This is a genomic window from Pseudomonas sp. CAN1, from assembly GCF_030462585.1.
GTDB lineage: Bacteria > Pseudomonadota > Gammaproteobacteria > Pseudomonadales > Pseudomonadaceae > Pseudomonas.
Window position 1 is genome coordinate 170,757 of record NZ_JASMRU010000004.1, and the last position, 57,671, is coordinate 228,427.

The following is a 57,671-nucleotide window of genomic DNA, read 5'->3' on the forward strand; positions in this document are numbered from 1 at the left end:
GGCGATCGGCTACGTCCACGCCCAGGACCGCCTGTTCCAGATGGAAATCCTCCGCCGCCTGTCCCGTGGCGAGCTGGCCGAGGTGCTCGGGCCCAAGCTGGTGGACACCGACCGCATGTTCCGCAGCCTGCGCATTCGCGACCACGCCGCCGAGTACGTGGCCAAGCAGGACAAGAACTCCCCGGCCTGGAAGGCCCTGGTCGCCTATCTGGATGGCGTCAACCAGTTCCAGGACAGCCACCCGCGCCCGGTGGAATTCGACATCCTCGGCATTCCCAAGCGCCCGTTCACTCCCGAGGACACCGTCAGCGTCGCTGGTTACATGGCCTACAGCTTCGCCGCCGCCTTCCGCACCGAGCCGGTGCTGACCTACGTGCGCGACGAACTGGGTGCGGACTACCTGAAGGTGTTCGACCTCGACTGGCACCCCGACGGTGTGATGAACACCAAGGCGCTGGCCGCCGCCGACTGGCAGGACATGAGCGCCATCGCCCGCCTGAGCCACGCCGCACTGGAGAAGGCCGGCCTGCCGCAATTCGAGGGCAGCAACGCCTGGGCCGTTTCCGGCAGCCGCACCAAAAGCGGCAAACCGCTGCTGGCGGGCGACCCGCACATCCGCTTCGCCGTGCCGGCGGTGTGGTACGAGATGCAGGCCAGCGCGCCGGGCTTCGAGCTGTACGGCCACTACCAGGCGCTCAACCCCTTCGCCTCGCTCGGCCACAACCTGCAGTTCGGCTGGAGCCTGACCATGTTCCAGAACGACGACGTCGATCTGGTCGCCGAGAAGGTCAACCCGGACAACCCCAACCAGGTCTGGTACCACGGTCAGTGGGTCGACCTGAAGAGCGAGGAGCAGAGCATCGCGGTGAAGGGCGAAGCGCCGGTGAAGATCACCCTGCGCAGCTCGCCCCACGGCCCGCTGGTCAACGACGCGCTGGGCACCGCCGCGGGCAAGACGCCGGTGTCGATGTGGTGGGCCTTCCTGGAGACGCAGAACCCGATCCTCGATGCCTTCTACGAGCTGAACCGCGCCGACACCCTGGCCAAGGCCCGCACGGCGGCGTCGAAGATCCAGTCGCCGGGCCTCAATGTGGTCTGGGCCAACGCCCGTGGCGACATCGGCTGGTGGGCCTCGGCGCAACTGCCGGTGCGCCCGGACGGGGTCAACCCGAACTTCCTGCTCGACGGCGCCAGCGGCCAGGCCGACAAGAGCGGCTTCTACCCCTTCAGCGAGAACCCGCAGGAAGAGAACCCGGCGCGCGGCTACATCGTCTCCGCCAACTTCCAGCCGGTGCCAGCCAACGGCCGGCCGATTCCGGGCTACTACAACCTGCCTGACCGCGGCCAGCAGCTGAACAAGCGCCTGTCCGACACTTCCGTGAAGTGGGACCTGCAGAACAGCCAGGCACTGCAGCTGGACACCTCCACCGGCTACGGCCCGCGCTTCCTCAAGCCGCTGCTGCCGATCCTGCGCGAAGCAGCGGCAAACGACGAAGAGAAGGCACTGGTGGAGAACCTGGCCAACTGGCAGGGCGACCACCCGCTGGATTCGGTGACCGCCACCGTCTTCAACCAGCTGATCTACCAGGTGGCCGACGGCGCCATGCGCGACGAGATGGGCGACGCCTTCTTCGACAACCTGCTGTCCACCCGTGTGCTCGACGTAGCCCTGCCGCGCCTGGCCGCCGACGAGCATTCGCCCTGGTGGGACAACCGCAAGACGCCGCAGAAGGAAACCCGCGCGGATATCGTCAAGGCCGCCTGGAAGGACAGCCTGGCGCACTTGCGCGCCACCCTCGGCCAGGACTCGAAGCAGTGGCAGTGGGGCAAGGCACACACCCTCACCCACAGCCACCCGCTGGGCCAGCAGAAGCCGCTGGATCGCATCTTCAACGTCGGCCCGTTCGCCGCTCCAGGCGGCCACGAAGTGCCGAACAACCTGTCGCACCGCGTCGGCCCGGCGCCCTGGCAGGTGGTTTACGGCCCGTCTACCCGGCGCCTGATCGACTTCGCCGACCCGGCCCACAGCCTGGGCATCAACCCGGTAGGCCAGAGCGGCGTGCCCTTCGACAAGCACTACGACGACCAGGCCGAAGCCTACATCGAGGGCCAGTACCTGCCGCAGCACTACGACGACAGCGAAGTGAAAGCCAACACCCAGGGCGTCCTGCGGCTGGTTCCCGTCCGTCGCTGATATCACCCTGCAGAAATGAAAAACCCCGCACCTGCGGGGTTTTTCATTGGGGCGTTGTAGAGAGTGTTGCGGGAGATGCCGAAGCTCCCTGGCGCGTTATTTCCCCAAGGGATAACGATCGGGGTGTTGTATTGGGCGCCGTCTCCCGCACGCAGTGCCAAAGGCATCACTGAAGTTTGCCGGCGACACGATCCGGTCCTGGTTCGGGGGGTGACCGGAAAGCGCTACCGAACACTTGAAGCGTAGATGGCAATCGGCTGGGAGTTTCTCTTTCGGACCCACGGATTTTTCCGATAAAGCCCGATTTTCCAAGCACTTCGGAATAACGTGTGAGCAAAAAAACGGGCCACCCGAAGGTGGCCCGTGGTTCGACAATCGCCGGATACGACCGGCCGACAAGACGGCGTCAGGCGGTGGCTGTCGAAGACTTCTGCTGCCAGTCGGTCGCGTTGGACTCCATGGCTTCCTGGATCGCGCGCTTGCGACGCTCCTCGGCCTGACGGGTGAAGTACCAGGCGAAGAAGGTGAACAGCGAAACGGTCAGCAGGATCAGGCTGGCAACGGCGTTGATCTCCGGCTTCACGCCCAGGCGCACGGCGGAGAACACTTCCATCGGCAGGGTAGTGGAGCCAGGACCGGACACGAAGCTGGCCAGTACCAGGTCATCCAGCGACAGGGCAAAGGACATCATGCCGCCCGCCGCCAGCGACGGCGCGATCATCGGGATGGTGATCAGCATGAACACTTTCCAGGGCTTGGCGCCCAGGTCCATGGCTGCTTCCTCGATGGACAGGTCCAGCTCACGCAGACGCGCCGACACCACCACCGCCACATAGGACGAGCAGAAGCTGGTGTGGGCGATCCAGATGGTCACGATGCCGCGCTCCTGCGGCCAGCCGATCAGCTGGGCCATGGCGACGAACAGCAGCAGCAGCGACAGACCGGTGATCACCTCGGGCATGACCAGCGGCGCGGTGACCATGCCGCCGAACAGCGTACGGCCACGGAAGCGCGGGATGCGGGTCAGCACGAAGGCCGCCAGGGTGCCAAGGGCCACCGAGGAGATCGCGGTGTAGCAGGCGATCTCCAGCGAGCGGAATACCGAGCCGACCAGCTGCTGGTTGTCCAGCAGGCCGACGTACCATTTCACCGACCAGCCGCCCCACACAGTCACCAGCTTGGAGCCGTTGAACGAGTAGATGACCAGGATCAGCATCGGCACGTAGATGAAGAGCAGGCCCAACACCAGCATGATGTTGGAGAACGACCAACGCTTGTTCATACCTTGCCCTCCAGATCTTTCGCCATGATCTTGGGTGAAGAGTCTGTTGAAGGGGATGATGGGCAGATCGCCTTGAAGTGGCTCATACCTTGCCCTCCAGCTCTTTCGCCTGGTTCTTGTTGAAGAAGATGATGGGCACGATCAGGATCGCCAGCATCACGACGGCAAGGGCGGAAGCCACCGGCCAGTCACGGTTGTTGAAGAACTCCTGCCACAGCACTTTACCGATCATCAGCGTCTCGGGGCCGCCAAGCAGTTCCGGGATCACGAACTCGCCCACCGCCGGGATGAACACCAGCATGCAGCCGGCGATGATGCCGTTCTTGGACAGCGGGACGGTGATCTTCCAGAAGCTGGTGAAGCTGCGCGCGCCGAGGTCGGAGGCGGCTTCCAGCAGGCTCATGTCGTGCTTCACCAGGTTGGCGTAGAGCGGCATGACCATGAAGGGCAGGTACGAGTAGACAATGCCGATGTACACCGCGAAGTTGGTGTTCAGGATCGTCAGCGGCTCGTTGATGATGCCCAGCCACATCAGGAAGCTGTTGAGCAGGCCGTTGTTGGACAGGATGCCCATCCAGGCGTACACGCGGATCAGGATCGCCGTCCAGGTCGGCATCATGATCAGCAGCAGCAGCACGGTCTGCATTTCCTTGCTGGCGCGGGCGATGGCGTAGGCCATCGGGTATCCGATGAGCAGGCACAGGAAGGTGCTGATCGCCGCCATCTTCAGCGAGCCCAGGTAGGCGTCGATGTAGAGCGGGTCGTCCGTCAGCATCAGGTAGTTGCCCAGGTTCATCACGACCTGAAGCGTCTGGTCGGCGTACTGGAACACTTCGGTGTACGGCGGAATGGCCACGTCTGCTGCCGCCAGACTGATCTTCAGCACGATGGCGAAAGGCAGCAGGAAGAACAGGAACAGCCAGAAGAACGGCACACCGATCACGGCATGCCGGCCGTTCGGCAGGCGTTTCATGAGCGATTTGCTGATGTTCATGATTGCAGTACCACACCGCTGTCGTCGTACCAGCTGATGTAAACCGGCTGGTCCCAGGTCGGGCGCGCCACGTGGCGCTCGGCGTTGGCCATGAAGGCCTGGACGATGAAGCCCGAGGTCAGCTTGATGTAGTACACCGAGTGACCGCCCAGGTAGGCGATGTCGTGGACGGTGCCCTGGGCGACGTTGAAGCCTTCGTGCTCGAGGTTTTCCGGCTTCTGCGCGCTGACCATGACCTTTTCAGGACGCAGTGCGTAGGTGATGCGCTTGTTCTCGGCACGGGTGCTGATGCCGTGGCCGATGTAGATCGGGTTTTCCAGCTGCGGGCAGGCAATGATCGCGTGGTCCTGCAGGTCCTGCACCAGCTCGCCGTCGAACATGTTGACGTTGCCGATGAACTCGCAGATCAGGCGGCTGGCCGGCGTCTCGTAGATGTCCATCGGGCTGCCGATCTGCTCGATGCAACCCAGGTGCATGATGGCGATGCGCTGGGCCATGGTCATGGCCTCTTCCTGGTCGTGGGTCACCATCACGCAGGTCACGCCCACGCGCTCGATGATTTCCACCAGTTCCAGCTGCATCTGCGAGCGCAGTTTCTTGTCCAGCGCGCCCATCGGCTCGTCGAGCAGCAGCAGCTTGGGACGCTTGGCCAGGGAGCGGGCCAGGGCCACACGCTGACGCTGGCCACCGGAGAGCTGGTGCGGCTTGCGCTTGGCGTACTGGGTCATCTGCACGAGCTTGAGCATTTCTTCGACGATCTTGTCGATCTCGGCTTTCGGCAGGCCATCCTGCTTGAGGCCGAAGGCGATGTTCTGCGCCACGCTCATGTGGGGGAACAGGGCGTACGACTGGAACATCATGTTGATCGGCCGCTCATAGGGCGGCAGGTCGGTAATGTCCTGGCCATCGAGGAAGATGCGACCTTCAGTGGGACGCTCGAAACCAGCCAGCATGCGCAGCAGGGTCGACTTGCCCGAACCCGAGCCACCGAGCAGGGCGAAGATCTCGCCCTTCTTGATGTCCAGGGACACGCTGTCCACAGCCAGCGTTTCGTCGAACTGCTTGCTGACCCGGTCGATTTTTACCAGAACCTCTTTAGGTTTCTGGTCGCCACTCAAGGCTTTCTTGTAGGCACCGGAGGCTATTGCCATTACCACAACTCCCAAATCATAGAGGCCCGGCCCCCGCGGCCGGGCATGCTTGGTATTACTCAGGGCTGGCGCAGTTTACGTGCGCCGGAAAGCCTTTCGAGAGGCCCTCCGACGCTCCGTGCCCGCGCGGACGGATTTGGGGAAATCCGTCTTACTTGCCCGACTTGATCTTGGTCCAGGAACGGGTCATGAGGCGCAGGATCTTCGGCGGCAGCTCATGCTGCACGAAGAGTTTGTCGAGAACCTCCTGGGATGGGTACACCTCAGGATTGTTGCGCACGGACTCATCCATGAATTCGCCAGCCTTGGGGTTCGGGTTGGCGTAGCCGACGTAATCGCTGACCTTGGCGATCACTTCGGGTTTGAGCAGGTAGTTGATGAACGCATGGGCCGCCTTCGGGTTGGAGGCATCCTTCGGCACGGCGAGGATGTCGAACCAGAGGTTGGCGCCTTCCTTGGGAATGGCGTAGGCGATGTTCACGCCCTTGCCGGCTTCCTTGGCGCGGTTGGCGGCCTGGAATACGTCACCGGAGAAACCGGCCGCCACGCAGATGTTGCCGTTGGCCAGATCGGAAATGTACTTGGAGGAGTGGAAGTAGGTGACGTAAGGACGAACCTTCATCAGCTTGTCCTCCACCTTCTTGTAGTCATCCGGGTTGGTGCTGTTGGGGTCCAGCCCCATGTACTTGAGCACGGCCGGCATCATCTCGTCGCCCGAATCGAGGAAGGCGACGCCGCACTGGCTGAGCTTCTTCATATTCTCGGGCTCGAACAGCACGGCCCACGAATCGATCTTGTCGACACCCAGCACGGCCTTGACCTTCTCGACGTTGTAGCCGATGCCGTTGGTGCCCCACAGGTACGGCACGCCGTACAGGTTGCCCGGGTCGTTGGCCTCGAGCTGCTTCATCAGGTGCGGATCGAGATTCGACCAGTTCGGCAGCTGGCTCCGGTCGAGCTTCTGGAACGCGCCGGCCTTGATCTGGCGACCGAGGAAGTGGTTGGACGGCACGACCACGTCATAGCCGGTGCGACCGGCCAGCAGTTTGCCTTCCAGGGTTTCGTTGGAGTCGAAGACGTCGTAGACCGGCTTGATGCCGGTTTCCTTCTCGAAGTCGGCGAGGGTGGTTTCGCCGATGTAGTCCGACCAGTTGTAGATGTGGACGGTCTGTTCCGCCTGGGCCAGCGAAGTCAGGCCGAAGACGGAGACTGCAGCGATCAGGGTTCTGCGGAAGGGAATGCGCACACGTGAGTCCTCTCGTTGTTTTTGACTACTTCAGTCGGTTGCTGCCGGGGTTTGGGCGGCCGGTCCGTGGATAGCGCCGAACCCTTTACAGCACGAGAGCGCCGGGGCTTGCGCAGCCATTCCACCGATGGAAGCTGTTTGTTGCTGCCGGTGGCGGCGAGGGAGCGCACTCCCCCGCCGCTGTCCCGGTACATCCGCTGCCACGCCAGGCGGCAGCGACTACCCGATTACTTGCCGGACTTGATGGTGGTCCAGCTGCGGGTCATCAGACGCTGGGTCTTCGCCGGCAGGTCCGGGAAGGCGTACAGCTTCTTCATGGTTTCCGGGGTCGGATACACGCCCGGGTCGTTGCGGATCGCCTCGTCCACCATCGGCGTGGCGGCGGCGTTGCCGTTCGGGAACTGCACGACGTTGGTGATTTCGGACATGACGGCCGGCTCAAGCAGGAAGTTGATCCACTTCAGCGCGGCTTCCTGGTTCTCGGCATCCTTCGGAATGGCGACGGTGTCGAAGAACGCGCCGGCACCTTCCTTCGGAATGTTGTACTTCACGGTGACCTTGTTCTTCGCTTCTTCAGCGCGGGACTTGGCCTGGTACACGTCGCCCGAGTAACCGATGGCCACGCAGATGTTGCCGTTGGCGATGTCGGAGATGTACTTGGAGGAGTGGAAGTAGGAGACGTACGGACGAATCTTCAGGAACAGCGCTTCGGCTTCCTTCAGCTCTTTCGGGTCCTGGCTATCGGGCTTGTAGCCCAGGTAGTGCAGGGCGGCCGGGAGCATTTCGGTCGGCGAGTCGAGGAAGCTGACGCCGCAGGCCTTCAGCTTCTGGATGTTTTCCGGCTTGAACACCAGGTCCCAGGAGTCCACCGGGGCGTTGTCGCCCAGCGCGGCCTTGACCTTGTCCGGGTTGTAGCCGATGCCGATGGTGCCCCACATGTAGGGGATCGCGTACTGGTTGCCCGGGTCGCTGATCTCCAGGGTCTTCATGATGTCCGGGTTCAGGTTCTTCCAGTTCGGCAGCTTGGACTTGTCCAGCGGCGTGTAGACGCCAGCCTTGATCTGCTTGGCCAGGAAGGAGTTGGACGGTACCACGATGTCGTAACCCGACTTGCCGGCCAGCAGCTTGGCTTCCAGCACTTCGTTGCTGTCGTAGACGTCGTAGACGACCTTGATTCCGGTTTCCTTGGTGAACTTGTCGACCGTGTCCGGTGCGATGTAGTCCGACCAGTTGTAGACGTGCAGCACCTTGTTATCAGCCTGCGCCATACCAGCCACAGCACCTGCCAGCGTTACGGCGAGCAGGGATTTGCCGAAGGTCTTGAACATGCGGGTAGCTCCGTTTGTTTTTTTGATGTTCCGGGTGGCGTGGACATCTCCTTCCGTCACCACCCGGTGAGCCTGGCCAACGCACAGGCGCAGTCTGTCAAAGGTCTGGTGAAAGACTCAAGACAGAACGGCTGCGGCGGTTTGATCGAGGCACTTTCGCGCCAGGGTAATCAGGTCATCGACCTGCGATTTCTCGATCACCAGCGGCGGCGAGATAATCATAGTGTCTCCCACCGCGCGCATGATCAGACCGTTGCGGAAGCAGTGCTCGCGGCACAGCATCCCGACACCCTTGCCTTCGAAGCGCTCGCGGGTCTTCTTGTTCTTCACCAGCTCCAGTGCTGCCACCAGGCCTACCCCGCGGGCTTCGCCTACCAGGGGATGGTCGGCCAGCTCTTGCCAGCGCTGCTGCAAATACGGTGCCGTTTCGTTCTTCACGCGCTCGACGATCTTCTCTTCGCGCAGGATACGAATGTTCTCCAGCGCCACCGCAGCGGCTACCGGGTGACCAGAGTAAGTGAAGCCGTGGTAGAACTCCCCACCCTCATTCAGGGTATGGACGATCTCGTCACGAACGATCACGCCGCCCATGGGGATGTAGCCGGAGGTCAGGCCCTTGGCGATCGGCATCAGGTCCGGGGCGTTGCCGAAGTACTGGCTGCCGAACCATTCGCCGGTACGGCCGAAGCCGCAGATGACTTCGTCGGCGATGAACAGGATGTCGTACTTGGCGAGGATCTCGCGGATCTTCGGCCAGTAGGTCTTCGGCGGAACGATCACGCCGCCCGCGCCCTGCAGGGGCTCGGCGATGAAGGCGGCGACCTTGTCTTCGCCGACTTCGAGAATCTTCTTCTCCAGCTGCTCGGCAGCCCAGACGCCGAACTCTTCCGGGTCCATGTCGCCGCCTTCGCCGAACCAGTAAGGCTGGGCAATGTGCTCGATGCCGGGGATCGGCAGGTCACCCTGCTCGTGCAGCGCCTTCATGCCGCCCAGGCTGACGCCGGCAACGGTGGAGCCGTGGTAGCCGTTCCAGCGGCCGATGACCACTTTCTTCTGCGGCTGGCCCTTGATGCTCCAGTAGTGGCGAACCATGCGCAGCACGGTGTCGTTGGACTCGGAACCCGAACCGGTGAAGAACACGTGGTTCATGCCTTCGGGAGCGATGTCGGCGATCGCCTTGGACAGCTCCAGCACCGGCGGGTGGGCGGTCTGGAAGAACAGGTTGTAGTAGGGCAGTTCCTGCATCTGCTTGTAGGCGGCTTCAGCAAGTTCCTTGCGACCGTAGCCGACGTTCACGCACCACAGGCCGGCCATGCCATCGAGGATCTTGTTGCCCTCGCTGTCCCACAGGTACACGCCTTCGGCCTTGGTGATGATGCGCGCACCCTTCTCGTTCAGCTGCTTGTAGTCGGTGAACGGAGCCAGGTGGTGATCGCGGCTGAGCGCCTGCCAGTGTTGGGTGTTGGCGCTGGTCTGGTTAGTCATCTTGATAAAACCTCTTCTCTAAGAAACACGGGGCCCGGCCACGCGCCGGACCCCACGCCGATCAGACAGAAAGCAGAAGGAACTCACGCTCCCAGGAACTGATTACTCGCTTGAAGTTCTCGTGCTCGGCGCGCTTCACCGCGACGTAGCCTCGAATGAACTTGTCACCCAGGTATTTCTCCAGGGTCTTGCTGCCTTCCATGCACTCCAGGGCGGCCTCGATGGTCAGCGGCAGGCGCAGGTTACGCCGTTCGTAACCACGGCCCTTGACCTGGGCACTGGGTTTGAAGCCTTCAACCATGCCGATGTAGCCGCACAGCAGGCTGGCCGCCAGGGCCAGGTAGGGGTTGGCGTCGGCACCGGCCAGGCGGTTTTCCACGCGGCGGTTGTCCGGGGTGGAGTCCGGTACGCGCAGGCCCACGGTACGGTTCTCTTCGCCCCACTCGACGTTCACCGGCGCCGAGGTGTCGGGCAGGAAACGGCGGAACGAGTTGACGTTCGGGGCGAACAGCGGCAATGCCTCGGGGATCAGCTTCTGCAGGCCGCCGATGTGGTGCAGGAACAGCTCGCTCATGCTGCCGTCGGCATTGGAGAAGATGTTCTTGCCGGTCTTGATGTCGACGATGCTCTGGTGCAGGTGCATGGCACTGCCCGGCTCGCCGGTCATCGGCTTGGCCATGAAGGTGGCGGCGACGTTGTGCTTGAGCGCGGCCTCGCGCATGGTGCGCTTGAACACCACGATCTGGTCGGCCAGGTCCAGGGCATCGCCGTGACGGAAGTTGATCTCCATCTGCGCGGTGCCTTCTTCATGGATCAGGGTGTCCAGATCCAGGCCCTGCAGTTCGCACCAGTCGTACATGTCCTCGAACAGCGGATCGAATTCGTTCGCCGCGTCGATGGAGAAGGACTGGCGACCGGTCTCCTGGCGACCGGAACGGCCGATCGGAGCCTGCAGCGGGTAGTCGGGGTCGTCGCTGCGCTTGGTCAGGTAGAACTCCATCTCCGGCGCCACGATCGGTTTCCAGCCCTTGTCGGCGTAAAGCTGGAGCACGCGCTTGAGGACGTTGCGCGGCGACAGCTCGATGGGGTTGCCGAGCTTGTCGTAGGTATCGTGGATGACCATCGCGGTCGGTTCGATGGCCCAGGGGACGAGGAACACGGCATTCTCGTCCGGGCGGCAGACCATATCGATGTCGGCCGGGTCCAGCAGGTCGTAATAGATGTCGTCCTCGACGTAGTCACCGGTCACGGTCTGCAGGAGAACGCTCTCCGGCAGGCGCATGCCCTTCTCGTTGAGGAACTTGGCGGTCGGCGCGATCTTGCCCCGGGCAATCCCGGTCAGGTCAGCGATCATGCATTCCACTTCAGTGATCTTGCGTTCCTTCAACCAGCCACTGAGCTGGTCTAGCTTGCTAGTCATAAAGACCTCAGGGTGTGAGAGTCCGGCCCCAACGCCGGACTCAGCGGTTCCCCGCCCTCTTGCTGCAGGCTTTGCCGAATGCCTGGAAGATAGCGAGATAGTTGGGGTTCGTTTCGACCTGCCATTCCGGGTGCCACTGCACCCCGACGGCGAAGGCCGCACCTTCGACGGAGAAGGCTTCAACCAACCCGTCAGGCGCCAGAGCTTCTACGCGAAGGCCGGGCGCCAGACGATCAACGCCCTGGCCGTGGATAGAATTGACCTGGAACTGCGAGGGTAGCCCGATACCGGCGAAAACGCCGCCCGGCTGCACGTCGACGACGTGCCGCAGCCCATATTGAATGTCGATCGGCTCACCCGCGGGTTCGCGGTGGTCCATATAGCCTTCGACTTCGTGCACCTTCTGGTGCAGCGAACCGCCGAAAGCGACGTTCATTTCCTGGAATCCGCGGCAGATGCCCAGCACCGGAATCCCGGCCGCGACGGCGCGGCGGATCAGCGGCAGCGTCGTACTGTCGCGCGCGGGATCATGAGGGGTGCCTGCAATGCTGGCGGAGCCACTATAATGATGGGGCTCGACGTTCGACGCCGAGCCTGTGAAGAGCAGGCCGTCGAATGCGGCCAACATGTCTTCCTGGTCGATGGCATCGCCCAGGGAGGGAATGATCAAAGGAATGCCCGAGGCCCCGGAGATCAGCGCTCTGAGGTATTTGTCGCCAGCAACATGGTAGGGTTTGGAACCGATCTGCTTGATGCAGGCGGACACGCCGATTAACGGCAGGCGAGACATGGGACACCCGTGTTTGTAAGTGTTATGGGCTTGAGGCCGAGCTTAGCCTTGTTCATTTTTTTACACAATAGTCATGTAAAAAATCAAACACGCCCCACTGAACAGCCCGCCAGCAAAGGCTCTCCGCTCATCAAAATCGGCCCGAAACGCCCCAAAAACGGCCCGCAAGGGCTGATATGCCCCCTTTTGGTGCGACATTGACAACCCTTGCCAATTCGGATTGACTCACACCTCAGCTTTCGAATGATTGAAATTTTTAACAATAAAGGTGTTACATCATGTCGGTACCCCAGAGTGCCGTGTCGCTCGAAGAAGCGAGTGAGTTCCTGAAGGAACACCCCGAGGTCCAATTCGTCGACCTCCTTATTGCAGACATGAATGGTGTGGTCCGCGGCAAGCGCATCGAACGCACCAACCTGCCCAAAGTCTATGAGAAGGGCATCAATCTCCCCGCCTCTCTCTTCGCTCTCGACATCACCGGCTCCACCGTAGAAAGCACCGGCCTCGGCCTGGACATTGGCGACGCGGATCGCGTCTGTTTCCCAATCCCCAACACCCTCTCCATGGAACCCTGGCAGAAGCGCCCGACCGCGCAGTTGCTGATGACCATGCACGAGATGGAAGAACGCACGCCGTTCTTCGCCGACCCGCGTGAAGTGCTGCGTCAGGTCGTACAGAAGTTCACCGACATCGGCCTGACCATCGTCGCGGCCTTCGAGCTGGAGTTCTACCTGATCGACCAGGAGAACGTGAACGGCCGTCCGCAGCCGCCGCGCTCGCCGATCTCCGGCAAGCGTCCGCAATCGGTACAGGTCTACTCCATCGACGACCTCGACGAGTATGCCGACTGCCTGCAGGACATCATCGACGGCGCCCGCGCCCAGGGCATCCCGGCCGACGCCATCGTCAAGGAAAGCGCCCCGGCCCAGTTCGAAGTCAACATGCACCACGTTGACGACGCCCTGAAGGCCTGCGACTACGCGGTCCTGCTCAAGCGCCTGATCAAGAACGTCGCCTACGACCACGAGATGGACTCGACCTTCATGGCCAAGCCCTACCCGGGCCAGGCTGGCAACGGTCTGCACGTCCACGTCTCGCTGCTCGACAAGGACGGCAAGAATATCTTCACCAGCGAGGATCCCGAGCAGAACGCCGCGTTGCGCCACGCGATCGGCGGTGTGCTCGAGACCCTGCCGGCGTCGATGGCGTTCCTCTGCCCGAACGTCAACTCGTACCGCCGTTTCGGTTCGGCCTTCTTCGTGCCGAACGCACCGAGCTGGGGCCTGGACAACCGTACCGTCGCCCTGCGCGTGCCCACCGGTTCCGCGGACGCGGTACGCCTGGAGCATCGCGTCGCCGGTGCCGATGCCAACCCGTACCTGCTGCTCTCGGCGGTACTGGCGGGTGTTCACCACGGCCTGACCAACAAGGTCGAGCCCGGTGCGCCGATCGAAGGCAACGCCTACGAGCAGCTGGAACAGAGCCTGCCGAACAACCTGCGCGATGCACTGCGCGAGCTGGACGACAGCGACGTGATGAACAAGTACATCAGCCCCGAGTACATCGACATCTTCGTCGCGTGCAAGGAGCATGAGATGCAGGAGTTCGAATATTCGATCTCCGACCTCGAGTACAACTGGTACTTGCACACCGTATAAGTGGTAAACGAAACGCCGGCCCCAGGGCCGGCGTTTCCTTGTGCCTCTGGCACACCTGGGGGACCGCGACATTGCCATGGCGAGGAGGGGCGCCAGGGCGATTCATATCCGTCGTTTCTTCCTGCTCGCGATGTCTCTATCCGTCCGCCCGGGCGCCATCGTGTCTGTCGTGTCTTTGCTGTCGCGCTATCGAGCGGCGAATGAATGCCGCATCCGCTGATTACGTGGTTCATTCAGGGAGATCGCCAATGCCACGCCTGTACGCCGTGATTCTGCTGCTGTTGTGCCCACTGTCCGCCTGGGCCGACCAGGTCATCCGGGTCTACAACTGGAACGACTACATCGCCCCCGAAGTGCTCAAGGACTTCGAGAAGGACACCGGTATCCGGGTCGAGTACACCACCTACAGCACGGCCGAAGAGGTCAAGAAGGCCCTGGAAGCCGGCGAGAAATTCGACGTCGCCGTGCCCTCGCACAACGACCTGCCGGCGCTGATCCGCGACAAGCGCATCCAGACGCTGGACTTCAGCAAGCTGCCCAACCGCAGCCACCTCGACACCCAGCTGCTGAGCAAGCTGGCCGCCGTCGACCCGAACAACCAGCACGCCATCCCCTACCTGTGGGGCGCGGTGGGCCTGGCGATCAACGAACCCGAAGCGGAGAAGGCCTACGGCGGCAAGCTGCCCGACAGCTGGAGCGTGATGTTCGACCCGCAGCAGAGCCAGCGCCTGAAGGCCTGCGGCATGAGCCTGCTGGACGCCCCGGACGAAGCCTTCTCGGTGCTGATGAACTATCAGGGCCGCAACTTTGCCCGCAGCGCGCCGTCACAGATTCGCCGCGCCGGCGAGGTACTCGCGCAGCTGCGCCCGAACCTGCGCTACATCGACAGCGAGCGCTACATCCAGGACCTCAACGCCGGCAAGCTGTGCGTCGCCATGGCCTGGGTCGGCGACGCCCTGGGCGCGGCCAACGCCGGCCAGCCCGTGCGCTTCGTGGTGCCGCAGGAAGGCTCGGTGCTGTTCATCGACAATCTGGTGATCCCCACCGCTGCCGAACACCCGGACCTGGCGCTGAAGTTCATCGACTACATGATGCAGCCCAAGGTCGCCGCACAGGTCACCGCCGCCACCCTCTACCCCAACGGCAACAAGGACTCCGCGCAGTTCCTCGACGCCGCCCTGCGCGACCAGCCGGGCCTCTACCCGGACCAGGAGACCAAGCGCCGCCTGTTCGCCCTGGAAACCGCGCCGGAGAAGACCGCCCCGGTGATCACCGAAGTCTGGGACAAGCTGCGCGACGGCGGCAGCTGACTTGCCGAACGCCCCGGAGCTGGCGTCCAATGACCGCCCAGCTCCGGAGACTGCCATGCCCGCCCCCGCATCCACCCGCAAGCCCCGCGCCAGCAGCCAGGCGCGCATCGCCGTGATCCTCGACGCCGCCCGCGCCCAACTGGCCGAAGGCGGCGCGGCGAGCCTGTCGATCTATGCGGTGGCCGAGCGCGCGGGCATCCCGCCCTCCTCCGTCTACCACTTCTTCCCCAGCGTGCCGGCCCTGCTGCAGGGGCTGACCAGCGACGTCCACGCCGCCTTCCGCGCCTGCCTGGAACAACCCGTCGACCACACCGCCCTGCGCGACTGGCGCGACCTCGCGCGGCTGGTCGAGCAGCGCACCCTGGCCGTCTACGCCGAAGACGCCGCTGCGCGCCAACTGATCCTCGCCAGCCACGGCCTCGCCGAAGTCACCCAGGCCGACAGCCAGCACGACGTGCAACTCGGCCAGGCCATGCGTGAGCTGTTCGAGCGCCACTTCGAACTGCCCCCGCTACCGCAGGACATCGAGGTCTTCAGCCTGGCCATCGAACTGGGCGACCGCGTCTACGCCCTCTCCGTGCAGCGCCACGGGCAGATCACCGAACGCCTGGCCGAGGAAGGCATGCGGGTGATCGACGCCTACCTGTCGCTGTACCTGCCGCCCTGCTTGCCGAAACGCCCCTCACCGCTGAATTAATCGATTTTTATCCGATAAAAATCCGGATAGATGGCTGAAATATTTCTGAATCGCCCTTCATAAACCGATTTTTATCGGATATAAATTCTCCCACCTGGGAGCATCCCGGCTCGCTGACGCTGCAGGCGACCTATACTGGCCCTCCTGCAACGGTCGATAGCGACGACATCCCGACTGACACAAACCACTCCGTAGGATGGCTGTAGCGCAGCGATACCCATCGATGGATATCGGCCTCACCCTCCACGAAGCAATCATCAAGGACCGCCCCATGACCACGCTGACCAGCACTCCCCGCGCCGATGGCTTCCGCATGCCGGCGGAATGGGAACCCCAGACCCAGACCTGGATGGTCTGGCCCGAGCGTCCGGACAACTGGCGCCTGGGCGGCAAGCCCGCGCAGGCCGCCTTCAGCGCCGTGGCCCGCGCCATCGCCCGCTTCGAGCCGGTGACCATCGGCGTCTCCGTTGGCCAGTACGAAAACGCCCGCGCCCAGCTGGCCGACGCGGCCAACATCCGTGTGGTGGAAATCAGCAATGACGACGCCTGGGTGCGCGACACCGGCCCGACCTTCGTCATCAACGACAAGGGCGACGTGCGCGGCGTGGACTGGACCTTCAACGCCTGGGGCGGCCTCGAAGGCGGCCTGTACTTCCCCTGGCACCGCGATGACCAGGTGGCGAGCAAGATCCTCGGCATCGAGCGCACCGACGGCTACCGCACCGAAGGCTTCGTGCTCGAAGGCGGCTCCATCCACGTCGACGGCGAAGGCACCCTGATCACCACCGAGGAATGCCTGCTCAACCACAACCGCAACCCGCACATGAGCCGCGAAGAGATCGAGGACGTGCTGCGCGAGCACCTGGCCATCGACACCGTGATCTGGCTGCCGGACGGCCTGTTCAACGACGAGACCGACGGCCACGTCGACAACTTCTGCTGCTACGTGCGCCCCGGTGAAGTACTGCTGGCCTGGACCGACGATGCGAACGACCCGAACTACGAGCGCTGCCAGGCCGCCATGCGCGTGCTGGAAACCGCCCGTGACGCCAAGGGCCGTCAGCTCACCGTGCACAAGATCATCATCCCCGGCCCGATCCACGCCACCGAGGCCGAGTGCGAAGGCATCGACCTGGTGATCGGCACCCAGCCGCGCGATCCGTCGATCCGCCTGGCCGGTTCCTACGTCAACTTCCTGATCGTCAACGGCGGCATCATCGCCCCGCGCTTCGACGACCCGGCGGATGCCGAGGCCGAAGCCACCTTGAAGCGCATCTTCCCCGAGCACGAGATCGTCATGGTGCCGGGCCGCGAGATCCTCCTGGGCGGCGGCAATATCCACTGCATCACCCAGCAGCAGCCAGCGCCGCAGAAGCGCTGATTCATAGCGGAAACAGAAAAGGCCGTCGCTCCCGACGGCCTTTTGCGTTGGGCAGACATTAAAAAAGCCGCCGCCTCGGGCGAGGTCGGCGGCTTGCTTTCAGCCCACAGCCCTTACATCAGCGGCAGGGTGTAGCTGACGATCACGCGGTTCTCGTCCTGGTTGCGCTGGCTCGCCGAGCCCGGCGTGGCCGCTGCCGGCAGCTCGCTGCGCAGGGAAGCATTCTTCCAGGCGAAGCCGAGGTTCTTCAGCGGACCATCCTGGAGGACATAGCCCAGGCTGATGTCGCGTTCCCACTCGGTCTTCTCGCCGAAGGCGGTGTCGATGTTGTCACCGCGCAGGTAGGCCATCTGGAAGTTCAGGCCGGGCACGCCCAGGGCCGCGAAGTCATAGCCGTAGCGCACCAGCCAGGTCTTCTCGCCGGCATGCTGGAACTTGCCGATCTGCGAATCGGTGATCAGGTAGGACGTCGCGCCGTCGCCATCGTTGATGAAGGGGAAGTCGCTGTCGCCGGTCAGCGACTGATGGCCGGCAGCGATGCTGTGACCCTGCAGCGAATAGGAAAGCTGGCCGCTGAAAGCCTGGTTGTCCACCTTGCCCTTGGTCACGCCAGCGCCGTAGTAGCCGCTGGAGGCGTAGGCGAGGTCCTTGCCGTTCTTGCCGTCGCTGCTGCTGTGGAAGTAGCGCAGATCGCTCTTCAGCTCGCCGACGCCGACGTCCCAGTTGTGCTGCAGGCCGAGGAAGTGCTGCTTGTAGAAGTCCTTCAGGTTGCCGTAGTAGTACTGGACAGTGGTGTCCTTGTTGATCTGGTAGTCGGCACCGGTGAAGTAGAACTTGTTGGTGAACTTGCCGGTGTGCGCGGCGTTGGCACCGGCAATCGACAGCCCCTGGTCGGAGTTGCTGGAGTTGCGTCCCTTCATGTGCTCCAGCTGGCCGACGACGAAGGTCAGGTCCTTGAACTCGTTGGAGGTGACCTGGGCACCGCTGAAGGTCTGCGGCAGCAGACGCCCGTCGTTGTAGGTCACCACCGGCAGCTTGGGCTGCAGGGTGCCGTAGCGCAGTTCGGTATCCGAGACCTTGGCCTTGCCGGTCAGGCCGAGGCTGGAGAATTCGCCGGCCGCGCGGCCGTCGTCGGTCGGGAAGCTGATGCCGCCGAAGGACGTGCCTTCCGGGTTGTAGTGCTTGCCCTTGCCGCTATCCAGGCGGATGCCCATCAGGCCGATGGCATCGACGCCGACGCCGACGGTGCCCTGGGTGAAGCCGGAGGCATAGTTGAGCATGAAGCCCTGGCCCCACTCCTCCTGCTTGCCCGGCGCAGCGGCGCCATCGCGATTGTCGTTGTTGATATAGAAGTTGCGCAGGCCGAGGCTGGCCTTGCTGTCTTCGATGAAGCCATCGGCGGCGGCCGATTGGGCAAGGCCGGCGAAGGCGATGGCCATTGCCAGGTTCGGCTTCTTGAGCGAGCGATAGTGCATTGCAGATCCCCATGACGTGTCGTGAACGAGCCATCGGATGGCCTGCGCAAGGCACGGCAAATCCGATGAAAGAATTCCTGATCACGGCGGAAACGGGGTGGCGAAAGCCGGTGAAAGGCTTGGCTACGGGCTCTCCCCGGGTCCGCGCGAGCGGCGCCACGATATGAGAACCGGATATAAGAGGCGGCGAATCGGCCAACGGCCGGGCGCCGTTTGCGCGATTTTTGACCCTGCTCACGCTTGGATTTTTCACCAGCGGGCAGCTCTTCTGAAAACGAAGAGGAAGAGTCTGAGAAGGCGGGTCAGAACACGGAACTTGGACTGGAAAATTCGCTGAAAAATGCCTGGGCTTCCGCATTCCGAAGCCCATGAAAAAGCCGCCGCCCCAGAAAGGGACGGCGGCTTCTTCGTATCCGCAGAAATTACAGCAGCGGGATGGTGTAGCTGACGATCAGACGGTTCTCGTCCTGGTCGCGCTGGGTAGCGGTACCGGTGCCGGTGGTCGGCAGGCCGCTGCGCAGGGCGGCGTTCTTCCAGGTGAAGCCCAGGCCCTTGAAGGTGCCGTCGGGGATCACGTAGGCCAGCGAGATGTCACGCTCCCACTCGCTCTGGTCTCCGCGCCCGGTGTCGATGTTGTCGCCGTGCAGGTACAGGGTCTGGAAGGTCAGGCCCGGCAGGCCGGCCTGGGCGAAGTCGTAGCCGTAGCGGACCTGCCAGGTGCGCTCGCCGGCGCGCAGGAACTTGCCGATCTGCACGTCGGTAATCAGGTAGGCGGTGGCGCCGTCACCGTTGTTGATGAACGGGAAGTCGCTGTCGCCGCTGAGCTGCTGGTAGCCGGCGCCGAAGCTGTGGCCGCTGACGGTGTAGGTGAACAGGCCGCTCCAGGCGCGGTTGTCGACTTCACCCTTGGTCACGCCGTTGCCGTAGTAACCGCTGGTGTAGAAGTTCTTGTCGTGGCCGTTCTTGCCGTCGTCGCTGCTGTGGAAGTAGCGCAGGTCGCTCTTCAGCACGCCCGGGCCGATGGCCCAGTTGTGTTGCAGGCCGAGGAAGTGCTGTTTGTAGAAGTCCTGCAGGTTGCCGTAGTAGTACTGCAGCGTCAGGTCCTTGGTCAGCTTGTAGTCGGCGCCGCCGTAGTAGAACTTGTTGACGAACTCGCCGGTGCGCGCGTTGTTGGCGCCAGCGATGGACAGGCCTTCGTTGTTGCTGGAGCTGCGGCCCTTCATGTGTTCGAGCTGGCCGCCGAGCAGGGTCAGGTCCTTGAACTCGTTGGAGGTGACCTGGCCACCTTCGAAGGTCTGCGGCAGCAGGCGACCGTCGTTGTAGGTCACGACCGGCAGCTTGGGCAGCAGGGTGCCGTATTGCAGCACGGTGCTGGAGACCTTCACCTTGCCGGTGGCGCCCAGGTGGGAGAAATCATCGACCGCACGGCCATCGCCGTCGGTGGGGAACACGGTGCCCGAGAAGCTCGAGCTGGTCGGGTTGTAGTGCGTACCCTTGCCACTGTCCAGGCGCACGCCCAGCAGGCCCAGGGCGTCGACGCCAAAGCCCACGGTGCCTTCGGTGAAGCCGGAGGTGTAGTTGAGCAGGAAACCCTGGCCCCACTCTTCCTGCTTGCTCGGCTCGGCCGTGCCGTTGCGGTTGTCGCTGTTGATGTAGAAGTTGCGCAGGGTCAGGCTGGCCTTGCTGTCTTCGACGAAACCACCGGCGAAAGCGCTCTGGGCCAGGCCCGCGGCGGCGATGGCGAGCGCGAGACTCGATTGCGTGAGAGTGCGGCTTTTCATTGGATTTTCCCCATTTTATTGATCTTGGTATTCAGGCCATTCCGACGACGACCAGCTCCAGCGGAGCCCGACCGAACGGCAGGCAGCGGCCAGCGTGCGGACACGCGCGGCATGCGGTATTCGGTTGCAGTACTTGGTGGTGTACGGCGCTCCCCTATGCGGGGATCGTGCGCAGGCAAGCAGGCGGGAGGGCAGCGGAAGAATGGAATGGCATGGACTGATTCTCGTGTCTTGTTGTTGTGGCGATGCGCTGGGCATACGCCAGTGGCTAGGCAATCCCCAGGCCAACCGGCCTTGCCTGCCCAACAACCGCGAAATTTCTGACACTAGAAACAATCTGAAAGCTAATTCCTTCAGATAAATCAGCGGAAAACCGCCATGAATCCCCTTCACTCTGGCGGATAACCGCCATCCCCGTTGCGCTGCCTGGACAACGCTGGGGCCACGATAAAAGAAGCTCTATAAATCAAAAAAGAATTAATTATTCCAATGTAATTCTATTGAGGAATATATGGCACTTGCTCCCGCCAGCCACGCCGGTTGCCCTGGGCGGCGCCTGCCGGAATGGCCGGGCTGAAGAAACAAGGGCTGCGTGCCCGAGGCTGAATACAAGGCAAAAAAAACCCGCCAGCGCTGCAACGCTGACGGGTTCGGGGCCTTGTGCTAGGGGAAGACCCCAAAGGAGAGCGGCGGTGTGGAGCCGCCTTAGGAGTGGTGCGTCCTTGCACCCGATGGCGGCGATGATGGCCACCATCCGGTGCAGAGTCGATTCCAGCAGTCCGCTCCTGGCGGTGGGAAAATTCCCCAAACCAGGCGGCGTTGCCGGGTGCCTCGTTCAGGCCGAAGCGGAGCTCGCGCCCCGCTCGGCCGGTCTATCAGTTGCCCACCGCGGCGCTGGTGGCGACGATCGAAGCCGACGGCAGCAGCTGGCTGATGAAGCGGTTCCAGCGGGTGATGTTGGCCGGGCCGATGAACACCACGTCCTGCGGCTGCATCTCGAACTCGCGAGCCAGCGCGTAGGCGGTAGGACGCTTGGCTTCCAGGTGGAAGACCTGCGCCTTGAAGGTGCCTGCGGTCTTGCCGGCGACCGACTCGGGGTTGCCGCGAATCACATAGACCGAGTCGCCGTCCGAGGTTTCCGGCGCCAGGCCGCCAGCATTGCCGAGCACTTCCAGCAGCGACAGGCCGGTGGTGCGGTAGGTGACCACCTGCGGGCGTTCCACCTCGCCGACTACGTAGACTTTCTTGCGGTCGTTGTAGGGCAGGTGGATCTGGTCGCCGTTCTTCAGGTACACGCCGCTGAGCGTCGAACCGCTGCGGTTCAGCGCATCGACGTCGATCACGTACTCGCGGCCGTCACGCTTGAGGGTCAACCCCGACAGGTCGGCCTCGCCGGCGATCACCCCGGCCTTGCTGACCGCCTGCACCAGAGTCGTCGGCGTGTTGTTCAGCTCGACCTGCCCACCATTCTGGAAGGCCCCGGAGAGCACCACGTGCTGGCTGGCATAGCGCAACACGGTGACGTCCACCTGCGGGTCGACGATGCCCTTCTTGCCCAGCTGGCTGGCCAGGCGTTTGCGCAGCTGCGCCGGGGTCTGCCCTTCAGCGCGGACGACGCCGGCATAGGGGAAGAAGATGTTGCCGTCGGCGCCGACCACGCGGCCGTTGGCTTCCATCTGCTGGGTGGAGCCGGGGCTGGTCAGTTCCGGGTGGTCCCAGACGGTCACCAGCAGCACGTCGCCGCCGCCGATCACGTAGTCCTCCTGGGGCGGCCGGTAGTTGAGCAGTTCGGCAGGCATGCCGGGCCTGGCGGCGTAGTCGGCCTCCTGGCGTTGCAGCACCTGGGGCGTGATCGGCACCAGGGTGATGTTCATCCCCTGTTTCTGCGCCTCGCGCTGGACATCGGAATCCGTCATGTACTGACCGGGGGAGAACACACAGCCTTGTAGCGCCAGACTGCCGACTACGAGACTGAAAGCGAGCAGGTTTTTCATGGCAATCCTTCCTTGAAACAGTGAGAGGACTCAGTAGGCGTTGCGGTGGACGAACCCCTTGAACAGGGTCAGCAGCACGATCTTCAGGTCCCACCAGACGGACCAGTTCTCGATGTAGTCGAGGTCGAACTCGATGCGTTTCTGCATCTTTTCCAGGGTGTCGGTTTCGCCGCGCCAGCCGTTCACCTGGGCCCAGCCGGTGATGCCCGGCTTGACCTTGTGACGCAGCATGTAGCGGCTGACCTGACGCCGGTATTGCTCGTTGTGCGCCACGGCGTGGGGGCGTGGGCCGACCACCGACATGTCGCCGAGCAAGACGTTGAAAAACTGTGGCAGCTCATCCAGCGAGGTGCGCCGCAGGAAGCCGCCCAGCGGGGTGATGCGGCAGTCGTCGCGCGAGGCCTGGGTGACCTGCGCGCCGTCCTCCATCACCGTCATGCTGCGGAACTTCCAGACGCGGATGGGCCGGCCGTCCATGCCGTAGCGGGTCTGGCGGAACAGCACTGGGCCGCGCGAGGTGAGCTTCACCGCGATGGCGATCAGCGCCATGGGCACGGCGATCAGCAGCAGGATCAGCGAGGCCAGCAGCACATCCTCGATGCGCTTGAGCACGGCGTTGGGGCCGTCCATGGGCGTGTCGAAGATGCTGATGGTCGCCAGCCCGTTGATGCTCTCACTGCGCGCATGCAACAGGTCGAACATGAACAGGTCGGGGATCAGGTAGACCGACACGGTGGTGTCCGACAGCTCGCGAATCAGCTCGTTGAGCAGCGGCTCGCGAGACAGCGGCAGGGTCAGGTAGACCTTGTCGATCTGCCCCGAACGCGCGGCCTCGATCAGCGCCAGGCGATCACCCTTCACCGGTACGCGCTCGCCCAGTTCCATCTGCTGCGGGCGGTCGTCGTAGAAGCCGATCAGGCGCAGGCCCATCCACGGCGCGCCGAGGATGGTCTCGGCCAGCCGCGCGCCAACTTCGCCGGTGCCGTAGATGGCCACGTTGCGGCTGTTGAAGCCGTGGCGCCGGGCCAGGCGCAGGACCATGCGGATCGCCAGGCGGTAACCACCCATGATCAGCAGCGCGGCGGCGAACCAGCCGAACCGGCGCGGCTCTTCCAGCTCGACGTGGCGCAGCGAGATGTCCAGCAGCAGCACGGCGAAGAACGCCAGCGACCAGTACAGGGTGACGCTCAGCGACTCGCGCAGCAGCGACTCGCCGCGCCAGGAGCCGTACAACTGGTTCAGCTCGCCCAGCCAGTGGAAGAGCATCACGCAGAGCAGCACCGAGACCCACAGCTGGGCCTCCAGCACGCCGCTGCCGGCACTGAGCATGACCACGCCGGTGAGCACTATCACCAGGATGTCGCTCAGGCGGTGCGCCAGCGCGATCAGCGACTGGTGCGCGCGCAGAATTCCTTTCGTCTTGTTAGGCATGATGACCTCGCGATTGCCGGCGCCGCTCCTGGCGCCGCTGCATCGATAGCGCAGTCCGTGGTTGGTCGCAGAGCCGGTATCCGCGCGATTCGCGCAGCGTCACCGGATGCGGGTTCACTTTCGTGGCTCCAGCAGCAGTTGCTGCAGATAACGGCCATAGCCGGTCTTGCTCAGGCGCTCGGCCTGCAGCGCCAGCGCCACCTCGCTGAGCCAGCCCTGCTGGTAGGCGATCTCCTCCAGGCAGGCGACCTTCAGGCCCTGGCGCTCCTCGATGGTCTGGACGAAATGCCCGGCCTCCATCAGCGACTCGTGGGTGCCGGTATCCAGCCAGGCGAACCCGCGGCCGAGCAGGCTGACGTGCAGCTCGCCAAGCTCCAGGTAGAGGTTGTTGATGTCGGTGATTTCCAGCTCGCCACGCGCCGAGGGGCGAATGCGGCCGGCCATCTCCACCACGCGGTTGTCGTAGAAATACAGGCCGGTGACGGCATAGTTGGAGCGCGGTGCGCGGGGCTTTTCCTCGATGGAAAGCACCCGTCCGGCATCGTCGAACTCGACCACGCCGAAGCGCGCCGGGTCGGCTACCTGGTAGCCGAACACGGTGGCACCGAAGGGCCGCGCCGCAGCCTCGCGCAGGGTCTCGGTAAAACCCTGGCCGTAGAAGATGTTGTCGCCCAGCACCAGGCACACCGAGTCGTCGCCGATGAACTCGGCGCCGATCAGGAAGGCCTGGGCCAGGCCGTCCGGCGAAGGCTGCACGGCGTACTGCAACTTCACCCCGAACTGTTCGCCGTCGCCCAGCAGGGCGCGGAAATTGGGCAGGTCAGTGGGGGTGCAGATCAGCAGGATTTCGTCGATCCCGGCGAGCATCAGCACCGACAGCGGGTAGTACACCATCGGCTTGTCGTAGATCGGCAGCAGCTGCTTGGACACGCCCAGGGTGATGGGATGCAGGCGGGTACCGGAACCGCCGGCGAGGATGATGCCTTTCATGGGTGGCCTCCTTGCGATTTGCTTGAGTCGAAGCGCGGCAGGTAGTCGGCGCGCTCGGCCAGGAAGGTGTCGACCAGGCTCGACAGGTGCAGCGCGGAGATGTCCCAGGAGTAGCGCAGGACGTTGTCCAGGCCGATCTGCCGCAGGTCGCGGCGCAGGTCCTGGTCGACCAGCACGCGGCGCAGCGCGGACGCCATGCCCTGCGGGTCGTAGGGGTCGAAGTAGAGGACCGAGTTGCCCAGCACTTCGGGGATCGACGCGCTGCTCGCTGCCACCACCGGGCAGCCGCAGGCCTGGGCCTCCAGCGGCGGGATGCCGAAGCCTTCGTACAGCGACGGGAAGGCGAACGCGGCGGCGTTGCGGTACTGCTCGATCAACTGGTCGTCATCGAGCCGGCCGAGCCAGCGCACGCGCCCGCCCTGCCCGCTTTTCTGCAGCTGCGCGTCAACGAAGCTGCGGTTGGCGGCGCCGACGATGCGCAGCTCCACGTCGAGGTCTTCGAGCAGGCCGAAGGCCTCAATCAGCCGGGCGAAGTTCTTGTGCGGCGCCGGCGAGGACACCGCCAGTACATAGGGCCGGCCGGCGTCGCCGGTTTCCACGCCCGGACAGAACTCGGCAGACACCGCATTGTTGATCACGTGGATGCGCTGCGGCGCCAGGCCGTAATGCGAGGCGATCTCCTGGCGGGAGAATTCGCTGACGCTGATCAGCGCCAGCGAGCGGCGCAGCATCAGCGGGATCATCGCCCGGTACAGCGCGCGGAACTTCCACGCGAAGCTTTCCGGGTGGCGCACGTAGGTGATGTCGTGATGGGTCGCCAGTTGCCGGCTGTAGGCCAGCGGCGCGGTGCTGCACAGCGAGACCAGCAGCGGGCGGCCGCGCCGGGCCAGCCACAGCGGCAGGTCGACCTGCTCCCAGAGGTGGCCGTGGTGGCGGCCGATCTGCTCGACCTTAAGCTGGCGGGCGATCTCCGGGCGGAGGATTTCACCGGGCGGCGCGACGAAGTGCAGGTCGCTGCGCAGGCGTGCCAGCGACAGCGAGATCTGCTCGGCGAAGCGCTGCACGCCGCTCAGGGGCTGGGTGAGGAAACGCGCGTTGATGACGATCATGAGGCGGGCTCCGGGGCGGCTCAGCGCAGTGTCAGCTGCGCGGCGGACGCGCTGCGCACCAGGGTGGGCGAGGCGTCGATGCGGATACTGGCCTGGCACTCGCCGCCGTCCTGCGGGCAGTTCCAGGGCACCGGCCGGCCCTCGCGGCGGGCGATGCCTTCCACGACGTCGAGGCGCCAGAGGGTGTCGCTGCTGCCGGGCTTGCTGGTGATGTTCAGGGTCTGTTCGTGGCCGAGGGTCCAGGCCACCAGGATTTCCTCGCCGGCCTTGGCGAAGCGCAGCAGGTAGACGTTCGGGTCCGGGTTCTGCTCGCGGCCGACGAAGCGGTAACGGCCGATGATGTCGGCGATGCTGGCCATGGCGTGGTAGGCCGGCTTGGGCTGGCCGCTGGCGGTGAGCAGGCCGAAGTTGTGTTCCATCTCGCGGCGGTCGATGCCGTCGTCCACCAGGTCGTACCACCAGGCGCCCTTGACGTTTGGCAGGCTGCGCACCAGCACGTAGGCGCGCGCCAGGTAGGCGGCCTGGCGTTCGCGGCTGATGCCGCAATCGCCTTCATGGGCCGGCCAGCTGAACTCGGTGAAGTACAGCGGCACCGGCTTGCCGGCGGCGTTCTGCAGTTTCTGGTTCACACCCTGGAACCAGTTCAGCCAGGCCTCGGGCGTGGACATCTCGCCCTCGCAGTACACCGAGGGGTGCAGCGAGATGCCGTCGGCGACATCCAGCACGCCGCCGGCGGCCAGGCGCTCGGCGAAGCCCTGGCGGATACCCTTGAGGGTAACCGCGCCGGCCAGCACCTTGGCTTGCGGGTCTTCCTCGCGAATCACCTTGGCGGTGGCGCGCACCAGGCTCAGGTAGTCGTCACTGAAGTCCTTGTCGGTGGGGTTTTCCACGTCCCATTCGTTCCACACTTCGTAGAACGCCACCTGGCCCTTGAAGCTGCGCACCAGGTAGCGCACGTAGCGCAGGTAGCCCTCGCGGGAGGCGTCGTCGCGCGGCTTGGCGTTGCCGTAGAACTGATTCTCGTTGCCGAGGATCAGCAGGGTGCTGATGCCCAGGCTGCGGGTGCTGCGCAGCTGGGCGCGCCAGGCGGCGTCGATGGACAGCTTGCCGCGCTCGCGCTCGACGCTGGACCAGTAGGCGTCGTCGCGGAACGAGACGATGCCGGCCTCGCGGGCCAGGCGGTTGATGCCGTCGCGATTGCCGGAGCGGATGTTCTGGTGGGTGCTGGCGCCGACGATGAATTCCGCCGGGCCGAGGTTTTCCACCGGGGCTTCCTTGGCCATGGCGCGCGGCGCCTGCAGCAGGCTGCCGACCAGCAACGCGCAGGCCAGCAGGCTGAGCAGCCCGCCCTGCAGGCGCAGGGTCCGCGGCGCCGGCTGCGGCGCGGGCTCACCGGGCAGGCGCAGGGCGCGGCCGATGGCCAGGCCGAGGAACAGGCTGGGCACCTGGGATTCGAGCACGTCGCTGGTCCAGCCGATCAGCAGCACGCAGAAGGCGATGCCGAGCAGTGCGCGCGCTTCCGGACCGCGCTGGAACTGCAGGCGCATCAGCATCGGCACGGCCAGCAGGTAGAGGCCGATGCCCATCACGCCGAACAGGCACCAGAGGTAGAGCAGCGAGTTGTCCGCCACCGCCAGCTGTTCGACGCCGAAGATCGGGAAGGCCGCGTAGGCGCTGCCGGTCATGCCCAGGCCAGCGCCGCTGTAGATCCAGCCGTTGTAGTCCATCACCTTGATCAGGTTCGGCCAGGTGTTGACCAGGCGATCCACCATCGAGCCCATCAGGTTGTCGCCGGTGGAGCTGGCCAGGTACGGGTCGACGTGGCCGAACACGCCGTACAGCGGCAGCGCCAGCGCGCCCAGCACCACTGCCAGGGCGGCGAAGAGGAACAGCAGGCGCTGGCGGCTGATGCTCATCACCAGCAGGGCGATGACGAAGGCGCCGGCCGAGGACTTGTTGGTGGTGAGCACGATGCCCACCAGCGCGGTCAGGTAGATCAGCCCGCGCAGCAGCGTTGGCAGGCGGAAAGAGCCCAGGTAGAGGCTGAAGATCACCAGCATCATCGCCAGGCTGGAGGACATCCGCGAGAAGCCGGCGATGCGGTCCAGGCCGTAGGCACTCCAGGCGCGGTTGCCGCTGATCTCGACGCCGCCCATGGAGTAGCTGTAGCCCTTCCACGGCACGCTGATCAGCAGGTCCAGGGCGATGCCGGCGAGGGAGGCGAGGAAGCAGAAGGCGATGATCCAGGCCACCGCCTTGCGGTGCATTTCCAGGTAGTTGCCGCAGAGCAGGCCGAACAGCAGCGGCGCGTAGATGAACACGGCGAAGAAGCCGCTCTTGAACTCGGCGCCATGCAGGCGCCCGAGCAGCAGCGAGGCCGCCGCGAGGATCAGCAGCAGCCACAGGCCGCGCTGCTGCGGGCGGGTCATCAGTTCCCAGGCCACAGCGATCACGCAGGCCACCTTGGGCAGGTAGACGATGGCCGACAGCCCGGCCTGGTCGGCGTAGAAGCGCAGCGCGCCGTTGAAGGTCTCCACCAGCAGCAGCGCCAGCAGCACCCCGAGCGCCAGCAGTGAGCGGTCGAAGGTGATGCTGCGCGCCGGCTCAAAGCGTGGATACGGGGATTGCAGTTCCATGCGGGACTCCACGGGTGAGCAGGGTTTGGCGCAGGATGGCTTCGTATTCGTCGAGCATCCGTTGCACGCTGAGCATCGGTTCCACGCATTCACGGGCGCGCCCGGCCAGGCGCTGACGCAGGCCCGGATCGCGCAGCAAGCTTTCGATGGCGTCGCCCAGCGAGTCGGGCGCGGCCGGCGAGCAGAGCAGGCCGTTGACTTGGTCCTGGACGATTTCCGCCAGGCCGCCCATGCGCGAGGCGATCACCGGCAGGTGGTGGGCGCAGGCTTCCAGCGCCACCAGACCGAAGGATTCCGGCGCCAGGCTGGGCACCACGGCGACGTCGATCTCGGCGAAGAATTCGGCGGCCTTGCGGTAGCCGACGAAGTGCACGCGCTGCGGGTCGGCAATCGACTTCAGGTGGTTCACATAAGCGCTGTCACCGCGCCCGGCGATCAGCAGCGAAGCATCGTCGCCGCGCGCCTGGAACTGCTCGATCAGCCACTCCACGCCCTTGTTGGCGGTCAGCGCGCCGATGAAACCGAAACGCAGCGGCCGGCGCACGTTCGCCGGCGGTACGACGTTCACCTCGGCCAGCGGCGAGCCGTTGTAGACCACGTGGCTGCGGCTGGCGGAGAAGTAGCCGGCGTCGAGCAGCGCATCGAGCTGGAAGCGGCTGACACCGACCACCGCATCCACGTGTGTGGAGGCGACAGCGTGCGACCGCCGCAGCAGTGCGCACGGCGTGCACTGCTGCTCGCAGTGGCGGCCCTTGTGGTAGCGCACGCCGCGCGGGCAGGTCAGGTACTGGTCGTGGAGGATCTGCACGATGGGCAGGCCGGCGGCGCGGATCGCATCCCAGGCGGAGATCGACCAGCCGGAGAGGTTGTGGCAGACCACCACATCCGGCTCGACCTGTTTCAGCACCTTGGCCAGCACGCTGCGCATGCCGCCGTTGTAGCGATCCAGCGCATGCCAGGCGAGGCGCTTCAGCGAGCCATGGTCCTGCTCGTCGAACGGCCAGTAGAGATTGCGCAGGCCGCTGCGCAGCACCTGCACACCGTTCAGGGTTTCACGCTGCAAACCCGCCTGCGGCCCGGTGCACAGGACGTGGACGTCATGGCCGCGCTCGCGCAGCCCTTCGGCCATGTTCTGCAGCATGACCTCCGCCCCACCACCGATGTGCGGGGCGTAGAGGGTATTGAGCAGCAGCACTCTCATAGCGGGTAGGCCCGGTTCATGCCCAGCGCGCCGGCCTCGCCATCGCGGATCGCCTGCAGCAGCAGGGCCAGGCGGCTCTCGCGCTGGTGGCGGCGGGCGAAGAAGTGCAGCAGGCGGATGAACAGCCAGCGGTTGAAGCGGTACATCAGCGGCGAGGTGACCCACAGGTTCTTGTCGAACCAGGCCTGGTTGCGCGCGGCGTAGTAGGCGCGCAGGTCGGAGCTGCCGAGCAGGTAGGTTTCGTAGATGTTGTTGGTGCGCGCCTTGATGTTCCAGGAGTTCTCCAGGTCGTCCAGGCCGGCCTCGGGCACCAGGTAGAGGTGGCCGCCGAGGGCGCCGATGCGGAAGGTGTATTCGGTGTCATCGGCATAGAGCACCAGGTCGCGGCGCGGCAGGCCGATGCGGCGGAACAGGTCGGCGTGGCCGAGCAGGCCGCCGTAGTAGGCGAACGGCAGTTCCAGCAGCGGCTGCGCCGGACGCGGTTTCGGCTTGCCCCAGGGCGTGCGGCGCCAGAGCTTGTAAGGCAGCTGGCGGACGTGGAAGCCGAAGTAGCTCGAACGCGGCGGGGTGATGAAGCGGGTCGGCACACCGGAGGCGACGTCGGCCTGGTGCGTCGGGCGGAAGCCCAGCACCGCGGTGTTGTCGCTGCCGTGGCGCAGTGCGCAATCGATCAGGCGCTGCTTGAGCAGCGGGAAGGAGCCCGGCGTCGGCGCGTTGTCGTCATCCATCAGCCAGATGAAATCGCAGCCGGTCTTCAGCGCCGCTTCGATACCCACGGCGTAGCCGTTGGCCGAGCCGGTGTTGCTGTCCAGCTCGATCACCTGCACGCGATTGGGCCAGAGCATGAACAGCTGGTCCAGCTCGGCCACCGAGGCATTGCTGACGACGATGGCACGGGTGATGTCCTTCTCGCGGAAGGCGCGGGCCAGCAGCTCTTCCAGGTACTCCAGGCGATCGCCATAGGTCAGCGTCACCAGCACGGTCGATCCATTCATTTGCACGACTCCCTGATCGGATACAGCGTGGGCACCTCAGGCGCGCCAACCGTTGTTGCCACCCACCGCCGACAGCTGGCTGAGCGGGACCCGGATGCGTTGTTCGCGTTGCAGCAGGTTGAGCAGAATCAGCCCGCGCTCGGTGCCGTCGTCGCTGAGGAAGATGGCTTCCACCTCGCAGTCGCCGGCGCACTTCACGCGTACCGCCTGGCCCTGCTGGAAGCGGCTGGCGGGCCGCTCGGGCATGGCCGCGAGGCGCTGGCGGATGTCTTCCACCAGCTCGTCGGCCACCGCCAGCGGCTGCGCGCCGAAGCTGACCAGGCGCGCCACGCCGCGGGTGGAGCGGATCGGGAACCAGTTGTCGTGCTGTTGATCCAGGCGGATGAACAGGTAGCCGGGGAACAGCGGCTGCGTGCGGCCGGCCAGCCCAAGCGACGGGCGATAGCAGGTGAAGCCCTGGCGCACCAGGTTCTCCTCGGCGCGCGGCTCCTGGTGCGGCTTGGTCTGGATCAGGTACCAGCGGTACTGCGCAGCGGTGCTCATGATTCGTACTCCCCAAGAATCTCCACGGACGGTTGCGGTCGCTCCACGGTGTAGCGGCCCAGCAGCCGCTGCAGTTCGTCCGGCGGGTTGAACATCAGCACGTCGATGATCGACAGGCTGGGCACGAAGTCGGCGCTGAACTGCGGGTAGCTCAGCTCGTCCATGCGCAGGAAGCGCAGCTCCAGGCCCTCGGCGTTGAACACCTCGGGGGTGTACAGGTGGCGGCCGCCCTCGGGGTTCAGGTAGACGTCGCCGCCGTTCTGCTTGACCGCTTCGATCAGGCGCTGGTCGCGGCCCATGTCCTCGGCCAGCTCCAGTTCCGAGGCGCGCACCATCGGCGTGTCGATGCCCATGTACTGGCAGATGCGGCGGATCGAGTGCTCGGCGAAGTGCGACAGGTTGCGCTCGGGGTGCTCGAGGATTTCCTCCAGCAGCGGCATCACCTGCTCGTAGCACGGCGCCTTGTGGTAGGCGTGGCGGATGGTGTGCAGCAGGCGCTGGTTGCTGCCCTGCATTTCTTCGCTGAGCCGCCGCTGGTTGATTGCCTGGGTCTGCGAGCCCTGCTCCAGCGGGAAGCTGAACTGCCAGATACGGCCGCCGACCAGCAGGCGATTGCGGTTGATCCAGCCACGCCGGGTGTACTGCAGGCTGTCGCCGAGAATGAACAGGCCGCTCGCGGCGATCAGCTGGAAGTACCCCAGGTAGGGGAACAGGTAAGGCTGCATGAGGCTGACGATGTGAACCATGTCGTTACTCCTTCCCTGCTCGCGGACTCAGTCCTTGGCGTCGTAGCGGTAGGCGTAGGCGCCGTAGTCGTAGGCGGCAGTGGAAGCCTTGCGTTTCACCCCGTTGAGGATCGCGCCCTGCAGGTGGATGCCGCTCTGCCCCAGGCGCCGCCGCGCGGTGTCGATCTCGTTGGCCGGGCTCTGGCCGAAGCGCGTCACCAGCAGGCTGATGCCGCACAGCCGGCCGACCAGCGCGGCGTCGGTCACCGCCAGCACCGGCGGGGTGTCGACTATCACCAGGTCGTACATCGACGAGGCATCGCGCAGCAGCTGGGCGAAGTTCTCGTGCATCAGCAGTTCGGACGGGTTGGGCGCGGCGAAGCCGCAGGAGATGAAGTCCAGCTCCGGTACCTCGGTGGGCAGGATCACCTCGCTCAGCGGCCGGTGCGCGCTCAGCGCATCGGACAGGCCGTGGCGCGGGGTCAGGCCGAACACCCGGTGCAGGTAGCCCTTGCGCATGTCGGCGTCGATCAGCAGGGTGCGCTGGCCGGACTGGGCGATGATCGCCGCGAGGTTGCTGGAGACGAACGACTTGCCGGCGCCCGGCGCCGGGCTGGTGAGCATCACCACGTTGTTGCGCGCTTCCAGCAGGGCGAAGTGCAGGTTGGTGCGCAGGCTGCGGATCGCCTCGTTGGCCAGGTCGCCCGGTGCGGAGTCCGCCAGCAGCTTGGGCGTGTGGCCGAGGATGTCGCTCTTGCGCTCCTTCTCCAGGCGCTCCTGCTGCCGCGAATAGGGAATCGCGGCGAGCACCGAGAGGCCCAGCTGCTCGATGGCTTCGGGGCTTTCCACGCCACGGTAGAAGGCCTGGCGCAGGAACAGGATGCCGAGGGCGACGCAGAAGCCGAACAGCGTGGCGAGCAGCACGATGACCTTGCGCATCGGCTTGGCCGGCTGCTCGACGTTGGCCTGGGCGGTGTCGATCACCCGCACGTTGCCGATGGTGCCGGCGCGGATGATGTCCTGCTCCTGGGCCTTGTTCAGCAGGCTGGTGTAGGTCTGCCGGGTGACCTGCATGTCACGGGACAGGCGCAGCAGTTCCTGCTGGGTGGCCGGCAGCGTCTGGATGCGTTTCTGCAGCTGCGCCTTGCGATCCTCCAGGCTGCCCATCTGCTTGTTCAGCGCCTGGTAAAGCGGGTGGGTCGGGGTGTAGAGGCGGTCGTACTCGGCGCGCTTGAGCTTGAGTTCGGACAGCTGGTTGTCGATGGCCACCACCTGGTCCAGCACGCCGCGGGTCTCGACGCTGATATCAGCCGACTTGGCGGTGGTCTGGTAGGCGTTGTAGGCGGCTTCGGCCTTCTCCAGGTCCATGCGCACCACCGGCAGCTGCGAGCGCAGGAACTGCAGGCGCTGGGACGCTTCGGCGGAGCTGCGCTCGACGTTCTGCAGCACGTAGAGGTGGCTGATCTTGTCGAGGATGCGGTCGGCCTGCAGCGGGTCCGGGTCTTCCAGGGTCAGGTAGATGATCCCCGAATCCTTGCCGGCCTCGGCCACCTTGAGCAGCTTCTGGTAGTTCAGGGTGGTGGTCAGCAGGCGGTTCTTGGCCAGAGTGAACTCGGTGCCGGGACGACCGACCAGTTCATCCACCTCGATGCTGAAACCCTTGTCCATCACCAGCTTCTTCAGCTCGCCGCGCAGCAGCAGCTGGCCGTCGGCGTTGAGCAGGTGGTAGCTCTCGCCACCATCGGCGACCAGGGTCAGCGGCTCGCCCAGGTATTCCTCCGGCACCTCCAGGGAGAACACCTTGATGTGCTCCCCGCCCCAGGCGTACGAGCCCATGCCCAGCCAGGGCGCGGCGATGCTCTGCCCGCCCTCGGGGTGGTAGCGGCGCGCCAGGTAGTCACCCACCAGCGGCAGGCGCTTGGGCTTGGCGATGATGTCCAGCTTGAGCAGCTCGACCGCCTTGCCGAGCACTGCGCGGGATTTCAGCAGCTCGATCTCGGTGGAGGCGATGGACACCGAGTCGGGGCGGTTGATCACCTCCGGCGTGCCATTCAGGCCGTTCTTCTTCTGCTCGATCTGGATCATCGCGCCGGACACGTAGATCGGCGTCGCGACCAGGGCATAGAACACCCCGAGCACGGCGAACAGGCCGGTCACGGCGATGATCATCTTCTTGTGGTCGAACAGCAGGCGCAGCAGGCCGGCAACGTCGATCCGGGTGTCCTGGACCGTTTCCAGGCGTGATTGGGGCATGACACTCATGGACTTCCATCCTCCATCGAGGTGGCGCGCCTCAGCGCACCTGTACCGGGTTCAGCCGCTTGAGCAGGTTGGCGCCGTAGTAACGGATCAGCATCAGGAACGCCTGAACCTTGTGCATGGGCGAGATGGCAGCCATGGACATCCGGCAGACCTGCATCAGGAAGTACTCGTTGAGCTCCTGGTTCCCCAGGCGCTGGTAGTAGCGCGACAGGCAGTAGTAGGTGTGCAGCGTCATGTGCTGCTGAGTGCGCGCGGCCTGCATGGAGAAGATCCCGCCCTTGTGCATGCGGTAGGCGGCGGGGCTGATCTCTTCGATGAAGCGGCCCTTGCCGTAGGCGCCCAGCAGCGACCACCAGCACAGGTCGACCATGCGCGTGGTCAGCAGCTCCTCGGGCATCTCGGTGAGCACGTTGCGGAAGCAGGTGGTCAGCGTGGAGATCGGCCGCGCCTGTTGCAGCTCCAGGCGGCTGGCGTCACGGCGGTACTTGCCGGTCAGCTGCTGCGGCTTGAGCATGCCGTCCTCGTTGAAGGTGTAGGCGTCGTGATAGGTGATCACGTAGTCGGGGTTCTTCTCGAGGAAGTCGACCTGCATCTGCAGCTTGCGCGGGTCGGTCCAGAAGTCGTCGCCCTCGCAGTAGGCGATGTAGCGGCCGCGGCACTTGCGGAACACCGGCAGGCCATGGGAGATGCCCTTGGAGTACTGGTTTTCCTTGTGGAAGATCGGCTTGATGATGTGCGGATAGCGCGCCGCGTAATCAGCGATGATTTCCGTGGTGCCGTCGGTGGAGGCGTCGTCGTTGACCAGCACCTCGATGCGGAAATCAGTGACCTGCTCCAGGAAGCTGTCCAGGGTGCGGCCGATGTAGTTCACCTGGTTGTAGGCCAGGCAGACGACGCTGAGCAGGGGCTTCGGGTCTTCCGGCCAGTTGGAGAGGATCTGCAGCTCGGAGCGGATATCCATGTCTAGACACTCGGCTTGTGGGACGGTTTGAACAGGCGCAGCAAAGCCGGGGCAGAGCCCACGCCCACGAGGAACAGGGTGATCAGGCCGCACACGGCCAGTGCCGCGAGCAGCCAGAGGCGCTCGCCGGAATGCGCCAGCAGCGCGTAGAAGGGTTCGCTGAGCAGCAGACCGGCAGCGCTCAGCGCGGCGATCTGCAGGGTGTCGCGCAGCCAGGCGCCATGCAGGCCGGGGGCGAAGGTGCGGTGCACGATGGCCGGCCAGATCAGGAACGACACGACACGCAGGCCGAACCAGCACATCGCTACACCGAGCACGCCGTAGAGGCGGGCGCTGGCGAATACCAGCGGCACGGTCACCAGGGTCGAGATGACGCTGTACCAGACGTGCATGCGCAGCTGGCCATGGGCGTACTGCAGGTAGAACTGGAAGCTGGCCACTGCCAGCAGACCGGAACCCAGCACGTACCAGGCGAGGATCGGCCGACACCAGTTGGCGGCCTCGGCATCGCCGCTCCAGGCCAGGACCAGGTCATGACCATGAGCGGCGATTACCGCGACCATCGGGAACAGCAGCACACAGACGAAGCGGTTCGCCTTGAGGTAGAGCTGCTGCATGTCTTCGTGACGCCCTTCGGCGGCGAGCATGGTCATGCGCGGCAGCAGCGACTGCGCCAGCGGGTTGACCAGGGTGAGCACGCCGCCGGAAATCAGCGCCACCAGGGAGAAGTAACCGTACTGCTCAAGCGGCAGCAGGTTCGACAGCAGGACCTTGTCCAGCTGGGTGAGGACGATCCACAGGCAGGAACTGAACGACATGCCCAGGGCGAACGGCAGCACCGGCCGCACCGAGTCCCAGCAGAAGCGCGTCACCAGGCGCACGTCCATCCACTGGTAGGCCTTGCCGCCCAGCAGCAGCGCCTCGATCAGCGACACCACCACCTGGAACTGGAAGAACACCAGCGGGTCCTGGCTGATCTTCGCCACCAGCAGCAGGCCGCCGAAGTAGCGCAGGGTGGTGATGAACACGTTCACGCCGTTGATGAAAGCGTGCAGCTCCTGCCCCTGCAGCGCGCTGCGATACAGGGTGGCGTACAGGCGCAGGGCGACCAGCAGGCCCATCAGGCTGATGCACTGGGCGACCAGCTGCGGCGACAGCTGCTGCACGTTCAGCCACTGCCCGGCAATCCACGGGCTGCCAGCACAGACCGCCAGGGTGCTGAGCGCGGTCAGCGGCAGCAGGATCAGCTCGAAGGAGCGCAGCAGCTGCGCCTGGTCCTGGCCTTCGCCATGCACGCCGCGGCCATGGGCGACCTGCCGTACCAGCGCCGGCGACAGGCCGACATCGAGCAGCAGCAGCCAGGTCTGCAACACCGCGAAGAAGCCGATCAGGCCGTACGCCTCGGCGCCCAGGTGGCCAAGGTAGAACGGCTGGATCAGGATGCCGATGACGATGGCGTACGCCTGCCCTGCATAGTTCAGCAGGGTGTTGCGGACCATCGACAGCGAGCGTGCGGTGCGCATCATCGTTCCCTCACACCGCCACGGCGACGCGGCCGCTTTCCAGCAGCAGCATTTCGATCACCGCGCGCTGCACTTCCTGCGGCAGCCCCGGATACAGCGGCAGGCAGAGGATGCGCTGGCTCAGCTCGCGGGACAGCACCTGCGGCTCCTGCGGGGCGAGGTAGTCGAGAGTGTCCAGCGACGGGTAGAAGTAGCGCCGCGGGTTCACGCCGATCTCGTTGAGCGCGGCGCGCACGCGCAGTACCTGGGCTTCGTCGCGCAGGCCGATGGGGTAATAGCTGTTGTTCAGCCGCGCGTAGCTCTCGCTGGTCTGCAGGTCGTAATAACCGCTGAGCGCGGCGGTATAGCGCGCGGCGATCTCCTCGCGCTGGGCGAGGATGGTGTCGATCTCGTCGAGCACGCACAGGCCCATGGCGGCGGAGAACTCGTTGAGCTTGGCGTTGATCCCCAGGCCGACGATCTGGTCGACCCCGGCGATGCCGAAGTTGCACATCAGGCGGATCTGCTTCGCCAGCTCATCGTCGGCAGTGACGATGGCGCCACCCTCGATGGTGTGGAACAGCTTGGTGGCGTGGAAGCTCAGGGTGCTCGCATCACCCCAGGCCAGCACCGAGCGGTCGCGGTAGCGCGAGCCGAAGGCGTGGGCGCCGTCGTAGATCACCTTCAGCTGGTTGCGCTGGGCCACCGCCTGAATCTCCTCCACCGCACAGGGATTACCGAACACGTGGGTGGCGACGATGGCGGTGGTATCCGGCGCAAGGCTGGCTTCGATGCGCGCAGGGTCGAGGTTCCAGGTCCGCGCATCGATGTCGGCGAAGCGCGGGCGGATGCTCTCCCACTGCAGCGTGCTGCTGGTGGCAACGAAGCTGAAGGGGGTGGTGACGGCACTGCCGGTCACGCCCAGGGCGCGGTAGGCGACCTGCAGGGCGATGGTGCCGTTGTTGGTGAGGATCACGTGGCGAACGCCCAGGTAGTCCTGCAGGCGCTCTTCCAGCTCGGTCACGAAAGGCCCGTGGTTGGTGATCCAGCCGGAGGCGTAGATCTGCTCCACGTAGCCCTTGAACTTGTCCAGGTTGCCCAGGTAGGTCTTGGTCACATTGATCACGGTCGCATCCCTCTGTTGGATGGAAAGTCCGTTGACGAATCGATTCAGAGCCGGCGCGCGCGCCGCTCAGCCCAGCGCCGTCATGGCGAAAGGCACGCCATCGAGCGGGGTCTCCAGGGTTTCCTGTGCGGCCGGCACGCGCCGCGCCAGGTGCGCCTGCAGGGCGTCGATGACGCGGCCGCTGGCGTCGTGGTGGAACTGCCAGACGCCGTAGATGCGGCTGTCGAAGGAGCGCTCGCTGCCCAGCATCGGGTTGGCCGCAAGGCCGGAGCCGAGGCCGAAGCTGTACAGGCCGGGGATCGCCCGGCCGTTGAGGTCGCGCAGGCAGCCGTCGGCGTCGGAATCCAGCCCGCCCTTGCTCTCGCGCACCTGCAGCGGCTCGCCATTGGCGTGGCGCAGGGCCGGCAGGCACGGCTGGTAGCCGATCGCCTGGACGATCACGCCGTCCTCGCTGCAGCACTGCTCCAGGCGCTCGCGGGCGGCGGGGGAACGGTCCTCCAGGCACAGCAGCTCGACCTTCACCCGAGTGCCGCTGACATGGCCGTTGGTAAGCACGTCAGTGCCCACCTGGTGCGCGCGGTAGCGCAGGCCGCCGGAACGGTTGACCCGTCCGGACACCGGGCACACGTCCATGCCTTCGTCGACCAGGTAGCCGGCCGCGCGGGCTTCCTCGACGCTCTCGAAGAACAGCCGGATCGGCGCGCGGTGCAGCAGGGTGATCTGCTCCAGGCCCAGGCAGTCGAGGGCGCAGGCCAGGTTGTCGAGGATCGAGAAGGCGCTGTGAGAACCGCCGACCACAGTGAAGCGGCTGCCGGGCTTGACCCGCTCGCCGAACAGCTCCACCAGTTCGGCGGGGTTCAGGCTGAGCAGCGCATCGGAGGAATAGACGGTCGGGCCGTCGTGCCCCAGGTGCAGGTCCTGCTCGGCCAGGCTCCAGTTCAGGTACTCGCGGTTCTGCCGGCCACCGAGGTTCATCACCAGGGTACCGGCGCCGATCTGCGCGACATGGGAGCCGCTGCGCAGCGCCAGCTGGAAGCTGCCGTCGTCCTGCGCGGTGATCTTCTCGATACGCGTCCCCAGGGCCACCTCGACGCCGAGGTGCTCGGTGACGTAGCGCATGAACAGGGTGGAGGCATGCGCCAGCAGCTCGCCCACCTGGGTGAGCATCGGTGCGCCATGGGGGTCGTTCTGTAGCGCGCGGAATGCCGGCGAATGCGCCAGCGGCGCGAAGATCGGCAGCAGCGCCGGGTCGCGCAGGCAGTCGAGGAACACATCGCCTACCGAGTTGGCAGTGATGTGGTAGTCGCCCAGCCGGCCACGGCCGACGGCCAGTGCCGCGTCCACCACCAGCAGACCGTCGCGGGCGAGACTCGCCAGCGCGCCGGTCTTGTAGGCGTTGAACAGGAAGCCCATGCCTGCCGGGCCGGCGCCGCCGACCACACAGGCATAGTTGGAACGAAGCGATTGCTCGGCCATCAGCCTTGACTCCCAGCGCGGCGGGCCGCGCGGTTCTCGAAAGACCGGCTCAGTCGGCCGGCAGGGTTACCGCGTTCGCGCCGGAATTCCGTCACCTGCGGCGCAGCCGCTACCGCGCGAGCCATCTCGGGGAGGCTTGCGGGGGAAGGTTGGGAAAGGTTGGCGGACGACGGCAGAGACACTTCGGCGCAACGCCGAAGTTGCTGTTTCAGGAATGAGACAGAATGCAGGGGAGCACCGGCGAGTTCCGTCGAAAGTTCGGTTTTGTTACACCCTGAAGAAATGGCATAACCCGCCGAGAAGTTTGTATCGACGGCCACACAGAACTTTACCGAACACTTCGAAGCGCTGGCGTCAACATTCCATAGTTTCAGGAAAGAGACACTTTGCGGAGTTTCCGCAGCGCTCTTTCCGGCTGTTACGACGGAACGCAAAGTTCCGTCAATTTCCATTATTCCAGCAGCCATCGTCAGTCACTCCACGCTAGGAGAACGCTCTGTTTCGGGCCTTTTGTAAAATTCGAAGACAAGGCTACCGCCCGAGTTCGAATGACCCGATTCAATCAACGACAATCAACTGTTCGTCCCTGGAGTGGCCGTTACTTTTCGTTGGGCAAAGCTACCGCCCTTCGGCCGAATTCCGAAAATCTGGAAAAACAACAGCAAAAAACTATCGCACTCCCGCAGCCAGGAGGGCCGACGGAAGTCATCAGGCAGCGATAGGAAAGTGACAGGAAGAAGAGGGGGCAGAATCTTCCTTGACCTTACTGCTCTTGCGACTACTCCCTGAGGTGTCTCATCCAGACACCACACGATATTGCTATGTGAATAGTAATAGTGGGGGGGACAAAGGCATGTCAACGTAGGAAGCGCTCCTACGTCATGAATCCGACAGAAGGCAAATCAGGCTTCGTAACTTATTGATTTACAAGGCGTCATAAACCCGACACGGGCATTTTGACAGCATAAACGTACACCCCTGAATCTGCCTCAGGGGTATTAGTCAGAAAGTATTAGTGTTTCTGCCGTGGACACGGCAGAAGTGTTTCATCCCTGAACAAGACGGTCCTTGCCGGTGCGTTTTGCCTGATAAAGCGCCGCATCGGAACGGCTGTAGAGCGCGGAAAGATTCTGGTCTTCGCCCTGCAGCATGGTCATGCCCTGGCTGATGGTGACGCTGAAGAAATGCTCGGCCTCGTTGAAGCGCAGGCGCTGCACTTCCCGCTGCAGGCGTTCGCCGATCTGCCGCGCCATGTTCTCGTCGCAGCCGGGCAGCAGCACGGCGAACTCCTCGCCGCCGATACGGCCGAACAGGTCGCCACGGCGCAGCGCGCCAGAACCGCACTGGGCGATACGCTGCAGCACCACGTCACCGACCTGGTGGCCGTAGACGTCGTTGATCTTCTTGAAGTCGTCCACGTCCAGCAGGAGGAAGGCCAGCGGCGTGGAGGTCGCCTTGCAGTCGCGGAAGGCCTGCTCGGCGCTGTCGAAGAAGTAGCGGCGGTTGCTGCTCTGGGTCAGCACGTCAGTGGTGGCCAGGCGGTGCAGCTCGGTCTCCAGGTGCTTCTTGTCGGTGATGTCCTCGGCGATGCCGACGATCATCAGCGGCAGGCCGGCCTCGCTGTGCTGGCTGACGAAGCACTTGTCGCTGAGCCAGCGCACTTCGCCATCGGCGCGCAGGATGCGGTACTCGCGCTGCTCGATGGCGCCGCGTTCCAGCACTTCCTGCAGGGTGCTCTGGGCGTAGTCCAGGTCATCGGGGTAGATGCAGTTGCGCCACTCGTTGTAGTCCGCCAGCAGCAGCGCGGCGGAGCGGCCGAAGATGTTCTCGTAAGCCGGGCTGACGTAGACCATGCGCTGGGCCTGCCAGTCGAAGGCCCAGAGCACCGAGTTGACGCTGGCCAGCAGCGCGCTGAAGAGCTGCTCGCGTTCCTTCAGGCGCGTCACTTCGGCGCGGCTGTGCAGCAGCGCCAGGAGGGCCTCATCCTGGTCCATTGGCATCTTGTTCTGTTCATCCATGTATCGGTTTCCTCCCGCTCATTGACCGGGGCTATGACCGCAAACTACGCCTCGCTGCTGCAAATTAAACGAAAAGCCCGCCGAACGGCGGGCTTTTCTGAGACACATCTCTCAACGTCCCAGGACGTTTCCGTCAATCAGACGGCGGGACGCAGCGAATAGGTCTTCAGCTGCTCGGCGAACTCGCGCAGCGACTGGATGCCGCTGGCTTCCGCCTCGTGCACCCACTGCTTGATCGCGGCGAGCATGTCGTGGCCGTTGGCGCTGGTCTTCACCCAGATCTGCTGCAGCGCCAGGCGCTTCTCGTAGATCACCTGCAGGGACTGGCTCTGCGCGAGCAGGTCCTGGATACGCGCGTGGTGGCGATCCTCCAGCAGGCTGGTCTCACGGGAGAGCAGGCGCTTGGCACGGCGGAACAGGTGGCGTACCGACTCGTCGGCCTTGGCCAGTTCCTGTTTCACCAGCGGGCCGATCACCAGCTTGCGGTACTGGGCCATGATCTGGAAACGGTTGTTGAGGATGGCCATGGCGGTATCCATGTCCAGGCTGCCCTTGCCTTCCACGCGGTGGGCGATGGGCGCCACGCGAGCGACCTTGGCCAGGCGCAGGAAGCTGAACACCTGGATCCAGGCCCAGCCGAGGTCGAACTCCCACTTCTTCACCGACAGCTTCGCCGAGTTCGGGTAGGTGTGGTGGTTGTTGTGCAGCTCTTCACCGCCGATCAGGATGCCCCAGGGCACGAGATTGGTCGCGGCGTCGCGGCACTCGAAGTTGCGGTAGCCAATGGCATGGCCCAGGCCGTTGATGACGCCGGCAGCCCACACGGGGATCCACATCATCTGCACGGCCCAGACGGTCATCCCGAGCACGCCGAACAGCGCGAGGTCGATGATCGCCATCAGCACTACACCGCCGATGGGGAAGCGCGAATAGACGTTGCGCTCGATCCAGTCTTCCGGGCAGTTCTTGCCGTAGATGCGCAGGGTGTCGGGGTTCTCCGCCTCCTTGCGATACAGCTCGGCGCCGGTGCGCAGCACGGTGCCCAGGCCCTTGTACACCGGGCTGTGCGGGTCTTCGGCGGTCTCGCACTTGGCGTGGTGCTTGCGGTGGATGGCAGTCCACTCGCGGGTGTTCATGGCGGTGGTCAGCCACAGCCAGAAGCGGAAGAAATGCTTCAGCGCCGGATGCAGTTCGAGTGCACGGTGCGCGGAGTAGCGATGCAGGTAGACCGTGACACCGACGATGGTGATGTGGGTCATGACCAGGGTGACTGCCACCAGTTGCCACGGCGACAGGTCAAGGAAACCGTTGTACCACATAGGCGATACTGTACCTCGGAAGGGGGTATGGCGACGCCTTGCTGGGCGTGCTGTACCGGGAAAAGACAGCCGCATTATCACCAAGCGGGTCCGGATTACCATCCGGTCTTTTAGATACGAATGTGGCCACGTGGCCATCATTTATACTGCACAGCCAATAAATCCAACCCACTGCCGCATGAATCCACGCCTCAGCGCCCTGCGCATCAGCTTTCTGTACCTGGTCGTCGCCACCCTCTGGGTCTGGCTGGGTGACCAATGGTTACAAAATGTCCTGCTCGAACCCGGTGCGCTGACACGGGCGATCGAACTGAAGAAGTTCGGCTTTCTGGCGATTACCTCCCTGCTGCTGTTCTTCCTGCTCTGGCGGCACTTCCGCAGCCAGCACGCCGCCTACCTGGCACTGGCCGACAACGAGCAGCGCCTGAGCCGGGTCTTCGAAGTAGTCGAGGACGGCATCTGGGACTGGGACCTGCAGACCCACCGCGTCTATTACTCCCCCGGCTACGCCACGCTGATCGGCCTGCCGCTGGAGCACCTGAGCGACGACCTGCTGCTCTGGGAAAACCGCCTGCACCCCGACGACCGCGCGCGCACCCTGGCGCTTCACCAGGACTGCATCCAGGGCCTGAGCCAGCGCCTGGAATGCGTCTACCGCATCCGCCATGGCGACGGCGGCTATCGCTGGGTGCGCAGCAGCGGCCGCCTGACCCGTGCAGAAAATGGCCAGCCGCTGCGCCTCACCGGGGTCAACCGCGACATCACCCGCCAGCGCAACAACGAAGACCACCTGCGCCAGGCCGCCGCGGTATTCGAGGCGACCCAGGAAGGCCTGCTGGTGACTGACGCCCGTGGCGTGATCGTGCACACCAACCCGTCGTTCACCTGCATCACCGGCTACAGCGCCGCGGACGTGCTCGGCGGCGAGCCGTCGCTGCTCAAGTCCGGCCGCCAGGACGCCGCCTTCTACCAGCGCATGTGGACTGCCCTGCACGACAACGGCGTGTGGAGCGGCGAGATCTGGAACCGCCGCAAGAGCGGCGAGGTGTACCCGCAGTGGCAGCACATCCGCGCCGTGCGCAATGAAGAGGGCGAGCTGACCCACTACGTGGCAGTGTTCTCCGACCTCAGCAGCCTCAAGCGCTCGCAGCACGAGCTGGACTTCCTCGCCCACCACGACCCGCTTACCGGCCTGCCCAACCGGCTGCTGCTGCGCGAACGCATCGAGCAGGCGCTGAGCCGCGCCGAACGCGAACAGGGGGGCGGCGCGCTGCTGAGCATCGATCTGGACCACTTCAAGCACATCAATGACAGCCTCGGCCACAGCATCGGCGACCTGCTGATCCGCGCCGTCGCCGAGCGCCTGGAGGACTGCCTGGACGAGCGCTGTTCCCTGGCCCGGCTGGGCGGCGACGAGTTCGCCGTGGTCCTCGAAAGCCAGCAGCCGCACCACGCCAGCAGCCTCGCCCAGCGCCTGCTGGAAGCGATGAAGGCGCCCTTCGAGGTCAACGGGCAGATCATCTATATGTCGGTGAGCCTGGGCGTCAGCCTGTTCCCCGAGGACGCGCGCAACGTCGACCACCTGATGCAACACGCCGACGCCGCGCTGTTCCAGGCCAAGGCCAGCGGGCGCAACCTGTACGCCTTCTATACCCCCGAGCTGACCGCCCGTGCGCGTTCCCACGTGCAGGTGGAATCGGCCCTGCGCCACGCGCTGGACCACGACGAGCTGCGCCTGTACTTCCAGCCGGTACACGACCTGGCCAGCGGGCGCATGGTCGGCGTCGAGTCGCTGGTGCGCTGGCAGCACCCGAGCCAGGGACTGATCCCGCCCAGCGAGTTCATCCCGGTGGCCGAGGAAAGCGGCCTGATCACCGCCATCGACGCCTGGGTGCTCGACCAGGCCTGCCGGCAGATGCGCCAGTGGCAGGATGCCGGAGTCACCCTGGACTTCATCGCGGTCAACGTCTCCAGCCGCCTGTTCGGCCGTGGCGGCCTGGAGGAACGCGTCGCCCTGGCCCTGGAGCAGAGCGGCCTGGAACCCCATCACCTGGAGCTGGAAGTCACCGAGAGCGCGGTGATGGAAAACTTCGACCAGGCGCTGGAGCTGCTCTGCCAGCTGCGCCTGCTCGGCGTGCACCTGGCCATCGACGACTTCGGCACCGGCTACTCCTCGCTGATGCGCCTCAAGCGCATGCCGGTACACAAGCTGAAGATCGACCAGGGCTTCGTCGCCGGCCTGCCGGACGAATCCGAAGACGCCGCCATCGCCTGCGCGGTGATCGCCCTGGGCCAGAGCATGGGCCTGCAGGTGGTCGCCGAGGGCATCGAACGGCCCGACCAGGCGGCCTTCCTCCTCACCCACGCCTGCGATTTCGGCCAGGGCTACTGGTACGGAGCACCGCAGCCGGCCAGCGCGCTGCTGGCACAACTGCCGCGCGACCCCGCATGAAATCGCGCTAAAAACTTTCGGATATATAAAAATTCTTAAACAGTATTTTTAAGAATATCCAGCTCCTGCCTAAGATGCGCTCACACCGCACGCGCCGACGATGAAACGGCCGGTGGTAAACCCACTAGGAGCAGATACCCATGAGCGCAACCCTCCGTAGCCTGGACGGCCAGGACGAAGCCAACATCCTGCGTGAAGTGCAGAGCGCCCTGCGTGGCCTGCGTTTCGGCGCCGTCGAGATCACCGTGCACAACGGCCAGGTCGTGCAGATCGAGCGCAAGGAAAAATTCCGCCTGCAGCAGAGCCCCGGCAAACCTGCCTGAGCCTGAGCATCAGGTTCGAACACGACTGGACCACCGGAGCGTCGCCATGACCGCCCTGCCCCATCGGTACTGCAGCAGCCAGCCACGAATGCGTGGCTGAGATCGCCCCCCGAAAGACCCTGCCAAACAAACATAAAGAACTGCATTTTTTTCAGGAGCTGCACATGTCCATCCGCCGTTTCGCCCTGGCCGCCCTCGCCAGCGCCCTCATTGCCGGTCCGGTCTCCGCCGCGACCCAACTGCTCAACGTTTCCTACGACCCGACCCGCGAGCTGTACCAGGCCTACAACGCCGCCTTCATCAAGCACTGGAAGGCCCAGGGCGGTGACGATCTGACCGTACAGCAATCCCACGGTGGCTCGGGCAAACAGGCCCGCGCCGTGATCGACGGTCTGAAGGCCGACGTGGTGACCCTGGCCCTGGCCGGCGACATCGACGAACTGAACAAGCTGGGCAAGCTGCTGCCCGCCGACTGGCAGGCGCGCCTGCCCGACAACAGCACTCCCTACACCTCGACCATCGTGTTCCTGGTGCGCAAGGGCAACCCCAAGGGCATCAAGGACTGGGCCGACCTGACCAAGCAGGGCGTGGAAGTCATCACCCCGAACCCGAAGACCTCCGGCGGCGCCCGCTGGAACTTCCTGGCCGCCTGGGCCTGGGCGAAGAAGGAATACGGTAGCGACGCGAAAGCCCAGGAATACGTGCAGAACCTGTACAAGCACGTGCCGGTTCTGGACACTGGCGCCCGCGGTTCGACCATCACCTTCGTCAACAACAACATTGGCGACGTGCTGCTGGCCTGGGAGAACGAAGCCTTCCTGGCCAAGAAGGAACAGGGCGGCGAGAACTTCGAGATCGTCGTGCCGTCGGTGTCCATCCTCGCCGAGCCGCCGGTGGCCGTGGTCGACAAGACCGTCGACAAGAAAGGCACCCGCAAGGTCGCCGAGGAATACCTGAAGTACCTGTACAGCGAAGAAGGCCAGCGCATCGCCGCGCAGAACTTCTACCGCCCGCGTAACGAGAAGGTCGCTGCCGAGTTCGCCAACCAGTTCCCGAAACTCAACCTGGTGACCATCGACAAGGACTTCGGCGGCTGGAAAGAAGCCCAGCCCAAGTTCTTCAACGACGGCGGCATCTTCGACAAGATCTACCAGGCGCAGTGATGCGCCACCCGCCCGGCCTTGTGCCGGGCGGCCCGATCCGCGCGGGCCGGTGCACAGCCCGCGTGGAAGGAAAACCCCCGCCCCATGGCGGGGGCTTAACGCGTTCATGAGAAAGGACAGACAATGTCGCGACGCATCTCCCCGGTCATACCCGGCTTCGGGCTGACTCTGGGCTACACCCTGGTGTATCTCAGCCTGTTGGTGCTGATTCCGCTGGGGGCCATGTTCCTCAAGACGACCCAGCTCTCCTGGGATCAGTTCTGGACCATCATCACCGCGCCGCGGGTCATCGCCGCACTGAAGCTGAGCTTCGGCACCGCGCTGATCGCCGCCCTGATCAATGGCGTGATCGGCACCCTGCTAGCCTGGGTGCTGGTGCGCTACCGCTTCCCGGGACGCAAGATCATCGACGCGATGATCGACCTTCCCTTCGCCCTGCCCACCGCCGTGGCCGGTATCGCGCTCACCGCGCTGTACGCGCCCAACGGCATGGTCGGCCGCTTCGCCACCGAGCTGGGCTTCAAGATCGCCTACACCCCGCTGGGCATCACCCTGGCGCTGACCTTCGTGGTCCTGCCCTTCGTGGTGCGCACGGTGCAGCCGGTGCTGGCGGACATCCCGCGCGAGATCGAGGAAGCCGCCGCCTGCCTGGGCGCCAAGCCGCTGCAGGTGTTCCGTCACGTGCTGCTGCCGGCGCTGCTGCCGGCCTGGCTGACCGGCTTCGCTTTGGCCTTCGCCCGCGGCGTCGGCGAGTACGGCTCGGTGATCTTCATTGCCGGCAACATGCCGATGAAGACCGAGATCCTGCCGCTGCTGATCATGGTCAAGCTGGACCAGTACGACTACACCGGCGCCACCGCCATCGGCGTGCTGATGCTGGTCGTCGCCTTCGTCCTGCTGCTCTTGATCAACCTGCTGCAACGCCGCATCGAAACGCCCTGAGGAGCGCGCCATGAGTACCGCAAGCCTTTCCGCCGCGGCCGCTGCCAACGCTGCTCGCCGGGGTAATGTCTGGGGCCGCCGCGCCCTGATCGCGCTGGCCTGGCTGGCCTTCGCCATGTTCCTGCTGCTGCCGCTGTTCGTGGTGCTGAGCGAGGCGCTGAAGCAGGGCTTCGGCACCTTCTTCGACGCCATCCTGGAGCCCGACGCGCTGGCCGCGCTGAAGCTGACGCTGATCGCCGTGGGCATCTCGGTGCCGCTGAACCTGGTGTTCGGCGTCGCCGCCGCCTGGTGCGTGACCAAGTTCGAGTTCCCCGGCAAGAGCATCCTGGTGACCATGATCGACCTGCCGTTCTCGGTCTCGCCGGTGATCGCCGGCCTGATCTACGTGCTGCTGTTCGGCGCCCAGGGCTACTTCGGCGAGTGGCTGTCGGACCACGACATCCAGATCGTCTTCGCCGTGCCCGGCATCGTCCTGGCGACCATTTTCGTTACCTTCCCCTTCGTCGCCCGCGAACTGATCCCGCTGATGCAGGAACAGGGCACCCAGGAGGAAGAAGCCGCGCGCCTGCTCGGCGCCAATGGCTGGCAGATGTTCTGGCACGTGACCCTGCCGAACATCAAATGGGGCCTGATCTACGGCGTGGTGCTGTGCACCGCGCGGGCCATGGGCGAGTTCGGTGCGGTGTCGGTGGTCTCCGGGCACATCCGCGGCGTCACCAACACCCTGCCGCTGCACGTCGAAATCCTCTACAACGAATACAACCACGTCGCCGCGTTCAGCGTCGCCACCCTGCTGCTGCTGATGGCCCTGGTCATCCTGCTGCTCAAGCAGTGGAGCGAGTCGCGCCTGTCCCGCACCAAAGTCAAAGCTGACGATGAATAAGTGAGAGCCACGCCATGAGCATCGAGATCCGTAACGTCAGCAAGAACTTCAACGCCTTCAAGGCGCTGAACGACATCAACCTCGACATCCACAGCGGCGAGCTGGTCGCCCTGCTCGGCCCGTCCGGCTGCGGCAAGACCACCCTGCTGCGGATCATCGCGGGCCTGGAAACCCCGGACGTGGGCAACATCGTGTTCCACGGCGAGGACGTCTCGCAGCACGACGTGCGCGATCGCAACGTCGGCTTCGTGTTCCAGCACTACGCGCTGTTCCGCCACATGACGGTGTTCGACAACGTCGCCTTCGGCCTGCGCATGAAGCCGAAGAAGGAGCGCCCGAGCGAGTCGCGCATCGCCGAGAAGGTCCACGAACTGCTCAACATGGTGCAGCTGGACTGGCTCTCCGACCGCTACCCGGAGCAGCTCTCCGGCGGCCAGCGCCAGCGCATCGCCCTGGCCCGCGCCCTGGCGGTGGAACCGAAGATCCTGCTGCTCGACGAGCCCTTCGGCGCCCTCGACGCCAAGGTGCGCAAGGAGCTGCGCCGCTGGCTGGCGCGCCTGCACGAAGAGATCAACCTGACCTCCGTATTCGTGACCCACGACCAGGAAGAGGCGATGGAAGTCGCCGACCGCATCGTGGTGATGAACAAGGGCGTAATCGAGCAGATCGGCTCCCCTGGCGAGGTCTACGAGAACCCGGCCAGCGACTTCGTCTACCACTTCCTCGGCGACTCCAACCGCCTGCACATCGGTGGTGACGAGCACGTGCTGTTCCGTCCGCACGAGATCTCGCTGTCCCGCTCGGAAGTGGCCGAGCACCGCGCCGCCGAAGTCCGCGACATCCGCCCGCTGGGCGCGATCACCCGGGTGACCCTAAAGGTCGACGGCCAGGACGAGCTGATCGAGGCCGAAGTGGTCAAGGACCACGACAGCCTGACCGGCCTCGCCCGTGGCGAGACGCTGTACTTCAAGCCGAAGGCCTATCAGCCGGTGGCGAATATCTGATCGACGCTGGACGCCCCGTCGCTACTTCCGGGAGAGCGCCAGACCCCACGTAGGAGCGGACCTTGTCCGCGAAGTCTTTCCAACCGCACAGTGCGGCCGGTTGGGATTTCGCGGACAAGGTCCGCTCCTACGACCCCTCTCATGCGCTGGCGGCTCGCGCCCGTGAGGCGTCGCTTCCTGGATTCGCGCCGACCCTCGTTCTTCCGTATCCTGCCCCGGTCCTTCCCACTCAAGGCCCGGCCATGTTCGACGCCCTCCCCCAGCACCTCGAACTGATCATCCTCACGTTCCTCCTCGCCGGCCTGGTGAAGGGCGTGGTGGGACTCGGCCTGCCCACGGTCGCCGTCGGCCTGCTCGGGCTGGTGATGCCGCCGATGCAGGCAGCCGCGATTCTCGTCGTGCCGTCCACCGTCACCAATATCTGGCAACTGGCCGCCGGGCCGCGCTTCCTCGGGCTGCTCAAGCGCATGTGGGGCATGCTCGTCGGCATCGTCATCGGCACCCTGCTGGTGGGCTGGCTGCTGGCGGGGCGCAACTGGCCGGCGGCCACGCCGCTGCTGGGCATGGCGCTGATTCTTTACGCGCTGCTGGGGCTGTCGAACAAACGCTTCAGCGTGGCGCCGCAGCATGAGCGCTGGCTGTCGCCGCTGATTGGCGTGATCACTGGCGGCGTCACCGCCGTGACCGGCGTCTTCGTGATTCCCGCCGTGCCCTTCCTGCAGGCCCTGGGCCTGGAGAAGGACGATCTGGTGCAGGCGCTGGGCCTGTCCTTCACCGTCTCGACGCTGGCCCTGGCGATCACCCTCAGCCAGCACGGATCGCTGCTGCAGGCGGACGTGCTCGGCCTGTCGCTGCTGGCCCTGCTGCCGGCCCTGGCGGGCATGTACCTGGGCACCTGGCTGCGCTCGCGGATCAGCCCGCTGGCGTTCCGCCGCTGCTTCTTCGGCGGCCTGCTACTGCTCGGCGCCGACCTCGCCATCCGCGGTCTCTGACCCGCGCCGATCTGCTTTTCGTAGGAGCGAGCTCCCCGCCATAAGGCGTTACCCGCCATCCCGGCGGACAACCCGTGCCGGGTTATGCGCCCTACGAGTCCTCACCCAACAGAGCCGCACCTCACTTCTCGTCGAGATGCCGCAGCAAGAACTCCCGGCTCGATTCGATGATCGCCTTCTGGGTCTTCTCGCTGGCTACCATCCGCGCGACCACCAGCGCGCCGACGCACTGCGCCAGCAGCGCCCAGGCATCCTCCGGCGAACCCAGCGCCTCGGCCCAGGCCTGCTGCAACTCCACCAGCGCATCCTCGGCGCTCTGCCGCACGGATTCATCGGCGCGGGCGATCTCCGCGCCCAACGCAGGAATCGCGCAACCGGCGCCGGCGTCCTGCACGTGGGTGACGCTCAGGTAGCGCTTCAGGCCGCGCTCCAGGCGTGCACGATCCAGCACCTTGCCCTTGGCGGCGAGGCGCTCGACGCTCTGCTGCAGTTCGCGTTCGACGATGGCGGCGAACAGTTCGTCCTTCGAACCGAAGTGGTTGTAGAACGCCCCGCCGGACAGCCCCACCGCCTTCATCAGGCCGTCCACCCCGGAGGTGGCGAAGCCGCCCTGCTTGGCAAGTGCGCCGCTGCTGTCGAGCAGGCGCTGGCGGGTTTCTTCCTTGTGGGTGGCTGAGTAGCGCATCGGGGCGACTCCGGCGAAGCGGTTGACGATGCTGCGCAGATTAACATAACGTTCGTTTACCTAACGACCGTTTACCAACTTTCGCGCACCCCGCAGAGGAAACGAGAATGTCGAACAAGAAAGTCGTCCTGGTCATCGGCGCCGGCGATGCCACCGGCGGCGCCATTGCCCGTCGCTTCGCCCGTGAAGGCTACGTCGCCTGCGTCACCCGGCGCTCGGCGGACAAGCTGCAGCCGCTGGTGGAACAGATCCGTGCCGAAGGCGGCGAGGCCCACGGTTTCGCCTCCGACGCGCGCAAGGAAGAGGCGGTGATCGAACTGGTGGAAACCATCGAGCGCGACATCGGCCCCATCGAGGCGTTCGTCTTCAACATCGGCGCCAACGTGCCCTGCAGCATCCTCGAAGAGACCGCGCGCAAGTACTTCAAGATCTGGGAAATGGCCTGCTTCTCCGGCTTCCTCACCGGCCGCGAAGTGGCCAAGCGCATGGTCAAGCGCCAGCGCGGCACCATCCTGTTCACCGGCGCCACCGCCGGCCTGCGCGGTGCCTCGGGCTTCGCTGCCTTTGCCGGGGCCAAGCACGGTATCCGCGCACTGGCCCAGAGCATGGCCCGCGAGCTGGGGCCGATGGGGCTGCACGTCGCCCACGTGGTGGTGGACGGCGCCATCGACACCGAATTCATCCGCGAATCCTTCCCCGAGCGCTACGCGCTGAAGGACCAGGACGGCATCCTCGACCCCGAGCACATCGCCGACAGCTACTGGTACCTGCACTCCCAACCGCGCGACGCCTGGACCTTCGAGCTGGATCTGCGCCCCTGGATCGAGCGCTGGTAACCCGCCCATAACGACAACAATAAAAGAGAGCCACTCATGAGCAAGAGCGTCGAGTTCTACTTCGATTTCGGCAGCCCGACTTCCTACCTGGCCTACACCCAGCTGCCGGCGATCTGCGCCGAGGCCGGCGCCGAACTGGTCTACCGCCCCGTGCTGCTGGGCGGCGTGTTCCAGGCCACCGGCAATGCCTCGCCCATCGCCATCCCGGCCAAGGGGCGCTACACCCTGCTCGACATGACCCGCTTCGCCCACCGCTACGGCGTGCCGCTGAAGATGAACCCGCACTTCCCGATCAACACCCTCACCCTGATGCGCGCCGCCACCGGCGTGCAACTGCGTCAGCCGGAGCGTTTCGAAGCGCTGCTGGCCTGCGTGTTCAAGGGCATGTGGGTGGACGCGCTGAACCTGGGTGACCCGGCGGTGCTCGGCCCGCTGCTGGCCGAAGCGGGCTTCGACCCGCAGGCGCTGCTGGCACTGACCGCCGAGCAGGAGGTGAAGGACGCGCTGAAGGCCAACACCGAAGCGGCGATCAAACGCGGGATGTTCGGTGCGCCGGCGATGTTCGTCGGCAACGAGATGTTCTTCGGCCAGGACCGCCTCGACTTCGTCCGCGAAGCCTTGGCGTAAGGCAGTTCGCATCCCGCAGGGTCGCCGACGAACAGCAACGTAGGATGGCGTGGAGCGGAGCGATACCCATCGATTCCGTGCACCGACCGCATGGGTATCGCTCCGCTCCACGCCATCCTACAAATCATCACCGGCGAAGCCCGGCGTAAAGCGGTTCGCGAGCAAGAACTGGGCGTCCCCCTCGCTCCTACAAGTCAGCACCGGAGCGCTCTTCGTAGGAGCGAGCTTGCTCGCGAACATCACAGCGCCAGAATCTCCGACCGACGCATCCCGAAGAACTCCAGCTCGGCCAGCAGCAGAACCACCAGCGCCTGGCCGATGACGAACGCGTAGCCCAGGGCGGTCGGCTGCACGTAGCCGGTCACCAGCAGGGCGACGCTCTCCACCACCCATAGCGCATTCAGGGCGATCACTGCCCAGACACCCGTGCGCGACAGAACGCTCTGGTTGCTCATCCAGTAGAGCACCAGCGCCAGCGGCAGGAGCACGATCCCGGCCACCAGCAACAGGACGAAGGGCAGGCCCAGCAGTGTGCCCAGTGGCTGCGCGGCCAGGGCCATCAGCAGGCCCATGGCGCCACCGGCGATGGCATCGACTTTCAGGGTCAGGCGAAGCAGCGGGGAGGATTGCAGCAGAGTCATGGCGAAGCTCCTTCAGGGGTCGCCACCGGTTGGCGGCGTGTGGCTGAAGAATCTGCCTGGGACGTAGAGGCGTCGATTACCTGCCAGGTAATGGCCGTTACCGGGCGGCAGGTCTATCGTTCGAGCCATGAACAGATCAGCCCACGAAAACCCGGCCCAACCGGTCGGCGCCCTGCTCCGCCAGTGGCGCCAGCGCCGCCGCCTCAGCCAGCTTGACCTCGCCTGCGACGCGGAGATTTCCACGCGCCACCTGAGCTTCGTCGAAACCGGCCGCGCCCTGCCCAGCCGCGAGATGCTGCTGCATCTGGCCGAACAGCTGGACATCCCCCTGCGCGAGCGCAACCGCCTGCTCAGCGCCGCCGGCTATGCCCCGGTGTATTCGGAGAAGGGCCTGGATGACCCGGCGTTGACGGTCGCCAGGCAGGCCATCGACCAATTGCTCAAGGCCCACGAGCCGAACCCGGCGATGGTGGTGGACCGCCACTGGAACCTGCTGGCGTCCAACCGCACGGTGGACATCTTCCTGATCGGCGTCGACCCGGAACTGCTGCAGCCACCGATCAACGTGCTGCGCATGAGCCTGCACCCCAAGGGGCTGGCGCCGCACATCCTCAATCTGGGGCCGTGGAAGGCGCACGTGGTGGAGCGCCTGCAGCGCGACTTCGAGGCCAGCGGCGACCCCGCCCTGGCGGCGCTGCGCGATGAAGTGGCGGCCTACCCGGCGCCGCCCTACGACGAGGCGGCCAGCGGCGACATGGTGCTGATCCCGGTGCAGCTGCAGACCGAGCTGGGCGTATGCAGCCTGATCGGCACTATCACGGTGTTCGGCACACCGGTGGACGTGACGCTGTCGGAGCTGGCCCTGGAAACCTTCTTCCCGGCCGACCCCGACAGCGCGCGCATCCTGCGCCAGCTCAGTGGTACGGACTGAGGCGGATCAGGCGGTCGCCTTCTTCTCGCGGATGCAGGTGGGGCCGGCGCGCTCTTCCACGGCGTGGCGCACTTCGTCGCGCAGGCCGAGCAGGAAGGCCGCTTCGGCAGCGACGAACAGCGGGCCGACGATCAGCCCGGTGAGGTCATCGACGAACGCCGGCTTGCGCCCTTCGTAGAAGTGGCCGACGAACTGGATGATCCAGCCCACCACGAACAGGCCGATGCCCCAGGTGAGCCAGTAGGCGGTGCTGCCGGCGGCAAAGCCAGCGCCCAGCCACAGCGAGAGCGCCAGCAGCGCGGTCATCAGCAGGCCGAAGCGCAGGTCCAGGCGCAGGTAGAAGACCACCGAGGCCAGCGCCAGCAGCGTCGCCGGCGAGAGCAGCAGGCCGGCCAGCTCGAAGCCGGGGCGCGACAGCAGGGTGGCGATGGCCAGCACGATCATCGGAATCCCGATGAAATGGCTGACGATGTTCCGCCGGTCACGGTGATAGGCGGCATATTGGGCAAGGTGATCGACCAGAGTTTTCATTGTTGTTCTCCCGCAAGGTACTGGCATGATGGCGATGTGCGCCTTGCCACTCTGTCAGCTAGCCGACATTACCGATGACCGACGCCAAGCCCTACCTCTCCCGTCTGCAGGACGGCCGCTGGTTCCAGACCCTCCCCGAGGGCCTGCGCCAGGCGCTGGGCGACGCCGCCGTGGTGCGCCGCCTGCCCGCCGGCCAGCGCCTGTTCGCCCGTGGCGATGCACCGTGTGGCCTGTACTGCGTGGTGGAAGGCGCAATGCGCGTCAGCGTGGTCGGCGAAACCGGCAAGGAAGCGCTGCTGGCGCTGGTGGAAGCGCCCAACTGGTTCGGCGAGATCTGCCTGTTCGACGGCCAGCCGCGCACCCACGACGCCTACGCCGAGGGCGCCACCGTGCTGTTGCAGGTGCCCGTGGCGCCGCTGCAGGCACTGCTGGCGCAGCACCCGGAATACTGGCGCGACTTCGCCCTGCTGATGAGCCACAAGCTGCGCATCACCTTCGCCGTGCTGGAGGAGCTGTCGCTGCTGCCGGCCGCACCGCGCCTGGCCCGGCGCCTGCTGATGATCGCCGAGGGCTACGGCGAGTCGGCCACCGCCAAGCGCGAGCTGCACCTGCCCCAGGAGCAGCTCGCGGCCATGCTGTCGCTGTCGCGGCAGACCACCAACCAGATCCTCAAGGAGCTGGAAGCCCAGGGCATCGTGCGCCTGAGCTACGGCGGCATCGAGATTCTCGACCGCGAACGCCTGCGTCACGCCGCCCACGCCTGACCCCTGCCGGCAGCGTCTAGAAAAACCTCGACGTCGCTCTCGACAACCTACGATGGCCGCCCCCGGCGCTCCCCCGCTCTAATGCCCCCGCCGCCGTGCTGGCGCCGAATCGCCAGCAGCGCGCGGTAACCGAATCCTCCGCATGACAGCAAGGCGGCCGGCGCCCAGCGCCAGCCGCAAGGGAATCCTATGCGCCTTTCGAAACTCCTCTGCGCCCTCGCCCTGACCACTCCGGCCCTGGCGATGGCCGACGACAGCGGCCTCTACGTCGGTGGCGGGGTCACCCGCCTGGCAATCGACGACCGCTCCTTCGACGACCACGACAACAGCTACAAGCTGTATGCCGGCTACCGCCTGAACAACTACCTGTCCCTGGAAGGCGCGGTGGTCGACTTCGGCGACCTGCGCGACGGCGACAAGCATTTCGACGGTGAATCGCTGCAGGCCAACGTGCACCTGGGCTTCCCCATCGGCCAGCGCGTCCGCCTGTACGGCATCGCCGGCGTGCACGCCTGGCACGCCGATGACGATGTCGCCGGCAAGTCCGACGACGTGGACCCGCTCTACGGTTTCGGCGGCGAAGTGGACCTGATCGGCGGCCTGGGCGTACGCCTGGAACAGGAATACCTGGACGTCGGCGACATCGACCTCGACCAGACCACCCTCTCCGCCTACTGGCGCTTCTGACGCCGGCCTACCCTGCAAAGCCCGGCGCAGGTGCGACTCTCTCCCCAGAGCTGCTCTCCCCCTCCCGCCCCGCGCCGGCACCCTCTCCCGCACCCGCCATCACCTGCACAAATCACTCTTTCGGTCGGTTGCAGCGGCACCGCTCGCAGCTAGCCTATGGATAGCTGCGTTTCTGGCGCCAAAAAGACACACACCCGGCGAATCGCGCGGCTCACAATAACAATAAGGACGCCTCCGCCATGCTCCGGAATCTCGATGTCGTTCGTGGGTTCATGTTCTGCTGTCTCGGGCTCTTCGCCCTCGCCGCCCAGGCCAACCTGCCCAGCGAGGAACTGCAGCTGCAGACGCTGCAGGTCTACACCTGCCGCTCGATCAACAGCCTGTTGCTGCTGCGCGGCGAAGGCTTCCAGGAAAATCACGCCGCCCAGCTGGAGAAGGACCTGGCCACGCTGGACAACGCCGTCAAGGGCTTCCCCAAGGCCGATGACGCACTGCGCAAGGCCCACGCCGAGTTCGTTACGCAGATTCGCAATGGCGTTTCCTACGGCCCCAAGGAAGAGGACGTGCCCTGGCGCTACAACCAGGAACTCAGCCGCGCCCTGCGTGACCTGCTCAACCAGGCCGAGCGCTTCGTCCCTGCCAGCAAGGACGCCAGCCAGGTGCCGCTGTGGGAGCTGCCGGTGCGCGTCGAATACCTCGCCACCCAGTACCTGGGCCGCGCGTACCTGAGCGGCCTGGAACTGGCCCGCGAGCAGCCGCAGGAATACCTCGGCCAGGACGAAGGCGTGCTGGTGCCGCTGCTGACCCAGCGCATCGACCAGTTGCCCGAGAGCGATGCGACCAAGAAGCTGCGCACCCGCTGGGAATACCTGAGCAAGGCGCTGCTGGACATGAACAGCAAGAGCAACAGCGGCGTCAGCGCCTCCGGCCGGCCGTGGGCGCCGATCATCGTCGACCGCAACGCCCGCGCGGTGTCCGGCCAGCTCATCGTGCTCAGCCAGCAGTAGCGCTTCAGGCGGGGATCGGCTCCGGCTCAGGTTCCGCTACTGACTGCACCACCGGCGCCAACGGCACCACGGCCTGCGACGGGCGCTCCAGCTCGTCGCGGTCGAGCAGCGCGGCACGGCCCACCAGCCGTTCGTCCGGCGCACGGGCGATCTTCGGGTTCTTGTCCGGGTAATCCAGGCTGTGCAGGAAGTGCCGCAGACAGTTGAGCCGTGCGCGCTTCTTGTCGTCGGACTTGACCACCACCCAGGGCGCATCGGCGGTATCGGTGTGGAAGAACATCGCCTCCTTGGCCTGGGTGTATTCGTCCCAGCGGTCCAGCGACTGGATGTCGATGGGCGACAGCTTCCAGTGCTTGAGCGGGTCGTCGCGGCGCGAGACGAAGCGGCGCAGCTGCTCCTCGCGGCTCACCGAGAACCAGAACTTGAACAGGTGGATGCCGTTGCGCACCAGCATGCGTTCCAGCTCCGGTGTCTGCTGCATGAACTCCAGGTACTGGCGCGGCGAACAGAAGCCCATGACCCGCTCGACCCCGGCGCGGTTGTACCAGGAGCGATCGAAGAAGACGATCTCGCCTGCCGTGGGCAGGTGCTGGACGTAGCGTTGGAAGTACCACTGGCCGCGCTCGGCGTCGCTGGGTTTCTCCAGCGCCACCACGCGGGCGCCGCGCGGGTTGAGGTGTTCAGTGAAGCGCTTGATGGTGCCGCCCTTGCCGGCCGCGTCAC

The 57,671-nt window shown here is 65.1% G+C and carries 48 protein-coding genes (2 of these 48 cut by a window edge); 18 read left to right on the plus strand and 30 right to left on the minus strand.

The annotated features are described in order from the left end of the window. Positions 1-2,194, plus strand: partial view of a penicillin acylase family protein gene (locus tag QO207_RS08070; RefSeq protein WP_301531952.1) — the 3' portion only. 194 nt of this gene lie to the left of the window's left edge; only the last 2,194 of its 2,388 coding nucleotides appear in the window; the start codon falls outside the window, past its left edge; the stop codon is at positions 2,192-2,194. Between the two features lie 406 nt (positions 2,195-2,600). On the opposite strand, the gene QO207_RS08075 is transcribed toward QO207_RS08070, so the two are convergent. The 8 genes from QO207_RS08075 to QO207_RS08110 all read right to left on the minus strand — a co-directional run bounded on the left by QO207_RS08075 (position 2,601) and on the right by QO207_RS08110 (position 11,890). Beyond that, entirely contained in the window at positions 2,601-3,476 is an 876-nt protein-coding gene (locus tag QO207_RS08075; RefSeq protein ID WP_184587729.1) for an ABC transporter permease subunit, read from the minus strand. A gap of 82 nt (positions 3,477-3,558) precedes the next feature. Next, positions 3,559-4,440 carry an ABC transporter permease subunit gene (locus QO207_RS08080; protein ID WP_138214270.1) on the minus strand — a complete coding sequence of 294 codons (882 nt, stop codon included), beginning with the start codon at positions 4,438-4,440 and terminating at the stop codon, positions 3,559-3,561. 26 nt (positions 4,441-4,466) lie between these two features. Further along, positions 4,467-5,621: an ABC transporter ATP-binding protein gene (locus QO207_RS08085; RefSeq protein WP_301531953.1), complete on the minus strand. Its 1,155-nt coding sequence runs from the start codon at positions 5,619-5,621 to the stop codon at positions 4,467-4,469. A 151-nt stretch (positions 5,622-5,772) separates the two neighbouring features. Beyond that, positions 5,773-6,843, minus strand: a complete 1,071-nt coding sequence (locus QO207_RS08090) for a polyamine ABC transporter substrate-binding protein (protein WP_301532080.1) — start codon at positions 6,841-6,843, stop codon at positions 5,773-5,775. Positions 6,844-7,094: 251 nt separating this feature from the next. After that, positions 7,095-8,195 (minus strand): polyamine ABC transporter substrate-binding protein, encoded by a 1,101-nt coding sequence (locus QO207_RS08095; protein ID WP_301531954.1) that lies wholly within the window; start codon positions 8,193-8,195, stop codon positions 7,095-7,097. Positions 8,196-8,312: 117 nt separating this feature from the next. Continuing rightward, positions 8,313-9,680, minus strand: coding sequence for an aspartate aminotransferase family protein (locus QO207_RS08100; protein WP_301531955.1), 1,368 nt, complete (start codon positions 9,678-9,680; stop codon positions 8,313-8,315). 61 nt (positions 9,681-9,741) lie between these two features. Then, complete coding sequence (locus tag QO207_RS08105; protein WP_045215530.1) at positions 9,742-11,100, minus strand: glutamine synthetase family protein; 1,359 nt, start codon at positions 11,098-11,100, stop codon at positions 9,742-9,744. A 40-nt stretch (positions 11,101-11,140) separates the two neighbouring features. Next, entirely contained in the window at positions 11,141-11,890 is a 750-nt protein-coding gene (locus tag QO207_RS08110; RefSeq protein ID WP_301531956.1) for a gamma-glutamyl-gamma-aminobutyrate hydrolase family protein, read from the minus strand. A 278-nt stretch (positions 11,891-12,168) separates the two neighbouring features. Between QO207_RS08110 and QO207_RS08115 the strand changes: the two genes are divergently transcribed. The 4 genes from QO207_RS08115 (at position 12,169) to aguA (ending at position 16,936) form a co-directional block, all read left to right on the plus strand. Continuing rightward, complete coding sequence (locus QO207_RS08115; RefSeq protein ID WP_301531957.1) at positions 12,169-13,548, plus strand: glutamine synthetase family protein; 1,380 nt, start codon at positions 12,169-12,171, stop codon at positions 13,546-13,548. Between the two features lie 248 nt (positions 13,549-13,796). Continuing rightward, positions 13,797-14,858, plus strand: a complete 1,062-nt coding sequence (locus QO207_RS08120; protein ID WP_301531958.1) for a polyamine ABC transporter substrate-binding protein — start codon at positions 13,797-13,799, stop codon at positions 14,856-14,858. Between the two features lie 55 nt (positions 14,859-14,913). Next, positions 14,914-15,555: a TetR/AcrR family transcriptional regulator gene (locus QO207_RS08125; RefSeq protein WP_301531959.1), complete on the plus strand. Its 642-nt coding sequence runs from the start codon at positions 14,914-14,916 to the stop codon at positions 15,553-15,555. A gap of 271 nt (positions 15,556-15,826) precedes the next feature. After that, on the plus strand, positions 15,827-16,936 hold the full coding sequence (gene aguA / locus QO207_RS08130; protein ID WP_301531960.1) for an agmatine deiminase: 1,110 nt from the start codon (positions 15,827-15,829) through the stop codon (positions 16,934-16,936). Between the two features lie 113 nt (positions 16,937-17,049). Here the strand turns inward: aguA and QO207_RS08135 are convergent, their stop codons facing one another. The 18 genes from QO207_RS08135 to desA all read right to left on the minus strand — a co-directional run bounded on the left by QO207_RS08135 (position 17,050) and on the right by desA (position 42,480). Further along, a complete protein-coding gene (locus QO207_RS08135) occupies positions 17,050-18,411 on the minus strand; it encodes an OprD family porin (RefSeq protein ID WP_301531961.1) in 1,362 nt (453 codons plus the stop codon). A gap of 422 nt (positions 18,412-18,833) precedes the next feature. Then, complete coding sequence (locus QO207_RS08140) at positions 18,834-20,192, minus strand: OprD family porin (RefSeq protein WP_301531962.1); 1,359 nt, start codon at positions 20,190-20,192, stop codon at positions 18,834-18,836. Positions 20,193-21,067: 875 nt separating this feature from the next. After that, the gene (locus tag QO207_RS08145; RefSeq protein WP_301531963.1) at positions 21,068-22,186 is read right to left on the minus strand and encodes a polysaccharide biosynthesis/export family protein; all 1,119 of its coding nucleotides are present in this window, start codon (positions 22,184-22,186) and stop codon (positions 21,068-21,070) included. Positions 22,187-22,216: 30 nt separating this feature from the next. Then, positions 22,217-23,617, minus strand: a complete 1,401-nt coding sequence (locus QO207_RS08150) for an undecaprenyl-phosphate glucose phosphotransferase (protein WP_301531964.1) — start codon at positions 23,615-23,617, stop codon at positions 22,217-22,219. A 114-nt stretch (positions 23,618-23,731) separates the two neighbouring features. After that, complete coding sequence (gene rfbA, locus QO207_RS08155; protein ID WP_301531965.1) at positions 23,732-24,607, minus strand: glucose-1-phosphate thymidylyltransferase RfbA; 876 nt, start codon at positions 24,605-24,607, stop codon at positions 23,732-23,734. Continuing rightward, positions 24,604-25,716, minus strand: coding sequence for a glycosyltransferase family 1 protein (locus QO207_RS08160; RefSeq protein WP_301531966.1), 1,113 nt, complete (start codon positions 25,714-25,716; stop codon positions 24,604-24,606). Before QO207_RS08160 ends, rfbA begins: the two co-directional genes overlap by 4 nt. A gap of 20 nt (positions 25,717-25,736) precedes the next feature. After that, positions 25,737-28,352 (minus strand): hypothetical protein, encoded by a 2,616-nt coding sequence (locus QO207_RS08165; RefSeq protein ID WP_301531967.1) that lies wholly within the window; start codon positions 28,350-28,352, stop codon positions 25,737-25,739. Further along, positions 28,321-29,553: a glycosyltransferase family 4 protein gene (locus QO207_RS08170; protein ID WP_301531968.1), complete on the minus strand. Its 1,233-nt coding sequence runs from the start codon at positions 29,551-29,553 to the stop codon at positions 28,321-28,323. Before QO207_RS08170 ends, QO207_RS08165 begins: the two co-directional genes overlap by 32 nt. Continuing rightward, on the minus strand, positions 29,550-30,548 hold the full coding sequence (locus QO207_RS08175) for a glycosyltransferase (protein WP_301531969.1): 999 nt from the start codon (positions 30,546-30,548) through the stop codon (positions 29,550-29,552). Before QO207_RS08175 ends, QO207_RS08170 begins: the two co-directional genes overlap by 4 nt. Before the next feature lie 36 nt (positions 30,549-30,584). Beyond that, positions 30,585-31,091 (minus strand): transcription/translation regulatory transformer protein RfaH, encoded by a 507-nt coding sequence (gene rfaH / locus QO207_RS08180; protein WP_301531970.1) that lies wholly within the window; start codon positions 31,089-31,091, stop codon positions 30,585-30,587. After that, positions 31,088-31,837 carry a WbqC family protein gene (locus tag QO207_RS08185; RefSeq protein ID WP_301531971.1) on the minus strand — a complete coding sequence of 250 codons (750 nt, stop codon included), beginning with the start codon at positions 31,835-31,837 and terminating at the stop codon, positions 31,088-31,090. Before QO207_RS08185 ends, rfaH begins: the two co-directional genes overlap by 4 nt. A 27-nt stretch (positions 31,838-31,864) precedes the next feature. Next, positions 31,865-34,078, minus strand: a complete 2,214-nt coding sequence (locus QO207_RS08190; RefSeq protein ID WP_301531972.1) for a polysaccharide biosynthesis tyrosine autokinase — start codon at positions 34,076-34,078, stop codon at positions 31,865-31,867. 31 nt (positions 34,079-34,109) lie between these two features. Continuing rightward, positions 34,110-35,039, minus strand: coding sequence for a glycosyltransferase (locus QO207_RS08195; RefSeq protein ID WP_301531973.1), 930 nt, complete (start codon positions 35,037-35,039; stop codon positions 34,110-34,112). A 2-nt stretch (positions 35,040-35,041) separates the two neighbouring features. Then, complete coding sequence (locus QO207_RS08200; protein WP_301531974.1) at positions 35,042-36,562, minus strand: lipopolysaccharide biosynthesis protein; 1,521 nt, start codon at positions 36,560-36,562, stop codon at positions 35,042-35,044. A gap of 10 nt (positions 36,563-36,572) precedes the next feature. After that, the gene (locus tag QO207_RS08205) at positions 36,573-37,667 is read right to left on the minus strand and encodes a DegT/DnrJ/EryC1/StrS aminotransferase family protein (RefSeq protein ID WP_301531975.1); all 1,095 of its coding nucleotides are present in this window, start codon (positions 37,665-37,667) and stop codon (positions 36,573-36,575) included. A gap of 66 nt (positions 37,668-37,733) precedes the next feature. Beyond that, positions 37,734-39,143 (minus strand): hypothetical protein, encoded by a 1,410-nt coding sequence (locus tag QO207_RS08210; protein WP_301531976.1) that lies wholly within the window; start codon positions 39,141-39,143, stop codon positions 37,734-37,736. A 1,046-nt stretch (positions 39,144-40,189) separates the two neighbouring features. Continuing rightward, a complete protein-coding gene (locus QO207_RS08215) occupies positions 40,190-41,161 on the minus strand; it encodes a sensor domain-containing diguanylate cyclase (protein ID WP_301531977.1) in 972 nt (323 codons plus the stop codon). 137 nt (positions 41,162-41,298) lie between these two features. Continuing rightward, positions 41,299-42,480, minus strand: a complete 1,182-nt coding sequence (desA, locus tag QO207_RS08220) for a delta-9 fatty acid desaturase DesA (RefSeq protein WP_301531978.1) — start codon at positions 42,478-42,480, stop codon at positions 41,299-41,301. 178 nt (positions 42,481-42,658) lie between these two features. On the opposite strand from desA, the gene QO207_RS08225 reads away from it, so the two are divergent. The 7 genes from QO207_RS08225 to QO207_RS08255 all read left to right on the plus strand — a co-directional run bounded on the left by QO207_RS08225 (position 42,659) and on the right by QO207_RS08255 (position 50,239). Beyond that, positions 42,659-44,932: a bifunctional diguanylate cyclase/phosphodiesterase gene (locus tag QO207_RS08225; RefSeq protein ID WP_301531979.1), complete on the plus strand. Its 2,274-nt coding sequence runs from the start codon at positions 42,659-42,661 to the stop codon at positions 44,930-44,932. Between the two features lie 140 nt (positions 44,933-45,072). Continuing rightward, positions 45,073-45,255, plus strand: a complete 183-nt coding sequence (oscA, locus tag QO207_RS08230) for a sulfur starvation response protein OscA (protein ID WP_017520779.1) — start codon at positions 45,073-45,075, stop codon at positions 45,253-45,255. Positions 45,256-45,419: 164 nt separating this feature from the next. Next, the gene (locus tag QO207_RS08235; RefSeq protein ID WP_301531980.1) at positions 45,420-46,418 is read left to right on the plus strand and encodes a sulfate ABC transporter substrate-binding protein; all 999 of its coding nucleotides are present in this window, start codon (positions 45,420-45,422) and stop codon (positions 46,416-46,418) included. 123 nt (positions 46,419-46,541) lie between these two features. Further along, the gene (gene cysT / locus QO207_RS08240; protein ID WP_138213716.1) at positions 46,542-47,360 is read left to right on the plus strand and encodes a sulfate ABC transporter permease subunit CysT; all 819 of its coding nucleotides are present in this window, start codon (positions 46,542-46,544) and stop codon (positions 47,358-47,360) included. Between the two features lie 10 nt (positions 47,361-47,370). Further along, positions 47,371-48,243, plus strand: a complete 873-nt coding sequence (gene cysW / locus QO207_RS08245; protein WP_301531981.1) for a sulfate ABC transporter permease subunit CysW — start codon at positions 47,371-47,373, stop codon at positions 48,241-48,243. Between the two features lie 14 nt (positions 48,244-48,257). Next, entirely contained in the window at positions 48,258-49,247 is a 990-nt protein-coding gene (locus QO207_RS08250; protein ID WP_138213714.1) for a sulfate/molybdate ABC transporter ATP-binding protein, read from the plus strand. A 242-nt stretch (positions 49,248-49,489) separates the two neighbouring features. Then, complete coding sequence (locus QO207_RS08255) at positions 49,490-50,239, plus strand: sulfite exporter TauE/SafE family protein (RefSeq protein ID WP_301531982.1); 750 nt, start codon at positions 49,490-49,492, stop codon at positions 50,237-50,239. 121 nt (positions 50,240-50,360) lie between these two features. Here the strand turns inward: QO207_RS08255 and QO207_RS08260 are convergent, their stop codons facing one another. Further along, complete coding sequence (locus QO207_RS08260; protein ID WP_253447548.1) at positions 50,361-50,924, minus strand: TetR/AcrR family transcriptional regulator; 564 nt, start codon at positions 50,922-50,924, stop codon at positions 50,361-50,363. Between the two features lie 107 nt (positions 50,925-51,031). On the opposite strand from QO207_RS08260, the gene QO207_RS08265 reads away from it, so the two are divergent. Together QO207_RS08265 and QO207_RS08270 are read left to right on the plus strand one after the other, a co-directional pair. Further along, positions 51,032-51,760: an SDR family oxidoreductase gene (locus QO207_RS08265; RefSeq protein ID WP_301531983.1), complete on the plus strand. Its 729-nt coding sequence runs from the start codon at positions 51,032-51,034 to the stop codon at positions 51,758-51,760. Positions 51,761-51,796: 36 nt separating this feature from the next. Further along, the gene (locus QO207_RS08270; protein WP_301531984.1) at positions 51,797-52,387 is read left to right on the plus strand and encodes a 2-hydroxychromene-2-carboxylate isomerase; all 591 of its coding nucleotides are present in this window, start codon (positions 51,797-51,799) and stop codon (positions 52,385-52,387) included. 239 nt (positions 52,388-52,626) lie between these two features. On the opposite strand, the gene QO207_RS08275 is transcribed toward QO207_RS08270, so the two are convergent. After that, positions 52,627-53,028 carry a hypothetical protein gene (locus QO207_RS08275; RefSeq protein ID WP_301531985.1) on the minus strand — a complete coding sequence of 134 codons (402 nt, stop codon included), beginning with the start codon at positions 53,026-53,028 and terminating at the stop codon, positions 52,627-52,629. A 127-nt stretch (positions 53,029-53,155) separates the two neighbouring features. Here QO207_RS08275 and QO207_RS08280 point away from each other — a divergent pair, with 127 nt between their 5' ends. Next, positions 53,156-53,959 carry a helix-turn-helix domain-containing protein gene (locus tag QO207_RS08280; protein ID WP_301531986.1) on the plus strand — a complete coding sequence of 268 codons (804 nt, stop codon included), beginning with the start codon at positions 53,156-53,158 and terminating at the stop codon, positions 53,957-53,959. 6 nt (positions 53,960-53,965) lie between these two features. Here QO207_RS08280 and QO207_RS08285 read toward each other — a convergent pair whose 3' ends face one another. Next, a complete protein-coding gene (locus QO207_RS08285) occupies positions 53,966-54,490 on the minus strand; it encodes a DUF962 domain-containing protein (RefSeq protein ID WP_301531987.1) in 525 nt (174 codons plus the stop codon). 74 nt (positions 54,491-54,564) lie between these two features. Between QO207_RS08285 and QO207_RS08290 the strand changes: the two genes are divergently transcribed. The 3 genes from QO207_RS08290 to QO207_RS08300 all read left to right on the plus strand — a co-directional run bounded on the left by QO207_RS08290 (position 54,565) and on the right by QO207_RS08300 (position 56,948). Further along, positions 54,565-55,254: a Crp/Fnr family transcriptional regulator gene (locus QO207_RS08290; RefSeq protein ID WP_301531988.1), complete on the plus strand. Its 690-nt coding sequence runs from the start codon at positions 54,565-54,567 to the stop codon at positions 55,252-55,254. A gap of 189 nt (positions 55,255-55,443) precedes the next feature. Then, positions 55,444-55,941, plus strand: coding sequence for a porin family protein (locus QO207_RS08295; RefSeq protein WP_301531989.1), 498 nt, complete (start codon positions 55,444-55,446; stop codon positions 55,939-55,941). 239 nt (positions 55,942-56,180) lie between these two features. Next, on the plus strand, positions 56,181-56,948 hold the full coding sequence (locus tag QO207_RS08300) for a hypothetical protein (protein ID WP_301531990.1): 768 nt from the start codon (positions 56,181-56,183) through the stop codon (positions 56,946-56,948). Between the two features lie 4 nt (positions 56,949-56,952). On the opposite strand, the gene ppk2 is transcribed toward QO207_RS08300, so the two are convergent. After that, positions 56,953-57,671, minus strand: the 3' portion of a protein-coding gene (gene ppk2, locus QO207_RS08305) for a polyphosphate kinase 2 (protein WP_301532081.1). It continues 202 nt past the right edge of the window; only the last 719 of its 921 coding nucleotides appear in the window; its start codon lies off the right edge, out of view; its stop codon occupies positions 56,953-56,955.

Excerpts from the sequence above, each read along its gene's own strand:
- QO207_RS08300 (WP_301531990.1), top strand. The coding sequence starts at position 56,181 with ATGCTCCGGAATCTCGATGTCGTTCGTGGGTTCATGTTCTGCTGTCTC.
- QO207_RS08150 (WP_301531964.1), bottom strand. The coding sequence starts at position 23,617 with ATGCCTAACAAGACGAAAGGAATTCTGCGCGCGCACCAGTCGCTGATC.
- QO207_RS08270 (WP_301531984.1), top strand. The coding sequence starts at position 51,797 with ATGAGCAAGAGCGTCGAGTTCTACTTCGATTTCGGCAGCCCGACTTCC.
- QO207_RS08140 (WP_301531962.1), bottom strand. The coding sequence starts at position 20,192 with ATGAAAAGCCGCACTCTCACGCAATCGAGTCTCGCGCTCGCCATCGCC.
- QO207_RS08085 (WP_301531953.1), bottom strand. The coding sequence starts at position 5,621 with ATGGCAATAGCCTCCGGTGCCTACAAGAAAGCCTTGAGTGGCGACCAG.
- QO207_RS08160 (WP_301531966.1), bottom strand. The coding sequence starts at position 25,716 with ATGATCGTCATCAACGCGCGTTTCCTCACCCAGCCCCTGAGCGGCGTG.
- aguA (WP_301531960.1), top strand. The coding sequence starts at position 15,827 with ATGACCACGCTGACCAGCACTCCCCGCGCCGATGGCTTCCGCATGCCG.
- QO207_RS08175 (WP_301531969.1), bottom strand. The coding sequence starts at position 30,548 with ATGAATGGATCGACCGTGCTGGTGACGCTGACCTATGGCGATCGCCTG.
- QO207_RS08290 (WP_301531988.1), top strand. The coding sequence starts at position 54,565 with ATGACCGACGCCAAGCCCTACCTCTCCCGTCTGCAGGACGGCCGCTGG.
- cysW (WP_301531981.1), top strand. The coding sequence starts at position 47,371 with ATGAGTACCGCAAGCCTTTCCGCCGCGGCCGCTGCCAACGCTGCTCGC.
- rfaH (WP_301531970.1), bottom strand. The coding sequence starts at position 31,091 with ATGAGCACCGCTGCGCAGTACCGCTGGTACCTGATCCAGACCAAGCCG.
- QO207_RS08170 (WP_301531968.1), bottom strand. The coding sequence starts at position 29,553 with ATGAGAGTGCTGCTGCTCAATACCCTCTACGCCCCGCACATCGGTGGT.
- QO207_RS08110 (WP_301531956.1), bottom strand. The coding sequence starts at position 11,890 with ATGTCTCGCCTGCCGTTAATCGGCGTGTCCGCCTGCATCAAGCAGATC.
- rfbA (WP_301531965.1), bottom strand. The coding sequence starts at position 24,607 with ATGAAAGGCATCATCCTCGCCGGCGGTTCCGGTACCCGCCTGCATCCC.
- oscA (WP_017520779.1), top strand. The coding sequence starts at position 45,073 with ATGAGCGCAACCCTCCGTAGCCTGGACGGCCAGGACGAAGCCAACATC.
- QO207_RS08135 (WP_301531961.1), bottom strand. The coding sequence starts at position 18,411 with ATGCACTATCGCTCGCTCAAGAAGCCGAACCTGGCAATGGCCATCGCC.
- QO207_RS08200 (WP_301531974.1), bottom strand. The coding sequence starts at position 36,562 with ATGCGCACCGCACGCTCGCTGTCGATGGTCCGCAACACCCTGCTGAAC.
- QO207_RS08260 (WP_253447548.1), bottom strand. The coding sequence starts at position 50,924 with ATGCGCTACTCAGCCACCCACAAGGAAGAAACCCGCCAGCGCCTGCTC.
- QO207_RS08165 (WP_301531967.1), bottom strand. The coding sequence starts at position 28,352 with ATGGAACTGCAATCCCCGTATCCACGCTTTGAGCCGGCGCGCAGCATC.
- QO207_RS08075 (WP_184587729.1), bottom strand. The coding sequence starts at position 3,476 with ATGAACAAGCGTTGGTCGTTCTCCAACATCATGCTGGTGTTGGGCCTG.
- QO207_RS08195 (WP_301531973.1), bottom strand. The coding sequence starts at position 35,039 with ATGGATATCCGCTCCGAGCTGCAGATCCTCTCCAACTGGCCGGAAGAC.
- QO207_RS08210 (WP_301531976.1), bottom strand. The coding sequence starts at position 39,143 with ATGGCCGAGCAATCGCTTCGTTCCAACTATGCCTGTGTGGTCGGCGGC.
- QO207_RS08115 (WP_301531957.1), top strand. The coding sequence starts at position 12,169 with ATGTCGGTACCCCAGAGTGCCGTGTCGCTCGAAGAAGCGAGTGAGTTC.
- QO207_RS08095 (WP_301531954.1), bottom strand. The coding sequence starts at position 8,195 with ATGTTCAAGACCTTCGGCAAATCCCTGCTCGCCGTAACGCTGGCAGGT.
- QO207_RS08120 (WP_301531958.1), top strand. The coding sequence starts at position 13,797 with ATGCCACGCCTGTACGCCGTGATTCTGCTGCTGTTGTGCCCACTGTCC.
- QO207_RS08185 (WP_301531971.1), bottom strand. The coding sequence starts at position 31,837 with ATGGTTCACATCGTCAGCCTCATGCAGCCTTACCTGTTCCCCTACCTG.
- QO207_RS08190 (WP_301531972.1), bottom strand. The coding sequence starts at position 34,078 with ATGAGTGTCATGCCCCAATCACGCCTGGAAACGGTCCAGGACACCCGG.
- QO207_RS08250 (WP_138213714.1), top strand. The coding sequence starts at position 48,258 with ATGAGCATCGAGATCCGTAACGTCAGCAAGAACTTCAACGCCTTCAAG.
- QO207_RS08105 (WP_045215530.1), bottom strand. The coding sequence starts at position 11,100 with ATGACTAGCAAGCTAGACCAGCTCAGTGGCTGGTTGAAGGAACGCAAG.
- QO207_RS08225 (WP_301531979.1), top strand. The coding sequence starts at position 42,659 with ATGAATCCACGCCTCAGCGCCCTGCGCATCAGCTTTCTGTACCTGGTC.
- QO207_RS08100 (WP_301531955.1), bottom strand. The coding sequence starts at position 9,680 with ATGACTAACCAGACCAGCGCCAACACCCAACACTGGCAGGCGCTCAGC.
- QO207_RS08235 (WP_301531980.1), top strand. The coding sequence starts at position 45,420 with ATGTCCATCCGCCGTTTCGCCCTGGCCGCCCTCGCCAGCGCCCTCATT.
- QO207_RS08255 (WP_301531982.1), top strand. The coding sequence starts at position 49,490 with ATGTTCGACGCCCTCCCCCAGCACCTCGAACTGATCATCCTCACGTTC.
- QO207_RS08275 (WP_301531985.1), bottom strand. The coding sequence starts at position 53,028 with ATGACTCTGCTGCAATCCTCCCCGCTGCTTCGCCTGACCCTGAAAGTC.
- QO207_RS08265 (WP_301531983.1), top strand. The coding sequence starts at position 51,032 with ATGTCGAACAAGAAAGTCGTCCTGGTCATCGGCGCCGGCGATGCCACC.
- QO207_RS08215 (WP_301531977.1), bottom strand. The coding sequence starts at position 41,161 with ATGGATGAACAGAACAAGATGCCAATGGACCAGGATGAGGCCCTCCTG.
- QO207_RS08295 (WP_301531989.1), top strand. The coding sequence starts at position 55,444 with ATGCGCCTTTCGAAACTCCTCTGCGCCCTCGCCCTGACCACTCCGGCC.
- QO207_RS08145 (WP_301531963.1), bottom strand. The coding sequence starts at position 22,186 with ATGAAAAACCTGCTCGCTTTCAGTCTCGTAGTCGGCAGTCTGGCGCTA.
- QO207_RS08285 (WP_301531987.1), bottom strand. The coding sequence starts at position 54,490 with ATGAAAACTCTGGTCGATCACCTTGCCCAATATGCCGCCTATCACCGT.
- QO207_RS08280 (WP_301531986.1), top strand. The coding sequence starts at position 53,156 with ATGAACAGATCAGCCCACGAAAACCCGGCCCAACCGGTCGGCGCCCTG.
- QO207_RS08125 (WP_301531959.1), top strand. The coding sequence starts at position 14,914 with ATGCCCGCCCCCGCATCCACCCGCAAGCCCCGCGCCAGCAGCCAGGCG.
- desA (WP_301531978.1), bottom strand. The coding sequence starts at position 42,480 with ATGTGGTACAACGGTTTCCTTGACCTGTCGCCGTGGCAACTGGTGGCA.
- cysT (WP_138213716.1), top strand. The coding sequence starts at position 46,542 with ATGTCGCGACGCATCTCCCCGGTCATACCCGGCTTCGGGCTGACTCTG.